Genomic DNA, 55,394 nt, shown 5'->3' with positions numbered 1-55,394 from the left:
GCTGTGGCTGGCCGGGTCGAGCCTGCCCGTGGACGCGGTCGGGCTGTTCGTCAGCATCGTCGAGGTCGTGCTGGTGCCGGTGGTGCTGGGGATCGTGGTGCGCGCGCTGCTGCCCCGCCGGGTGGAACGCGCCCTGCCGCTGCTGCCCCTGGTCTCGGTGCTCGGGATCGTGGTGGTGGTCGCCGCCGTGGTCGGGGCCAACGCGGAGACCCTGGCCGCCGTCGGTGTGTCGTTGCTGGTGGCCGTGGTGCTGCACAACGCCTGCGGGCTGCTGCTCGGCTACGGAGCGGCTCGGCTGGTGGGGCTGGACGAACCGGCCAGGCGTGCGGTGGGCGTGGAAGTGGGGATGCAGAACTCGGGCCTCGCGGCGAGCCTGGCCACCACGCACTTCACCCCGTTGGCCGCCTTGCCCGCCGCCCTGTTCTCGGTGTGGCACAACCTGTCCGGCTCGGTCGTGGCCTCGTTCTGGTCCCGGCGCCCGACCACTGCGGAGGAGGATTCCGCCGAGGCGGCTCTTCCGAGGACCGAGTGAGGACGCGCCCCGGGACCGGGGCTCAGTTCCCGATGCTGACCGCGTAGAGGTACCAGGTGGCGTGCGGCAGCCACTGCTCGGTCCAGCGCCAGTCCCAGTCCTTGCCGGTCTCGGAGTAGCCGCGGTTCCACAGGATGCCCGAGCCGTCCCGGTTCTTCCCGGTGATGCCGTTGACGATGCCGCCGGCCGTGTTGAGGAACTGCCAGGACCCCAGCCAGATGTAGTCCGGGTTGTTCCGGCCGCTGCCGCCGAGCATGCACACGTCGAACGGGTTGAGCCCGAGGATCCAGTTGAGCTGGTCGGCCGCGTAGCGCCGCAGCCGCGCGGCGAGTTCCCCGTCGAGGTGCCGCGCGGCCGCCCGGGCGGCCGCGGCCAGCGAGGCGATGCGGGCGTTCTCGCCCTGCCACCACTCGTCCTCGGCCCGGGGGGTCACGTCGTGGGGGAAGAAGAACGAACCGTGTCGATGGCCGGTGCCGTCCTGGACGAGGTTGCGTGCGTAGCCGTAGGGGTTGGTGACCTCCGAGGTGATCCGCAGTTCGAAGGACAGGGACCGCCGCACCGTCTCCAGGATCCGGTCGGCGCGTTCCGGGGTGGCGACGTCCAGGTAGGTCAGCAGGCTCACCACGGGAAGGCCCGCGTCGGAGGGGTGGAAGTACGGTCGGTCGCCGTCGTCGGCCCGCCAGTAGTCGCGGTGGCCGCGCCAGCTGGTCAGTCGGTTCGTCAGGGACTCGGCCCGTTCGTCGGCCTCGGCGCGGTAGGTCTCCTCACGGGTGGCCCTGTACAGCTCCACCGCCGCCACCAGCGCGTTGTAGTCGTCCTGGATGTTCTCGACGCCGTCGTTGACCATCTCGGTGTTGTGCCGTCGCAGGTGGTCGAAGGCCTCCTCTGCGGCGCGCAGGTAGTCCCGCCCCGTGTGCTCGCCGGTGGTCCCGAGGGTGCTCGCCAGGGCGAGCGCGGCCACGGCCACGCCCGCTCCCTCGCGGTGGGCGACCTGGCGGACGACGCGTTCGCCGTCGTGCTCGGTGGCTTTCAGGTAGCGCAGCTCGGGGTCCTTGGGCGGGCCGGGCTGCATGACGGAGTGGCAGAACGTCCCGTTCGGGCGTTTCACCCGCGTGAGGTAGTCGGCGCCGTGGAGGCCCTCGTCGCACAGCCACGTGCGCAGCTGGGTGAACTCCTCGTTGTCGCGGGCGGTGAGCTGCTCGTGGGACCTGAGCAGGATCCACGCGGTCAGCGGCACGGACAGCGTGTTGAAGTAGCTGTGCCGGGAGAGCTGGGTGAAGTGTTTGCCGAAGTCACCGGTGGCGTCGTACCAGCCGCCGTGGGCGTCGATCCGTCCCGCGCCGTCCCGGCCGACGGGCAGGGCGCGGTCGTGCCGGTCGAACCGTCCGGAGCAGCGGGTGGCCTTGAACCAGTGGGCCACGTGGGAGAGGGTGGCCCGTTCCAGGGTGAGGGCGCCGATGGTGAAGGGCGCTGACTCGCCGCGCGTGTGGTGGCCGTTGCCGACGCGCAGGGTGTACTCGCCCTCCTCGGTGAACGCGGAGAAGTCGACGGTCCAGTGGTGCTCCTCGCCCCAGTCGGGGACCGGGCCGACGTGGCGGGGGCGGACGCGGTGGACGGTCTCGCCGGTGCCGGTGTCGACGAGGGAGCACCATCCGAGGTGGGTGCGGTGGTTGGCCGCGAGCACGGCGGTTTTCGGCCCGTGCGTCTCGTAGCCGACGTGGTTCACCCGTACCCCCACCTCAGCGCCGTGGCCACGGCGCGGTTCGGCGGCGGCGGTGCCTGCCAGGGAGCTCGCGGCCGTTCCGCCGCCGACGGCGGCGGAACCCGCGAGGAAGCGGCGTCGGTCGATGCCCGCGGCCATACCCAACCTCCGTTTTGGTCTATACCTTTCGGGAGGTTAGGGGGAAACGGGTGGGGGACGGCAAGGGTGCGGGGCGTGCTTCGTGGTTTCCGCCGAGCCGACTGGTCCGTCCGGCGGCCGGTACACACCGTCCTCCGGGGGAACCGGCCGGCTCGCAGCGCAGGGGGCACGGGCTTGTCACCCCGTGTTCGTGCGACACCCACCTCGGGGTCACCCGCCGCGCCTACCGTGTTGCCGCGTCGAGGCGGGAAACGACGAACGGCGGGGACGGTATGCGCGAGCAGACAGGACCGATCGGACGACGTGCGCTGTTGCGGGTCACCGGGGCGGGGGCCGCCGCGGCGGCGGCCGGCCCGGCGGTGGCGCGGGCGGCCACCGGGGCGAACGTCGGGGTTCCGGAACCGAGACTGCGGTTCCGCGAGGACGGCACCTTCCGGGTGGTGCAGTTCAACGACACCCAGGACGACGAGCGCACCGACCGGCGCACCGTCGAACTCATGGAACGCACCCTGGACGCCGAGCGGCCGGACTTCGCGGTGATCAACGGTGACGTCATCACCGGCGGGTGCGACAGCGAGCTCCAGGTCAAACAGGCCATCAACAACGTGGTCACGCCGATGGAGTCGCGTGCCGTGCCGTGGGCGATCACCTTCGGCAACCACGACGAGGACTCCGAGCGGAGCTCCGGAATGTCCGAGCGGGACATGCTGGAGTTCTACATGAGCTACGAGCACAACCTCAACGAGCGGGGGCCGAGCGGTGGCAGCGGCACCGGCGACACGCTGGTGACCGTGGCCGGTTCGGGCGGTGACCGGGTCGCCTTCGCGCTGTGGCTGATCGACTCGGGGCGCTACGCACCCGACTCCATCGCGGGGCAGGATTTCGAGGGCTACCCCCACTGGGGCTGGGTGCGTCCGGACCAGATCCGGTGGTACTCGGAGACCTCGCGGGAACTCGAACGGCTCGCCGGTGCTCGGGTTCCCGGGTTGATGTGGATGCACATCCCGTTGTGGGAACACCGGTTCATGTGGTTCTCCAGTGTGGACTCCCGTGGCGAGCGGGACCACGACCGCGCGCTGGACAGGCACGGCATCGAGGGAGAACGCAACGAGGACGAGTGCCCGGGGCCGTTCAACAGCGGCATGTTCGCCGCGATCCTCGAACGCGGCGACGTGCGGGGCGTGTTCTGCGGGCACGACCACGTCAACTCGTACGTGGGCGACTACTACGGCGTGCTGCTGGGCTACTCCTCCGGCACCGGGTTCGGCCCCTACGGACTGCCCGGGCGGGAACGGCACCGGCTGCGCGGGGCGCGGGTGTTCACGCTGGACGAGAACGTGCCGGGGGTGCTGCACGACACCCGCATGGTGTTCGCCCGGGACTTCGGTATCGACATGAGCCCGCAGGACCAGCCGATGGACCCGCTGCCTCTGCACCGGTAGCGGCCGGTGTCCGGAGACGCCGCCGGGTCAGCCGGCGGCGAGTTCCGGCAGCTGCGGAACGACCTCCTCCGCGGAGGGCATGGCCGCGATCTCGGTCGCCAGGTGCCGCGCCGCCCGGTGCGGAGCCGGGTCGGTCAGCAGCCGGTGCGCGGCGGCGGTGACGGCGGCGGTCTCGAGCTCCTCGGGCAGCAGCCGTTCCCCGGCGCCGCTGGTGCGGATCGCCTCGGCGTTGGCGAACTGGTCGGCTCCCCGGGGCAGCAGCAGCTGGGGCAGGGCCGCGTGCGAGGCCGCCAGCGTGGTGCCGCTGCCGCCGTGGTGCACGAGCAGGTCGAGGTGGGCCAGCAGTTCCGCCTGCGGCAGCCAGCTCTGGACGACCACGTTGTCCGGCTGCTCCCCCAGGTCGGCGGGGTCGACGGGGCCGGTGGCCACCAGCAGCCGAATGCCCGGCTGGGCCAGGGCCTCCGTGGCGGTGCGCAGCAGTTCGACGGTGGCGAACTCGGTTCCGAAGGTCAGCTGCACCAGTTTCTCCCCGGGTTCGCGGTGGAGCAGCCGGGCGGGCGGCGGAGTGGTTCCGGGGTGGGGGACCGGGCGCAGTGCGGTGCCGCGCTGGTCCTGCCGCGGCACTGTTGCCCGCAGGGTGGGCGGGTAGATGTCCAGGTAGGGGCTCGTGTGTCCCGGCTCGGGGGTGGACAGGCCGAGTTCGGCGCTGAACGCGGCCAGCACCTGGTCGTGTTCCTCGAAACCCTCGGAGGGGTCCGGGCCGATCCCGTGGGCCACGGCGGGGATCCCGGCCAGCCGCGCGGCGAGTTCCGCCCCGGTGTTGGCGCTGTCGAACACCACCATGTCGGGCTCGTCCCGTCGCAGCAGCGGGGTCAGGTCGGTGAGGAAACGGTGTGGCATGGTCCTGCCGAAGGTCTCCGCGATGAGGCGGGTCAGTTGTTCCCAGGGAAACCCGGGTTCGCCCGGTGCGGCGCCGAAGAGCTCGTGGGCGGTGCCGATCATGTCCTCGCGGATGGAGGTTCCCGCGGTGAGCGGTTCGATCCCCACTTCCCGCAGTGTCGGGTGCAGCTCCGGGCCGGTGGCGAACCCGACCTCGTGACCGGCCGCGCGGGCGGCGGTGGCCAGCGGAAGCAGTGGAAGGGTGTGGCCGTGGGAGCCGAGGCTCGTGAACAGGATACGCACGGTGCGATTCTAGTCGCCGAAAGTGCCGATCGGGGTGGTTTCCGGGCGGCTTCGGAGAGCCGGTCGTGTTCGGTACCGCGACCGTGTTGTTTTTCCTGGGCTGTCGAACCTGTGTTCGATACTCTTGGCGTCAGGAGGTAGGCAGCGCTCGGAGGGGGAGCTCCATGCGTCGTGCTTCATCCGGTTCGGTGAACCCCTGGGAAGAGCCGTGCGCCCTCGCACCTCCTAGGCTTTCGGGTATGAGCCCCTGGAACGACGAGGAACGAGCGGCACTGGTGGCCCTGCTGAGGGCCCGCCCGGAAGGGATGTCGTGGTCGACGATCACTTCCGAGGTGGCCGAGGCCGGCAGTGCGCGTGTTGTGTGGGAGCGTTTCGAGTCCTGTGGGGAAGCCACCTTGTTCGAGGTGACGTCGTCGGAGACGCCGTCAGCGGAAAGTGTCGAACAGGCGTTGGAGGACGTCGTTTCCTGGCGTGGTGAGGACTTCGAGTTCCTCACGTTTCAGGACGACCGCTATCCCTCACGTCTTCTCGAAGTGAACCAGGCTCCACCGTTTGTGTTCGTGCGGGGAGAACTCGTTGCCGGGGAGCACGCGGTGTCGGTGGTGGGCTCCCGCGCCGCGTCGGAACACGGTCGTACGGTTGCCTCCGAAGTCGCCCGCAGGTTGTCGGAAGCGGGTTTCACGGTGCTGTCGGGACTGGCGAACGGCATCGACGCCGCGGCGCACCGTGCCACGCTCGACAGTGGTGGTCGGACCGTCGCGATCCTCGGGAACGGTATTCGCCGGGCCTATCCGGCGGCGAACCGGGAGTTGCAGGAACGGATCGCGCGGCAGGGGCTCGTCCTGTCCCAGTTCTGGCCGGACTCCCCGCCGACCAGACAGAGTTTTCCGATGAGGAACGCGACGATGAGCGCATACGGTGTCGCCACGATCGTCGTCGAGGCCGGGGAACACAGTGGTGCACGGATCCAGGCGCGCATGGCGGTCGAACACGGTCGGCCGGTGATTCTGATGAGGCCCGTGGTCGAGGGAACCGACTGGGGGACACGGTTGCTGACCCAGCCCGGTGTCTTCGTCGTCGACGCCCCGGAGGAAGCCGTTGGTGTCGCCGAGCGACTGGCCGAGGGAGAACGGGATGTCTCCCGACTGCTCGCGGTGGCGACCTCGTGACGGAAGGGGATCTCCGTGAGCAGCTGCGGCGGCAACTGAGCCGTCGAGTGGGTGGATTCTTCCACAATACGAAGAAGATTCGCGGTGTGACCTGCTTGGTGTGTGCGGGGCCGGTTCCGGCGGATGAGGAACTTTGCCCCCGATGTGCCAGGCATCGTGGTGAGTTCGGCGACAGGCTTGCTGATCGGGTGCTACTGCTGACCTATGTCCGTGGCCAGCAGCCCCAGCGACAGCATCAGTCTGCTCATACCGTGCGGGCGTACAAGTGGCCTCGTCCGGTAGAGAGATGCCTCAATGACCTACGTTTGATGGTCTCGGCCGTTACTCGTGTCCACGCTCGATGCGTTGTCGAGTCAGCGGGGCGGATCTGGGACTCGGTGACTTTCGTTCCTTCCCGGAACAGGCCGGGAGCGAAGCATCCTGTTGCCGAGTTGGCTCGGCATGTGGCTTACCGCAACCAGCCCGAGAATCGTCTGCTTGTGGAAATCGGTCCGGGATTCGACGATTCCGATCGCGTCGTCCGTGCCGACCGCTTCGTCGTACCGGATGAATATCGGGAACGTGTGAGAGGCAAACACGTGTTGGTGGTGGACGACACGTGGACCTCGGGAGCGAAGATGCAGTCGGCTGCCGTGGCGCTCAGTGACGCCGGTGCAGCACAGGTCACGGCATTGTGTGTCGCCAGATGGTGTCGATACGACTGGCCGGACCATCGGGAGCTGTTGGATTCCTGCACCGAGCCCTACGACGCTTTCGACTGTCCTGTGCTGGGGGAGGACTGCGTGATGGGGTGAGTGTTTCCGTGTCTCACTGCTTCCCCAGGGCGAGTGCGCCGCCGAGTCCGATGAGGGTGACTCCGCTGAGCGCGTGCTGGCGTCGCTGCCAGCGTGGGTTGTGGGCCAACCAGGTGCCGAGCGTTCCGGCGAAGACGGCCACGAGCAGGTCGGCGGTGGTGGCGAGGACGACGAAGGCCATGCCGAGGGCGAGGAAGGCCAGGGTCTGCGAGCCCCGCTCGGGGTGCACGAACTGCGGCAGGAACGCCAGGAAGAACATCGCTGTTTTGGGGTTGAGCACTTCGGTGACGAGCCCCTGGGTGACGGCCGAGCCCTGCCTCTTCGGCGGGGTGTGCTGTTCCGCGGTGGGGGTGGTGCGCAGTTCCCGGAGGGTGCGTACGCCCAGGTATACGAGGTAGGCGGCTCCGGCGAACTTGACCACGGTGAACGCGGTCGCCGAAGCGGCCAGCAGGGCGGAGAGGCCGACGGCGGCGGCGAGCACGTGCACGGCAGCGCCCAGGAAGGTGCCGAGCGCCGACCGCACACCTTCGACGCGGCCGCCGCGCAGGCTGCGCGCCAGCACGTACAGGATGCCGGGACCGGGTGCGACGGCGATCAGCAGCGCGGCCCCGAGGAAGATCCACCATTCCGAGAGCTCCGGCATGGGACGAGACTATCGGAGCCCGAGGGGTGTGTGCGCGGGGGTTTTCGGCCGCCGGAGAGGTTCCGAGGGAGTCGGATCCGTTCCCGCGCGGCCAGGACTATGTGACACGTTCGGTGGATCAGTCGCGGCGGGAGGCGGCGTAGCGTCCGGATATGGCTGCGTTGTCGTTTCCCAATCCGCCGCTGGCGGACGATGTCGTGGCGTTGCGCCCGTGGCGGAAGGCGGATATTCCCCAGCGGTTCGCGGGGTTCTCCGACCCGGTGTGCCTGCGTTTCTCGTGGCCGTTCTCCGAGCCGTTCACCGAGGCCCACGTGCGTGGGGACCTGGAGGAGCACGAGCGCAGGCGACTGGACGGGCGGGAGATCAACCTCGCGGTGGTGGACGTGGCGGCGCGGGACCACGTGTGGGGCGGGGCTTCGGTGTACGAGGTGGACGGTGAGCGCTCGTGCGCCTCGGTGGGATTCTGGCTGGCCGCCCACGCTCGGGGGAGGGGGATCGCCACCCGCACGGTGCGGTTGCTGGCCCGTTGGTGTTTCGACCGGCTGGAGCTCGCCCGGCTGCAACTGGCCTGCGCCCCGGACAACGAGGCATCCCGGCGGGTGGCTGAACGGTGCGGGTTCACCCGCGAGGGGGTGCTGCGTGCGCACCTGCCGTTCCGGGGAGGGCGGCGGGACACCGTGGTGTACGGCCTGTTGCCCGGCGAGTTGAGGTGAGGCGGTGGGGCGGCACCGATGATCGCGTGAACCGACACTACCGGTGCCGGGCGAGCGAGGACAAACGGGCGCTTTCGTTGCCGGTGTATACCGGAAAGCATTCTTTACGGGGCGGGGACGAGTGGGTTCCGATCGGGAAATCCACGTCGCCGGGGTGGGTCCCCGGGGCTCCGAGTCACTTTTCGCGCTCCCCGGTGGAGTCGATGGCGTGAGGGTGTGCCGAAGTAAGCACGAAAAGCAGGTGTGTGGTGTGCCGCATCGACGAATGGCGAGGCGCCACACTGGTGTGTGATGAGTTCGTCGGGAGGGTGGGTTCTGGCGAGCCTGGCGCGTCTGCTCTACGCGGGGTGGCAACGGCAGTACCGGGAGGCCATCGAGGGGAGAGGTTTGGACGTCGAGCCGCATGATCAGCACGACTTCGACTTCCAGGCCGAGTGCCGCGCGGTGGAGTCCTACGGTGAGTCCAGCGACGGGCGTTTCGCGTTGTCGGCCGTGGGAATGGACGAGTTCACAGCGCGGATCAAGCGCGGCAGTCTGCGTGAATTGCGGGAGGACGAGTTCGCCGCGCGGGTCTCCGAGGCCGCGACCCTGTTGGTGCGGGACTACCAGGCGAAGACGACCGAGTTGAAGTTGAGGTACTACGGATGATCGGGCGGGTGTTACGGGTCGCTGCCGTGTTGTTGGTGGGGCTGGGGGTGGCTTCGGCGTGTGGTTCGTCGGATCGGCCCAGGGAGTTGTCGGTGAGCGACGTGAAGCCCTGCGAACTCATCAACGGGGATTCTGTGCAGGGGATGCGGATAGGGCAGGAAACGCAGAAACTTGATTTTGCTCCTGGAATAGAGACAGAGGGGAGCACCTGCTTCTACAGCCTCAGGGTCGGGAACAGGATATACGTCAACACGATAACGAACCACGGGATCGATCGGTGGATTAATCCTTCTGACGACGATACGAGGTCTGAGGAGGTTCCCCGGATTCAGGGGTTTCGCGCCGTCAAGGTGTGGTTCGACAGCGAGCGCCCGGATCCGGATCACAAGTGCAGAATCTACGTGGATGTGGCCGCTGGCCAGTCACTGGAGGTCAGGGTTGAGCAGTCCTACAGTGATGAGGATCCTCCGACCTGCACCACGGCGCGCGGGTTCGCCGAGGCCGCGATGAAAACACTCGCCAACTGAGTTCGAGCAGGTGAGTTCCTTGTGCTGGTGACTCCTCTGGTTGATGACTGCCGGTACCGGGTGAGGGCGATCGAGCTGAAGTTGAGGTACTACGGATGATCGGGCGGGTGTTACGGGTCGCTGCCGTGTTGTTGGTGGGGCTGGGGGTGACTTCGGCGTGTGGTTCGTCGGATCGGCCCAGGGAGTTGTCGGTGAGCGACGTGAAGCCCTGCGAGCTCATCAACGGGGATTCTGTGCAGGGGATGCGGATAACTCAGGAAGTGCAGAAGCTCGGTTCCGCCCCTGGGGTCGACACAGAAGGAAATACCTGTTTTTATCGCCTGCGCAACGGAAACACATTATATGTTACTATCATAACGAATCACGGGATCGGGCGGTGGACCAATCCTCCTTTTGATCGCGCGAGGTCCGAGGAGGTTCCCCGGATTCAGGGGTTCCGAACGATCAAAGTGTGGTATGAAACCGAAAGCCCGAAGCCGGACAACAAGTGCAGGATCTATGTGGATGTGGCCGACGGCCAGTCGCTGCGAGTTGAGGTTGACCGCTCCTACAGTGATGAGGATCCTCCGACCTGCACCACGGCGCGCGGGTTCGCCGAGGCCGCGATGAAAACACTCGCCAACTGACCGCCGATCGTCGACTGGCAGGGTTCTCGCGCTGAAGTCGGTTGCTGGCGCCGGGTGGCGGTGTTGTCGCTGATGCCGCACCGCCACCCTTCTATCGCTCGGTAGCGTTCGACATGTTCGTGTCCCTCGCTGTCCCGGCGTCGGTGTCGAAGTGCCGGGAGCCCGTCAGCTCGTGGCGGGCGGACCGTCGAGGACGTGGTGGCCGCCTTCGACGGTGTCTGAGCGGTCCGCCCCGAGGCCATCGTCGTCAGTCCACTTCGGCCGGACACGAGAAAGGCCCAGGCCGGAACTCCGTAAGCTCCTGACCTGGGCCTTCGCCGTTGGAGCGGGCGACGGGAATCGAACCCGCGTTCTCAGCTTGGGAAGCTGATGTTCTACCATTGAACTACGCCCGCACTGCCTCAATGCGTTGATGACAACGTTAGCACAGCGGCCAGCGCCCGATATCCACCCCCCACCCGATACGCTGTTCCCGTGCTGCTCAGTGACCGCGACCTGCGCAAAGAGCTCGACAACGGGCGTTTGGAACTCGATCCGCTCGACGACTCGTCGATCCAGCCCTCCAGCATCGACGTCCGGCTGGACCGGTTCTTCCGGGTCTTCGACAACTCCAAGTACACCCACATCGACCCCTCGCAGCAGCAGGACGACCTGACCTCGCTCGTCGAGCACACCGACGAGGACGCCTTCGTGCTGCACCCGGGGGAGTTCGTGCTCGGCTCCACCTTCGAGACGGTGCGGCTGCCCGAGGACCTCGCGGGCAGGCTCGAAGGCAAGTCCTCGCTGGGCCGCCTCGGCCTGCTGACCCACTCCACGGCCGGTTTCATCGACCCCGGATTCGGCGGGCACATCACCCTCGAACTGTCCAACGTCGCGAACCTGCCCATCACCCTGTGGCCGGGCATGAAGATCGGCCAGCTGTGCCTGTTCCGGTTGTCCAGCCCCGCCGAGCACCCCTACGGCAGCAAGGCCGCCGGGTCCCGCTACCAGGGTCAGCGCGGCCCGACCCCGTCACGCGCGTATCTCAACTTCGCAAGGGTTGACACCAGTCGCTGACCCGGATCGAGACCGACTCGTTAGCAGTTCAGAAGCAGCTCGCTTCGATTCAGTGACGCACCGCTTCTGAACTCGTTACAGTGGCGAGCATCACACTGAATCGTGGAAGTCAAGTGGGACATATGTGACTTACGTTGTCGCGTACCCGTCGTTAACAAGCGGTGTGTGAAGTGGCACACCGGCGAACGGGACACAGGAGTACTTCGATGTCGGTAGATCAGACGAGAGGTCGTTCCACCGATCACCTGGCGCACGTGGTGATGATCGCCGGGGCCGCGGCCCTGGGCGGTTTCCTGTTCGGCTACGACACCTCGGTCATCAACGGCGCGGTGCAGGCCATCCAGGAGAACTTCGCCGTCGGCGCGGCGCTGACCGGTGTCACCGTCGCCGCGGCGCTGCTGGGATCGGCCGTCGGAGCGGCCATCGCGGGTGGCATAGCGGACAGACTCGGCCGCACCAGGGTGATGCAGGTGGCGGCCGTACTGTTCATCATCAGCGCCATCGGGTCGGCGCTGCCCTTCAGCATCTGGGACCTCGCCTGGTGGCGAATAGTCGGTGGTGTCGCCGTCGGAATCGCCTCCATGATCGGCCCGGCCTACATCGCCGAGGTCGCTCCCGCCGAGTACCGCGGACGGCTCGGTTCCCTGCAACAGTTGGCGATCGTGCTGGGGATCGCGGTGTCCCAGCTGGTCAACTACGCCCTCGCCGCGGCGGCCGGCGGCAGTGCCAGTGCCCAACTGGGTCCGTTGGCCACCTGGCAGTGGATGCTGGCCGTGGAGGCCGTGCCCGCGTTGATCTACCTGATCCTCGCCACGGTCATCCCCGAGTCCCCGCGCTACCTCGTCTCGGCGGGCAAGTCCGACCTCGCCCGCAAGGTGCTCAGCGGTATCGAATCCACCGATCCCGACGAGAAGATCGCCGAGATCAGGGAGGCGCTCGGCGGCGAGCACAAGCCGAGGCTCAGTGACCTGCGCGGCAGGTTCGGCCTGCTGCCCATCGTCTGGGTCGGTATGGCCATCGCCGCGTTGCAGCAGTTCGTCGGCATCAACGTGATCTTCTACTACTCCTCCTCGCTGTGGCAGTCCGTCGGCGTCGAGGAGAGCAACTCGCTGCTGCTGAGCCTGTTCACCTCCATCGTCAACATCATCGGCACCATCGTCGCCATCGCGCTGGTCGACAAGATCGGCCGCAAGCCGCTGCTGGTGATGGGCTCGGTCGGCATGACGATCGCGCTGGCGGTCACCGGGTGGGCGTTCAGCTACGCCGAAGTCGTCGACGGCGAGGCCAACCTGCCCTTCGTCTGGGGCGCGGTGGCACTGACCTCGGCCAGCGTCTTCGTGTTCTGCTTCGCCGCCTCCTGGGGAGTGGTGATGTGGGTGCTGCTCGGCGAGATGTTCCCGATCCGCATCCGCGCCGCCGCGCTGGCCGTGGGCACCGCCACGAACTGGGTCGCGAACTGGCTGGTCACCGTGACCTTCCCGAGCATGAACTCCTGGAACCTGCCGGCGACCTACTTCATCTACTCCGCGTTCGCGCTGATCTCGGTGTTCTTCGTGGTGCGCTACCTGAAGGAGACCAAGGGCCGCTCCCTGGAGGAGATGGGCACCTGACCCGTTCCGGTCACGTGAGGGGCGTCCGTACGGGCGCCCCTCGTTCGTGTCCGGCCGGCGCCACGAACCGGTCTCAGGGCCGGTAGAGCACCAGGCCGAACAACCGGCCGAACCGTTCGGCGGCGCTCTCGGCGTCGTCGAACAGCGCGAACTGACCGCGTCCGTCCTCGCGCCAGTACATGACCGCCCCCTCGGCGGTCTCCATGCCCCACAGCACCACCAGGTCCGGGTCGGGTTCGCCGTTGTCGTCCCGCCGGGCCAGGCCGAAGACCACCGGAACCATACGAGCCTCCTTGGCTGCCACCTCACTCATGGGCACCAGCGTCCGAACGGGAGTCCGCCAACGGGATCACGCGAAGCGGGAATCCCGATCACGAATTCCCGCGCGGACAATGGTGTGGGTCATACCTGTCGGGGAGGTGGTCAGTGACCCGGACGAGTCCCACGTTCCGTCGTCGTCGCCTGGCACGTCGGATCCGACGGCTACGGGAGCGAGCGGGGCTGACCCAGGAGCGTGCCGCCGCCGCGCTGGACATGTCCACCAGCGCGTTGAGCCGCAAGGAGAACGGCGACGTGGCGACCTCGGTGCACGAGGCACGGTCCATGATGGACCTCTACGACATCCGCGACGACGAGCTGCTCGACCTCGCCCGCGCCGCGCGCCAACGCGGCTGGTGGCGCGCCTACGGCATCGAGGACCGGGGCTACGTCGACCTGGAGACCGAGGCGTGTTCGGTGCTGGACTTTCAGGTGACCACCGTGCCGGGGCTGTTGCAGACGGAGGAGTACGCGCGCGCACTCTTCCTGAGCGGACGTTTCGGTGTCTCCTCGCAGCAGATCAACAACGACGTAGCGGTGCGCATGATCCGTCGGGAGCGGTTGACGGAGCTGGAGAATCCGCTTCGACTCCGGGCCGTCGTCGACGAGGCGGCACTTCGGCGCACGGTCGGCAGGGAATCGGTGATGCGCGAGCAGCTCGCCCATCTCCTCGAACAGGCGGACATACCCACCGTCGAGCTTCAGGTCCTGCCGTTCGGCGCGGGAGCGCACTGTGCGATGAACGGTGCCTTCACCCTGCTGGAGTTCCCGGACCCGGCCGATCCCGACGTCCTCTACGTGGAGTACCCCACCGGTTCGCTGCACGTGGAGAAGGCCTCCGAGGTGAAGGCGGGTAGAGTTCTGTTCGAGGATCTGCGATCAACCGCGCTCGACGTCGGCGAGTCGAAAAGGTTGATCAAGGCGATCGCCGAGCAGCTGTGAGGAGGCGCCATGTCGGCGGTGGACGTCTCCGTTGACGCGTGGCGGAAGAGTACGCGCAGCGGCAACAACGGCAGTGGGGGCAACTGCGTCGAGGTCGGCTTCACCGGGCCGACCGTGGCGGTGCGGGACTCCAAGGAGCCCGAGGGCGCCGTCCTGGCCTTCAGCCGTGCGGCGTGGGCCTCCTTCCTGGCCGGCCTGCGCTGAACGCCTCACCGCGCACCACACACGGGTCTTCGCGGATCCGCTCGCGCGGCCGAATCCTCCTCAGTCCTCCAGGAGCTCGGCGGGGTCGAAGGACAGCGGGAAGGGCAGCTCCGTCTCGAAGGTCGACCCCGCCAGCGCCTTGGCGTGTACCTCGTAGGTGCCGTCCTCACCGAGCCGCCGCAGCACCACCTCGGCGTGGCCCTTGGAGTAGGAGACCTGCACACGCATGAAGTACTCGATGCCCGCCTCGGCACACATGGCGGGCTTGTCGATCCGCTCGGCCGTGCGACTCGACGGAGACACGCACTCTCCGACGAGCAGGACGCTCTCCGACGGAATCCAGACTCTGCCGCGAGCGGGTTGCCCGAGCACCGCGAAATCGGGCTGGATCCAGCGACTGATCCCCAGTCGCACGTTCAGTGTGGGGTAGACGCGACGTCCGAGTTGTCGCGCCCGGGGCTCCATGAGCGTAAGAATGCGGTACGCGGCGTAGGCGTTGGCCGAACCCCCGTAGGGGGTCACGATCAGGTGTCCCTCCTGACACTCGTACTTCGCCGGCGGTATGCCGGGGATCGGCAGGTACCGGTCGGCGAGTTCGGGGGTACAGAGCCCGTGAAGCTCGACGAGCGGGTCGAATGCTCCGGTGTCGCGGGCAGGTGCGGCCACAGGTATCACCCCTCCGGCCTCCACGGCACTCATGCCCCGAGTCTGCCGCGAGCGTCCGCGCGTTCGGGAGCCCACGATGATCTTTCACCTCATCGGATGGCCGGGGCGGACACGAGAAGGGGCCGGGCTCGCCCGAGCCCGGCCCCTTCCCTGCCGTGTGGAAAATCCCGCGCGGAGAACCCCGTCCGGTCGTGCCGGTCCGGTGCCGCCGCGCGGACGTCTCCCACCCGGAGTGTGTCATCCCGGTGGGAGACGGTGTTCTCAGCCCTCGGTCCTGTCCTCGCCGGAGGTCGACCCCTCGGCCGCCGCCGAGGCCGGGGCCTTCCCGTTGGTGGACGGATCGCCGGCCTCCCCACCGGAAACCGAGGACGTGTTCTCACCGCGCTTGACCGACTGCAACAGCAGCTGGGCCACGTCGACGACCTCGACGTCCTCCGAGGCGACCTGCTCGTTCTGCCGGGTGGTCATCCCGTCGGTGAGCATGACCTTGCAGAACGGGCAGCCGGTGGCCACCTTCGAGGGTGCCGTGCCCAGGGCCTCGTCCACGCGGTCGAGGTTGATCCGCTTGCCGGTGTGCTCCTCCATCCACATCCGGGCACCGCCGGCGCCGCAGCACATGGCGCGGTCGGCGTGCCGGGGCATCTCGCGGAACGAGGCGCCCGAGGCGTTGACCAGGTCGCGCGGCGGTTCGTAGACCTTGTTGTGCCTGCCGATGTAGCACGGGTCGTGGTAGGTGACGTCCTCGGCGACCGGGGCCACCGGAACCAGCCGCTTCTCGCGCACCAGCCGGTTGAGCAGCTGGGTGTGGTGCACCACCTCGTAGTTGCCGCCGAGCTGGCCGTACTCGTTGGCGAGGCTGTTGAAGCAGTGCGCGCAGGTGGCGACGATCTTGCGCTTGCCCGGTTCGCGGCCCTCGAACACCGAGTTCAGCGTTTCCACGTTCTGCTCGGCCAGCGTCTGGAAGAGGAACTCGTTGCCCGCGCGCCGGGCCGGGTCGCCGGTGCAGCCCTCCTCCGGGCCGAGCACCACGTACTTGACGCCCGCGATGTGCAGCAGTTCGGCCACGGCCTTGGTGGTCTTCTTCGCGCGGTCCTCGAACGCGCCCGCGCAGCCGACCCAGAACAGGTACTCGACGTCCTCGTCCAGCTCCCCGTCGAACACGGGAACCTCGAAGTCGAGATCCTCGGTCCAGGCCAGCCGGTCCTTGTTGTTCTGGCCCCAGGGGTTGCCCTTGTTCTCCAGGTTCTTGAACATCCCCCCGAGCTCGGTGGGGAAGTTCGACTCGATCATCACCTGGTAGCGGCGCATGTCGACGATGTGGTCGACGTGCTCGATGTCCACCGGGCACTGTTCGACGCAGGCACCGCAGCTGGTGCAGGCCCACAGCACCTCGGGGTCGATGACCCCGGCCTCCTCGGGGCCGCCGACCAGGGGGCGTTCGGCCTCGGCCAGCGCCAGCGCGTCGATCCGGTCGAGCCGCTGCTGGGCGTCGTCGCCGGTGATGCCGACCTCCTCGCCGGTCATCGTGTCCTTGCGACCGCCCTCCAGCAGGTAGGGGGCCTTGGCGTGGGCGTGGTCGCGCAGGCTGGTGATCAGCATCTTTGGCGACAGCGGTTTGGCCGTGTTCCACGCGGGGCACTGGGACTGGCAGCGCCCACACTCGGTGCAGGTGGTGAAGTCCAGCCAGCCCTTCCAGGAGAACTCCTCGACCTGGCCGACGCCGAAGACGTCGCTGTCCGGGTCGGCCTCCTCGAAGTCGATCGGCTTGCCCTGGCTCATCATCGGCTTCAGCGCGCCCAGCGCGGTCCGCTCCGGGTCCCGCTTGAAGTAGATGTTGAAGAAGGCGGTGAAGCGGTGCCAGGCCACGCCCATGGTGATGTTGGCGGCGATGACGATGACCCAGATCATCGCCGAGAGGATCTTGAACGCGGCGAACACCGACACGGCCAGTTCGCTGGGGGGCAGCACGCTGCCGAGGGCGTGGCTGATCGGGGCCGACCACACCGGGGCGTGGAACAGGTCGGAGGAGACCTTGAAGGAGCGCAGCCCCATGATGCCGACGCCTTCGAGGATGACCACGGCCTCCACGAAGTAGGCCTGCCAGAAGTTGGATCCGGCGAAGCGGGAGACGCGTCCGGCGCGGCGCGGGTGGTTGAGCTGGCGTACCGCGCTCAACCAGATCCCGCCGAGGATCGTGGTCACTCCGAGGATCTCGACCAGCAGGTTCCAGGGGCCGAAGGCGCCCAGCCACGGGATCTCGAAGGGCGCGTGGAAGACTTCGCCGTAGGCGACGAGGACGCTCAGGCTGAGTCCGCCGAAGCCCACCATGACGAACCAGTGGGCGATGCCCACGTGGCTCCACTTGAGCATCCTGGTGTGCCCGAGGACTTCCTTGAGCATGTTGCTGAACCGGGCGCCGAACGGCCCCTTGCGGTTCGGGTCCGGTTGTCCGAGCCGGATGGACGAGATCATCCGGCGAACCGTCCTGACCACCATGACCACCGCGACGACGGTCACGGCAAGACAGATCAGGCCCAGGACGAGCTGTAGGGCTACCATGCTCGTGGCCTCCTGTTCGCGGGTTTGAACACCGAGCGTAAACCCTATTACTCGCCGGTAACCAGTGGGGTTTCCGCTCGTGGTGGAAACAGTCGGGGATTGTGCGAGACGCTATCGCGAAAGACCAGCCCGGCAACAGTTCGGCACCCTCCCCCGCCGTGACACGACAGGGTGGTTCCTCGGGCGGCGGTGCCGTTCGGCGGGGCGTTTTGCCCGCATGAGCCAGGGGGTCCCTCCCGTGGGAACGCCTCGGTCGTGCCCACGCGGGCGGCGATGCGATTTTCGCCACGTGCGGGGCGCGGGCGACTCTTCAGGGTGACTGCCGGGCGCGTCGCGGTCCCTCTTCCCGGGGGCTTCTCCGGTTCGTCACACGGTGTGCTCGACACGTCTTCGGGAGAGGGGTATATTCAGAAAATGGAACATGTGTTCAATTTCTTGTTGTTTCGTCGTCCCGCGGGGACACGGCGACACTCGGAGGTTTCGTGGTCTACATCGTCTTGGCGGCGGCGATACTGTCGGAAGTGCTCGGAACGATCTCGCTGCGTTTCGTCGAGGGGCTGAGCAGGCCCCTGCCCCTGATGCTGGTGGTGCTCGGCTACGGGGCGGCGTTCGTCGCCCTGGCCAACGTCCTCCGGATGGGCATCCCCGTGGGAGTGGCCTACGCGATCTGGTCCGGAGCCGGAGTCGCCCTGGTGGCGCTCATCGGAGCGACGTTCCTGAACGAGAGCATCACCACGACGCAGCTGCTGGGAATCGCGCTCATCATCGGTGGCGTGGTCGCGCTGGAAGCCGGAGGAGCACATTGACCGCATCCCCCAGCCCGCGGGAGCAGACCGACGGACGTCGTGCCAAGGGCGAACGCAGACGCCGCGCGATCATCGACGCCACCCTGCGCGTGGTCGAACGGGACGGGATCGCCGGGGTCAGCCACCGCAACATCGCGCGGGAGGCCGGGGTTCCCCCCGCCTCGGTCGTCTACTACTTCGACAGCATCGACGGGGTGCTGGTGGCCACGCTGCTGGAGAGCTGCGAGACCATGATCGACGAGCTGAGGGCCCTGGCCGACGAGGTCGTCGACTCCGAGCGCTGGGTGAGCACCACGGCCGAGCTGCTGTCCCGGATGGTGCGGGAACACCGCGGGCGCACCCTCGCCGAGTACGAGCTGTACCTGCTGGCCGCCCGGCGGCCCGCGCTGCGCCCGGCGGCGCGGCGCTGGATCGAGGTGGCTGCCGGGCACGTGCACGAGACCGGCAGCAGGGATCCCGGTGCGGTGCAGGCGCTGCTGGCCACCATCGACGGTCTGCTGATGCAGGCGCTGATCGCCGAGGAACCTCCCGGTCCCGAGGTGTTCCGCCCCGCGCTGGCCGCCCTGGTGCACGAGCGGGCCTGACTCCCCGGCCCGCCTGCGCGGGCCGCTCACGGCGAGCGGAGCTCAGAGCCGGCAGGCCTCCAGCCTGGTGACCAGGATCTCGGTGGCTCCGACCTCGGCGAGGCGGTCCATCACGCTCTGGACGTCGTCGCGGGGAACCATGGAGCGCACCGCGACCCAGCCCGGTTCGGTGAGGCTGGACACCGTGGGGGACTCCTTGCCCGGTGTGATCGCGGTGGCCGTCTCCAACGCGGACTGCGGGCAGTTGTAGTCCATGACCACGTAGCTGCGTGCGTCGAGCACGCCCTGCAGGCGTTGCAGCAGCACCCGCACCGCCTGCTCCCGCTCCGGGGAGAGCGGGCTGTCCGCTCCGCGCACGAGCACCGCCTGGGAACGCATGATCGGTTCTCCCAGCGTCTCCAGACCCGCCGCGCGCAGCGAGGAGCCGGTTTCCACCACGTCGGCGATGGCGTCGGCCAGCCCGAGTTCCACGGCGGTCTCCACCGCGCCGTCCAGCTCCACGGTCCTGATCTCGATGTCGTGTTCCCGCGCGGCCCGCTCGACCAGCAGCGGGAACGAGGTGGCCACCCGTCTGCCGTCCAGGTCGCGCACAGAGCGGATCGGTCCCCCGGAGGCCGCGGCGAAGTAGAACTCGGAACCGCCGAAACCGAGCGGGAGCAGTTCCGTGGTGTGGGCGGCCGTGCCGGCCCCGGCCAGCAGATCCTGGCCCGTGATGCCCACGTCGAGGATCCCGGCGCCCACGTTGCGGGCGATGTCACTGGCCCGCCAGAAGATGAACCGGACGTTGTTCGCCCGGTCCTCGGCGAACAGGGCCCGATGTTCACGATGCAACCGGTATCCGGCCTCGTCGAGCAGTTGGATGGTCGGACCGTGCAGCGATCCCTTGTTCGGGACGGCGACGCGCAACATCAGCATCCTCGAGTACGGCGTGTGCCCTGTGGTCCTCCATCCTACGGGGCCCGTGCGGGAGGGCTGCCCGTGGCCGCCGGAACGCGCGGCCCGTTCCACGGAGGGTGCCCGAGGTCCCGGGTGACCGGATTCCGCGCCCGCCGAGGTGGGAATCCCTGGGGGGACTCCTGAGGTCACACGGCTCACATCGCAGGTCACGGGGCTTCGTCACGCTTTTTCGGGAACATGGGCGGGAGGCCCCGCGTTGTGAAGGCAGAAACCTTGAGTTTCTGTGACTCAAGTCCGGTTTGACGAGCGACTCGTTGTTTCGGTATGACTTGAGTCAGCAAGACTCAGGAGTCATCAGTCCTGGACGCGGAATCAACACAGTGGAGGAGACTTCCAATGGGGCGAGCGGTCGGTATCGACCTGGGGACGACAAACTCCGTCGTTTCCGTGCTGGAGGGCGGTGAGTCCACGGTCATCGCCAACTCCGAGGGGGCGCGGACCACGCCCTCCATCGTCGCGTTCGCGAAGAACGGTGAGGTGCTCACCGGTCAGCCGGCCAAGAACCAGGCCGTGACCAACGTCGACCGCACCATCCGGTCGGTGAAGCGCCACATGGGCACCGACTGGAAGACCGAGATCGACGGTAAGGAGTACACCCCGCAGGAGATCAGCGCCCGCGTGCTGATGAAGCTCAAGCGGGACGCCGAGGCCTACCTGGGCGAGGAGGTCACCGAGGCGGTCATCACCGTCCCGGCCTACTTCGAGGACGCCCAGCGTCAGGCCACCAAGGAGGCGGGCCAGATCGCCGGGCTGGACGTGCTGCGCATCGTCAACGAGCCCACGGCCGCCGCGCTGGCCTACGGACTGGACAAGGGCGAGAACGACCAGCGCATCCTGGTCTTCGACCTCGGTGGCGGGACGTTCGACGTCTCCCTGCTGGAGATCGGCGAGGGTGTCGTCGAGGTGCGTGCCACCAGCGGTGACAACCACCTCGGTGGTGACGACTGGGACGAGCGCATCGTCGAGTGGCTGGTCGACAAGTTCAAGGCGCAGAACGGCATCGACCTGACCAAGGACAAGATGGCGTTGCAGCGGATCAAGGAGGCGGCCGAGAAGGCCAAGATCGAGCTCTCCAGCTCCGCGCAGAGCAACATCAACCTGCCCTACATCACCGTCGACGCCGACAAGAACCCGCTCTTCCTGGACGAGACCCTGACCAGGGCGGAGTTCCAGCGGATCACCTCGGACCTGCTGGAGCGCACGCGCAAGCCCTTCGAGGCCGTGCTGCGTGACGCCGGCATCGGCGTGAACGACATCAACCACGTGGTGCTGGTCGGCGGCTCGACCCGTATGCCCGCCGTGACCGACCTGGTCAAGGAACTCACTGGCGGCAAGGAGCCGAACAAGGGCGTCAACCCGGACGAGGTCGTCGCCGTCGGTGCCGGTCTGCAGGCGGGTGTGCTGCGTGGCGACGTCAAGGACGTGCTGCTGCTCGACGTCACGCCGCTGTCCCTGGGCATCGAGACCAAGGGCGGCATCATGACCAAGCTGATCGAGCGCAACACCACCATCCCGACCAAGCGTTCGGAGACCTTCACCACGGCCGACGACAACCAGCCCTCGGTGCAGATCCAGGTCTTCCAGGGCGAGCGCGAGATGGCCGCGGAGAACAAGAAGCTCGGCATGTTCGAGCTCACCGGACTGCCCCCGGCCCCGCGCGGCGTGCCGCAGATCGAGGTCACCTTCGACATCGACGCCAACGGCATCGTGCACGTCAGTGCCAAGGACCAGGGCACCGGCAAGGAACAGTCGATGACCATCACCGGCGGCTCGGCGCTGCCGAAGGAGGACATCGACCAGATGATCAAGGACGCCGAGGCCCACGCCGAGGAGGACCGCAAGAAGCGGGAGGAGGCCGAGACCCGCAACCAGGCCGAGTCGATGGTCCACCAGACCGAGAAGGTCCTGTCCGACAACGACGACAAGCTGCCGGACGAGACCAAGCAGAAGGTGCGCAGCGCCATCGACGAGGTCAACCAGGCGCTGAAGGGCGAGGACACCGACGCCATCAAGTCGGCGGTGGAGAAGCTGGCCACCGAGTCCCAGTCGCTGGGCCAGGCGCTGTACTCCGAGGCCGGTGGTGACGCGACCGCCGCGGCGGGTGCCGCCGGCGACGCCGGTCAGACCGCTTCGGGCTCGTCCGAGTCCTCCGGTGCTGACGATGTGGTGGATGCCGAGGTCGTCGACGACGAGGACGAGAAGAAGAAGTGACTGCGAACAGGCCAGAAGAGGACCGGGACGCCCAACGGAACCCCGGTACGCGGGAAGAGGACGAGCAGGAGCCCGTTGTCGTGCGGGACAAGCGCAGGATCGACCCGGAAACGGGGACGCCCCGTTCCGGGGAGGACGACTCCGAGGGCGCACGCTCCGGTGAGGTGACCGACAGCATGTCCGGAACGCTGGACGACGAACTGGCCAAGGTCGCCGCCGAGGCCGACGCCGTGGAGACCGCGGCCGAGGCCGCGGGAGCGGAGGCCGCCTCCTCGGACGCCGAGGCCGAGCTGCGACGTCAGGTCGACGAGCTGACCGCCGACGTCAAGCGGGTCCAGGCCGAGTACGCCAACTACCGCAAGCGGGTCGAGCGGGACCGGGAAACCGTGATCAACAACGCCAAGGCGTCGGTCGCGGAGTCCCTGCTGACGGTGTTGGACGATCTCGAACGTGCCGAGGCGCACGGGGACCTGACCGGCCCGTTCAAGGCGGTCTCGGACAAGCTCACCTCCGCGCTGCGCGAAGCCGGTCTGGAAGGCTTCGGCCAGGAGGGCGAGGAGTTCGACCCGAGCGTGCACGAGGCGGTTCAGCACGAGACCTCCCCCGAGGTCAGCGGGCCCACCGTGACCACGGTGCTGCGTCGTGGCTACCGCTTCGGTGATCGGGTGCTGCGGCCGGCGATGGTCGCGGTGACCGATTACGAGCCCGCCGCCGAAGGCGACGGCGACGCTGTCGCGGCGGATTCCCAGGGTGAGACTTCCGAGCAAGGCTGAGTCACGAGACTGCTGAGGAACTGCCGTGTTCAGTAACTGTTGGGCGAGCGGGCTCGCTCGCGTGTTCCCTCGGGAACGGTCGTTCGTTCCGGGGAACCGGTCGTCACGTGTAGAGAAGGATCATCGAGCCGAAGGGAGGGACGTCCGGTGAGCGCCAGGGAATGGCTGGACAAGGATTTCTACGCCGAACTGGGCGTTTCTCCCGACGCCTCGGCCGACGAGATCAAGAAGGCGTACCGGAAGCTGGCCAGGGAGAACCACCCCGACGCCAACCCCGGAGACACCAAGGCGGAGAGCAAGTTCAAGGCCGTCTCCGAAGCCTATGGTGTGCTGTCCGACCCGGAGAAACGCAAGCAGTACGACGAGGCCCGCAGGCTGTTCGCTTCCGGCGGTGGCGGTGGCCACGGCGGATTCGGCGGTTTCGGCGGTGGATTCGGTTCCCGGCCGGGTCCCGGCGGGGCCGGATTCGATCTCGGTGACCTGTTCGGGGGTCCCGGCGGCCAGACCGGCGGGCTCGGTGACCTGTTCGGGGGCCTGTTCGGCAACCGTGGAGGAGCCGGAGCCGGTACGCGCAGCAGGGCGAGCCGGGGCTCCGACGTGGAGACCGAGGTCCGCATCGACTTCGTGGAGGCGGTGAAGGGCGCGACCGTCCCGTTGCGCCTTTCCAGCCCCGCCACCTGCTCGACCTGTCACGGTTCCGGTGCGCGGCCCGGAACGAGCCCGCGCACCTGCTCGACCTGCGCCGGACAGGGCATGGTCACGCGCAACCAGGGGGCCTTCGCCTTCAGCGAGCCCTGCCCGGACTGCCGGGGTCGTGGACGCGTGGTGGACCAACCCTGTTCGGAGTGCCGCGGGGAGGGAGTCAGCACCCGCACGCGGACGTTGACGGTGCGGATCCCGCAGGGGGTCTCCGAGGGGCAGCGGATCAGGTTGGCCCATCAGGGAGAGCCGGGCAGCAACGGCGGACCCGCCGGGGATCTGTACGTGGTGGTGCACGTCAACCCGCACCGTGTGTTCGGACGGTCGGGCGACGATCTCACCATCACCGTGCCGGTGACCTTCCCAGAACTGGCTCTGGGCACTACGTTGACCGTGCCGACCCTGGAGAGCAAGGTCTCGGTGAAGGTCCCGGCGGGGACCAACAGCGGACGTACTCTCCGGGTGCGCGGCAAGGGAATCGGCAGGAAGGACGGCAGTAGCGGGGATCTGCTGGTGACGCTGCAGGTGGCCGTTCCGACCAAGTTGAACGGCAAGGCGACCGAGGCGTTGGAGGCCTATGCGGCGGCCACGGCTCAGCACGACCCGCGAGCCGAGCTGAACGAACTGGTCCGGAGGGCGGAATGACCGCGCGTGAGGAGGCCTCGGACCCGAGGACGTCGGTGGGGTTTCCCCCCGGCGCCACCGAGGACACACCGGTTTTCGTGATCTCCGTGGCGGCGGAACTGTCCGGGCTGCACGCCCAGACGTTGCGCAGTTACGACAGGCTCGGCCTCGTTTCGCCGGGGCGTACTCCCGCGGGAGGCCGGCGTTACTCGGCTCGGGACATCGCGGTGCTGCGCGAGGTGCAGCGCCTCTCCCAGGAGGAGGGGGTGAACCTGGCCGGGATCAAACGCATCATCGAGCTGGAGAACCAGGTCGACGCGCTGCGCGGCAAGGTTCAGGAGCTGACCGAGGAGCTGGCCGCGGCACACGCGGCGGCCGAGCAGGCCGCGGCGCGGGTGCACGCCTCCTACCGGCGGGATCTCGTTCCCGTGCGGCGGGAGACCGCGCTGGTCGTGTGGAAGCCGGAGCGCCGCAGGCGCTGAGCGGACGAACACGAGCACCACGGGGTGGCGGCGGAGAACTCCGCCGCCACCTTGTCGTGTCCCGGGCCGGGGTTCGGGGCGGGCCGTCGCGGACGGGAGCGCGGGATCAGTCCAGGGTGAACGGATCGTAGTGGATGCGCTCCAGTGGGGTTCCGGCCACCAGCATCCGGGAGACGGTGGCGCGGATCATCTCCGGGGAGCCGCTGACCAGCACGTCGTGGTCCTGCCAGGCTCCCCGCCGGGTGACGGCGTCGGCGAGCGTTCCCTGCTCGGCGCCCTGGGCGGAGGGATCGTCCTCGAGCACGGGGACGACCTTGAGCCAGGGGTTGCTCATCGCCGCCTGTTGCAGGTTCCGCAGCTCGTGGAGGTCGTCCCTGGTGCGTCCTCCGTAGAAGAGGTGGACGTTCGGGTTGTCCCCGTACTGGGTGAGTTCCTCGACGATGGCGCGCAGGGGGGCGATCCCGGTTCCTCCGGCGACCATCACCACGTCGCGTTCGGAATGGCGGTCGACGCTCAGTCGCCCCATGGGGGCTCCCATGCGCCACTGGTCACCGGGCTGGGCGTGGCCCACGATGGCGCGGCTGACCCACCCGCCCGGCACCGAGCGCACGTGGAACTCCATGGTGCCGTCCTCGGAGGGCGGGTTGGCCGGGGACAGGTAGCGCCACAGTCGGGGACGCTGGGGGACCTCCACGCTGACGTACTGTCCCGCCTGGTAGGGGACCGGGTACTCGGGCTGGACGCGCACCACCGCCAGGTCCCAGCTGAGTCGTTCGTGGTGGACGACCTCGCCGTTGTACCAGGCGGGGCCGTCGTCGGCGGCGGCCGCGTTGTTCATGGTGGTGGCCATGACCGTGTAGGCCTCGGCCCAGGCCCGTTCGACCGACTCGGTCCAGCTGTCACCCGCGTACCGCTTGATGGCGGCCAACAGCGCCGTCCCGACGGCCTCGTAGTGCTCCGAGACCACGCCGAACTTGCGGTGGTCGCGCCCCAGCTGTTGCAGAAACGGGGTGAGCTCGTCGGGACGATCCACCATCTGGACCACGTGCACCAGGGCCCGCAGCAGTCTGCTGCGTTGCACCTCCATGTTGACCGGGAAGAGTTCCCTGGTCGCGGGGGCGATGCTGAACAGCATGCTGTAGAAGAAGCGGGAGACGTCCTCGGCGTGGGGTTCGACCTCGGCCCAGCTCTCCCGGATGAGTTGGACCATGTTCGCTGCGTGGGCCGACTGGCTGCGGTGCTGCCCGTCGTCGGGCTGCTCGGGTCGTAAAGCGGCGTTGGCTGTCATTGCTTTCGGGCGAGTTTCTCCACATTGGCGGCCGGCGCTGCGGCGCGGCGTCCGTGTACATGTCCCCCGACTGCCAGAGACTCTAACCCGTTTTTCGGGGTGTGTGATCCTTGATGACACCTTCGAGTGGACCTTCGATACGCTTCGTCAATGAGGGCTCACACAGTTGAGTTGTTTTCGCGTTAGGGTCTTGCGTGTTCTTCGACACATGACACGGTGAGGCGCGTGATCGCGGACTGGTTGACCTCCTCCGCCGGGGCCGCTCGCCCCGGAGGCACGGCGAAGGCCGAACTCCTGGAGCTGGAACTCGCGGAATGCACGCTCCCCCCGCGCGAGGGCCGAACGGAGTCCGGACACGGCGAGCCCGGCGCCGCGGGCAACCGGGTGTCGGAAGCCCCCACACGGCCGGTCATGCGTGCCGTCGACCCCCCTGCGGAGAGCGGTCCGGCGGGCGGCGCTCCCGCCGACCCCTTCCCCGACGGCGGGGGGAACCTGCCGGGCTCCTCCGGGGAACACCTGTTGCAGCACGCCTACGACACGGTCAAGCGAGCCCGTCGGTTCTACGACGAGCAGGTGCTGGACCACCTCAACCCGCGGATGAAGGAGTTCGTGGCCAAGACCGACCTGGCCTTCATCGCCACGGCGGACAGCCACGGCGAGTGCGACTCCAGCCTGCGTGCGGGGCCGCCGGGTTTCATCGCGGTCCTCGGTGACCGCCATCTCGCCTATCCCGAGTATCGGGGCAACGGGGTGATGGCCAGCCTCGGCAACATCAGTGAGAACCCCCACGTGGGCATGTTGCTGGTGGACTTCGTCACCGAGCTGATCGGGCTGCACGTCAACGGCAAGGCCCGCATCCTGGAGGACGCCGACCTCCGGGCGATCCACCCCGGCCTGCCCGCCGAGTTCGAGCGGGGCCGCAAACCCGAACGCTGGGTGGTCGTGCAGGTGGAGGAGGCCTATATCCACTGCCGCAAGCACATCCCCCGCATGGAGCCGGTTCCCCGGAACCGGGCCTGGGGCAGCGACGACGCCAAGCGTAAGGGCGGGGACTACTTCGCGGCCAAGGGAACTCCCCGGCCGTGGCACGACACCCAGCCCCAGCGAGGGTGATCGGTGCGGCCCTCGTTGCCGCCACGCCGTCGTGAGGGGCTCGGGCCACCCCGGCACGGAGCAACGAGGCCCGTTCTCCCGAGCCTGCCGGGCCGGATGACCGGTCCACGACGGCTGCCGTCACACTGGAAGGTGTCGGCGTCGGAGGGAGAGCCCGGTGGTGAGTGAAGGCCGCCCGCAGGAGCACCGTGCCGGGGAGGGCGGTGACCCCTCCCGGGGGGCGGAGCGCGACAGCGCCGCCGCCGAGGTCGAGCACGAGCTGGCGATGCTCTTCCGCAGGGCCCGCAAGATGTCCTCGACGGTGGCCGCCGAGATCCATCCCGAGCTCGACCCGGCCTCCTACAGCCTGCTGTTGATGGTGGCCGACACGGGCTCGTTGCGCGCCATCGACGCGGCCGAGCGCATCGGCCTGGACAAGTCCACGGTGAGCAGGCAGGTGGCCAATCTGGTGCGGTTGGATCTGCTGAGCCGCGTGCCCGATCCCGAGGACGGCAGGGCCCGGATCATCCAGCTCTCCGAGTCGGGCAGGGCCCGGCTGGACGCGGCGCGGGAGCGTCGTGCCCGCAGGCTGCGGGACGACTTCGCCCAGTGGTCCACCGAGGACCTGCACCAGTTCGCGAGGTTGCTGGGCAAGCTCAACGCCATGTACTGACTTCCGAGGCGGGTCCGCTCCCGGAGGGGCCCTGCCGGGAGTCGGTGTGTCGGCAGGGACACCCCCATTAAGTTGCTTGCTGAAACTAATATGTTTATAGTTGGTTGTACCAACCAAAGGAGTTGGCGATGACCACGCACACCGAAGCCTGCGGGCAGCTGCTGGGGCCGCTTCGGACTCTCCTGGGGTTCAGGCAGACAGCGTTGCAGCGGGCGTACCAGAGCAAGGAACTGAGCACTTCCGGAACCGGACTGCTGGCCGAACTCGTCCACGGCGGCGAGTCCCGGGCCTGCGACCTGGCGCACAACCGTGTCGTGGACGCCTCGGTGGTGAGCAGGCAGCTGGGGCAGCTCGAACAGGAGGGGCTGGTCGAACGCAGGCCCGATCCGGCCGACCGCCGGGTCTCCCTGCTGCGGGCCACCGAACGGGGCAGGCAGGTGCTGGCCGAGCGGGAGGCCCAGAAGGCGAACTGGCTCAGCCACGCGCTGCGCGACTGGGACGAGGCCGACGTCGTCCGTCTCACCGAGCTGCTGCGGGCCCTGTCGTGCGACCTGCTGGCCGCCTCCCGCGAAACGCTGTCCGGTCCGGCCGAGACCACGGAGGAAGGAAACCGATGACGACACCGGGCCTCACGGCCGAGGACGACGCCGCTCCACCGGGTATCGGTCAGCGGGGAGGAAGGCACAGCGCCCAGACCGCCGGCGACGGGGCCGCCGGGGACGCGATGACCCACCGGCAGGTGCTCAAGGCGCTCGTCGGTCTGATGCTGGCGCTGCTGGTGGCCATCCTCAGCTCCACCATCGTGTCCAACGCGCTGCCCCGGATCACCGCCGAACTCGACGGCACCCAGGGCCAGTACACCTGGGTGGTCACGGCGATGCTGCTGACCTCCACGGCCACCACCCCGCTGTGGGGCAAGCTCTCCGACCTGTTCAGCAAGAAACTGCTCTACCAGCTGTCCATCGCCGTGTTCACCCTCGGCTCGGTGCTCGGCGGCTTCGCGCAGTCGATGTCCATGCTGATCGTCTTCCGCGCGGTCCAGGGCGTCGGCATGGGCGGTATGCAGGCCCTGATCCAGGTGGTCATCGCCGCCATGGTCGCCCCGCGCGACCGGGGGCGCTACACCGGATACATCGGGGCGACCTTCGCGGTGGCCACGACGAGCGGGCCGCTCGTGGGCGGTCTGATCGTGGACTCCCCGCTCGGATGGCGCTGGTGCTTCTGGGTGACGGCGCCGATCGCGGTGATCGCCTTCCTCGTGCTGGGGCGTGTGCTGCGGCTGCCCGTGGTCAAACGGGACGTCTCGATCGACTGGTTCGGGGCCCTGTTCCTGGTCGGCGGGGTCAGCCTGCTGCTGGCCTGGGTGTCGTTGGCCGGCAAGCAGTTCGACTGGCTGTCCTGGCAGACCACCGCGTTCGTCGCGGGGGGACTGGTGGCCCTGGTGGTGGCCGTGTTCATCGAGACCAGGGTGCGGGAGCCGATCGTGCCGCTGGGGATGTTCCGCAACCCCACCGTCACCCTGGCCGTGATCGCGATGGTCTCCGTGGGTACCGCCATGTTCGGCGGTGCGGTGTTCCTGGCCCAGTACTTCCAGCTCGGACGTGGCTACAGCCCCACCGAGGCCGGGCTGATGACGCTGCCGATGGTGCTCGGCCTGTTCGTCTCCTCCACGGTCTCGGGTCAGATCATCTCCCGGGTCACGGGTCGGATCAAGCCGTTCCTCATCGGTGGGAGCCTGGTGCTCACCCTGGGGATGGGGCTGCTGAGCACGATCGACTCGGACACCCCGCTGCCGGTCGTGGACGTCTACCTCGCCCTGATGGGGATCGGCGTGGGCGCGCTGATGCAGAACCTCGTGCTCGCGGTGCAGAACAGCGTGGGCATCCGGGACATGGGCTCGGTCACCTCGGTGGTGACGTTCTTCCGCACCCTGGGGGGTTCGGCCGGGGTCTCCGTGCTCGGCGCGGTGCTGGGCTCGCGGGTCTCGGAGTACGTCAGCGACGGGCTGGCCGAGCTGCCCGGCGGGGCCTCGGCGCCGAGCGTCGGTGGCTCGGGGGGTGTGTCCCTGGACATCGGCGCGCTGCCCGCTCCGATCGAGGGGATCGTGCGCGACTCCTACGGCACGGCCATCGGGGACCTGTTCCTCATCTCGGCGTGCATCTCGGTGGTCACCCTGATCGCCGTGTTGATGATCCGCGAGGTTCCGCTGCGGACCACCGTCGAGAAGCACGACTCCCCATCCGGGGGGCAGGCTGTGGAAAATTCCGGCGAGCTTGTGGACAACTCGCCGAGCGGTCGCACCGGATCGGCGACCGGTGCAGTGGCTTCGGCGCAGCCGATCAGGCGTGAAGGGGACGTTGTGGAGGCGACGGGACGCACTGTGCACACAGCGGAAGGGGTTGTGGACAACTCTGTGGACAGGCCTGGGGACAACCCTGGGGAGAACTCGGCCGAGGGCTGGTCACCGGCCTCATCCGACGGTGGGTCGGGCAGGCACGCCCGCGAGGTGAACGGGACGAGCTTCGCCGGTTCGCTCCACCCCGGTGACGGGGCGGTGACCGTCCACGGAGTGGTGCGCGGGCCGGGCGGTGTTCCCCTGGCCGAGGCGGTGCTGACCCTGACCGACTCCCTGGGGAACCAGATAGACCGCACCCGTTCGGACGAACAGGGGCACTATCGCGTGACGCCGATCGGCGGCGGAACGTACGTGCTGATCGCCGCCGCCGGTGACTACCAGCCCACGGCCTCCATGATCGCCGTCTCCGGACGCACGGTGCGGCACGACGTCGAGCTCTCCGGAGGGGCGAGTCTGGCCGGCATGGTCCACAGCGGGCCGGTCCCCGTGCCGGAGGCCACGGTCGTGCTCACCGACGTGCGGGGCAGTGTCGTGGCGGCGACCCGCACCGGAAGCGGCGGTGGCTACGAGCTGTCCGACCTGCTCACCGGCTCCTACGCCCTCACGGTGACCGCCGAGGGCTACCAGCCGGTCAGCACCGAGGTGACCGTCTCCGAGGGCAGGCAGGTCACGCTCGACGTGGCCCTGGAGGCGGGCGCGCGGGTCAGCGGTGTCGTCCGTTCCGCCCGGATGGGCCACGTGGTTCCGGAGGCCCAGGTGACCCTGCTGGACGCCACCGGCGGGGTGGTCGCCTCCACCGTCACCGACACGGACGGCTCCTACGAGTTCACCGACCTCGCCCACGGCGAGTACACCGTGATCGCCACCGGCTACCCGCCCGCCGCGAACACGGTGCGGGTCCAGCAGGAGCAGGTCGGCTACGACATCGCCCTCGGACTGGAGTGACCTTGTCGAGTCCGTTCGCCCACGAGCGGGGCGCGGTGTCACCGCGTCCCGCCGATCACGAGAGGAAGACCGGATGACTGCCGGGCAGGACGAAACAGACGGGCACGGCGAGCCGACGGGCGGGGCGGTCACGGTGCGGGTGCTTTCGCTCGGCGGCCTGCCCCTGCCCGACGCGGTGCTGACCGTCACCGACGGGTCCGGGGCGCAGCGGGGTCGGGTGCGGGCCGACTCCGAGGGGATCGCCAGCGCCCCGGAGCTGCCCCCGGGGCGCTACACGGCCATCGTCACCGCGCTGGGACACCAGCCGACGGCGCGGACCGCCGTGGTGCGCCCCGGGCACGAGAGCGAGCTGGGCACGGTCGAGCTGTCCCCGGTCGGCGGTTCCGAACTGCCCGAACCCGGGCTGTGGCGCATCGACCCGGCCCACTCGTCCGTGCGCGCGACGGCACGGCATCTCGGCATCACCAGCATCCACGGGCGGTTCAACGAGTTCGAGGGTCACATCCGGGTGGCCCGGCCCGTGGAGTCCTCCGAGGTGCGGGTGGGCATCGTCGCCTCCAGTGTGGACACCGGAAACGCCCAGCGGGACGAGCACCTGCGCAGCGCCGACTTCCTGGACGTGGCCAACCACCCGGAGATCGTTTTCGAGACGGCCGGGATCCGGCGCCGGCAGGACGAGCGGTGGGACCTGGACGGCAGGCTCACCCTGTGCGGGGTGACCAGGCCGGTCCGGCTGGAGACCGAGTTCACCGGCAAGGGGCCGGACCCCTGGGGCGGCACCCGGGCCTCGGCCACGGCGACGACCTTCCTGCGCAGGGAGGACTTCGCCATGACCTTCAACCAGCCGTTGAGCACCGGGATCGCGGCGATCGGCACCACCCTGCGCGTCGACATCGACGTGCAGGCCGTGCTGGCGGAACCGGCCTGAGACGGCCCGGGAGAACTGTATTGACTTCGAGTGAACTGTAAGATCCAGGATGCTCTCCGGACCTTTCCGACGTCTCGGAGACTTCATGATCCTGGTTACTTCAGCGACCGGCAACATCGGCCGTGCCCTGGTGCGCGAGCTGCACGACTCGGGACACCCCGTGCGGGCGGCGACCCGTTCCCCCCACAGGGCCGTCTTCCCCTCCGGGGTGGAGGTGGTACACGGGGATCTCGACGACCCCGCCTCGTTCCGGGAGGCCTTCGCCGGGGTCACCGGTTTCCTCCTGCTCGGGGCCCCCGGGGACGTGCCTGGGCTGCTCCGGACCGCCGCGCGGGCCGGGGTGCGGCGGGTGGTGCTGGTCTCCTCGTTGCTGGCCGAGACGCATCCCGACTCCGTCATCGGACGAGGCGCCCTGAGCGGGGAGGAAATCGTGCGGGACAGCGGGCTCGAGTGGACCGTGCTGCGCCCCTGGGAGTTCGCCTCCAACGCGTTCTGGTGGGCGCCCTCGATCCGGGAGCACGGCAGCGTGCACTCCCACGAGGTCCCGGAGGGGTCGCAGGTCGTCGACCCCGCCGACATCGCCGCGGTCGCGGCCAGGGCGCTCACCGAGCCGGGTCACGAACAGCGGATCCACCCGCTGACCGGGTCCGAACGGCTCACCGTCGCGCAGCGGGTGGCCGTGCTGTCCGAGGAGCTGGCCCGCCCCATCGAGTTCGTGGAGCTGAGCACCGAACAGGCCCGGCAGCGGATGCTGCGGTACATGCCCGCCGGGATCGTCGAGGACATGCTCTCGACCTCCGGGAAGGACCCCGGGGTGCTGGACACCGTCCGGGAGATCACGGGCGCGCCCGCCCGGACCTTCCGGCAGTGGGCTCGCCGGAACATCGCCGCGTTCGGCTGAGTCCTCGTTCGGCGGCCCGCCCGACGGCCGGGCGGCGGTTCCACGGTCGGTTCCGCCGTCCGGCCGTTTCTCGTGGAGGGGCGCGCCGGTGTGTCGCGGAGCACAGCGTGCCGCCCGTCTCCCGTGATCGAGGAAGGATTACACGCGCCCAGTCATGTCGTTATACTTGAGCCAGAAAGACTCAAGTTTGTTTCCACGGTGGCTGAGATATCGGGTTCGCACGCCACCGGATGCTCGACGACATGCGCTCTCGGCGCGGGAGCGGTGTCCTCGGTACGGAGAGGTGAGACATGGACGCTTTCAACCCGACGACCAAGGCCCAACAGGCGATCTCCTCCGCCGCCCAGGCCGCGACCATGGCGGGTAACCCCGACGTGGCCCCCGCCCACCTGCTCGGCGCGCTGCTGGCGCAGAGCGACGGTCTGGCCTCACCACTGCTCTCGGCGGTGGGGGCCGATCCAGCCCGGGTGCGTTCCGAGTGTGAGCAGCTCGCCAACGGGCTGCCCTCGGCCTCCGGTTCCACGGTCTCCACCCCGCAGCTCTCGCGGGAGTCGGTCAGGGCCCTCACGCACGCCCAACAGCTGGCCACCGAGCTCGGCGACGAGTACGTCTCCGTCGAACACCTGCTCGTGGGGCTGGCCGCCGAGGGCGGTCAGGTCGCCGAACTGCTCAACCGGCACGGCGCCACCCCGGACTCGCTGCGGGAGGCCTTCACCAAGGTGCGCGGGTCCGCGCGGGTGACCAGCCCCGACCCGGAGGGCACCTACAACGCGTTGCAGCAGTACGGGCTGGACCTCACCGAACGCGCCCGCAACGGCGAGCTCGACCCGGTCATCGGCCGGGACACCGAGATCCGCCGGGTGGTGCAGGTGCTGTCCCGGCGCACCAAGAACAACCCCGTGCTCATCGGCGAGCCCGGCGTGGGCAAGACCGCGATCGTGGAGGGGCTGGCCCAGCGCATCATCGCGGGGGACGTGCCCGAGTCCCTGCGGGACAAGCGCGTGGTCGCGCTGGACGTGGGGTCCATGGTGGCCGGGGCGAAGTACCGGGGCGAGTTCGAGGAGCGTCTCAAGGCGGTGCTCAAGGAGATCGCCGAGTCGGAAGGCCAGGTGATCACCTTCATCGACGAGCTGCACACGATCGTGGGAGCCGGAGCCAGCGGCGAGGGCTCCATGGACGCGGGCAACATGATCAAACCCATGCTCGCCCGCGGTGAGCTGCGCATGGTCGGTGCCACCACCCTGGACGAGTACCGCAAGCACATCGAGACCGACGCCGCGCTGGAACGCAGGTTCCAGCAGGTCCTGACCGACGAGCCCAGCCCGGACGACACCGTGGCGATCCTGCGCGGGCTCAAGGAGCGCTACGAGGTCCACCACGGGGTGCGCATCACCGACGGCGCGCTGGTGGCCGCGGCCACCCTGTCCGACCGCTACATCACCGACCGCTTCCTGCCGGACAAGGCCATCGACCTCGTCGACGAGGCCGCCTCGCGGCTGCGGATGGAGATCGACTCCCGGCCGGTCGAGATCGACGAGGTCGAACGGGCCGTGCGCAGGCTGGAGATCGAGGAGATGGCCCTGTCCTCCGAGGAGGACGAGGACTCGCGGGAGCGGTTGGCCACCCTGCGGCAGGAACTGGCCGACCAGCGCGAACGGCTGTCCGAACTGACCGCGCGCTGGCAGCGGGAGAAGGAGTCCATCGACCGGGTCCGCGACCTCAAGAGCCAGCTGGAGTCGGTGCGCGGCGAGTCCGAACGCGCCGAACGCGACGGGGATCTCGGCAAGGCCGCCGAGCTGCGCTACGGGCGCATCCCGCAGCTGGAGAAGGAGCTGGAGGCGGCCACCGAGGAGCAGAACCGTTCCAAGGCGATGCTCCAGGAGGAGGTCACCCCCGACGACGTGGCCGAGGTGGTCAGCTCGTGGACCGGCATCCCCGCCGGCAGGCTGATGGAGGGCGAGACCGCCAAACTGCTGCGGATGGAGGAGGCCCTCGGTGCCAGGGTGGTCGGCCAGTCCGAGGCCGTGCGGGCGGTCTCCGACGCGGTGCGGCGCTCCCGGGCCGGAGTGTCCGATCCGGACCGGCCCACCGGTTCCTTCCTGTTCCTCGGCCCGACCGGGGTGGGCAAGACCGAGCTGGCCAAGGCGCTGGCCGAGTTCCTGTTCGACGACGAGCGCGCCATGGTGCGCATCGACATGAGCGAGTACTCGGAGAAGCACTCGGTCGCCAGGCTCGTCGGGGCTCCCCCGGGCTACGTCGGCTACGACCAGGGCGGCCAGCTCACCGAGACCATCCGCAGGAAGCCCTACTCGGTGGTGCTGCTGGACGAGGTGGAGAAGGCTCACCAGGACGTGTTCGACGTGCTGTTGCAGGTGCTCGACGACGGCAGGCTCACCGACGGCCAGGGCCGCACGGTGGACTTCCGCAACACGATCCTGGTGATGACCTCGAACCTGGGTTCGCAGGCCATCGCGGACCCGAACCTCTCGGAGTCCGAACGGGACGAGGCCGTGATGACGGTGGTGCGCCAGCAGTTCAAGCCGGAGTTCCTGAACCGGCTGGACGGGACGGTGGTCTTCCACGCGCTGTCCACCGAGCAACTGACCTCGATCGTGGACATCCAGGTGGACCGGCTGGCCAAACGGCTCGCGCAGCGGCGGCTCACGCTGGACGTGCAGCCGGCGGCGCGGGAGTGGCTGGCCGTCAACGGTTTCGACCCGGTGTTCGGGGCCCGACCGCTGCGTCGCCTGGTGGAGTCGGCCATCGGCGACGAGCTGTCCCGCAAACTGCTGGCCGGCGAGATCCGGGACGGCGACAAGGTGCTGGTCGACGCCACCGCCGACAGGTCCGCGCTGACGGTGCACGCGGAGTGAGCCGGCGGGACCGGCCCGTCGGGACCCACCGGATACCGGTGCGTCCCGACGCCGCTCCCCGCTCGTTCACTGCTCCCGCAGCGCGATGGCGAGCAGGTCGCGCGCCGGGCCGCGCGGGAGGGTGCCCTCCGGCCACACCGCGCACAGGGTTCGGGTCAGGTCCAGGTCGGTGACGTCCAGCCGCACGAGCGTTCCGGCGGCGAGTTCCGCGCCCACGGCACGCGCGCTGAGCACGGCGGGACCGAGCCCTCCGGTCACGGCCGCCTTGATCGCGGTGGTCGAGGAGACCTCCAGCGCCGGGGCGGGGGCCTCGACCCCGAGTTGCTGCTCCAGGGCCCGTTCGAGCGCCTGACGGGTGCCGGAGCCGGGTTCCCGGCCGACCAGGGAGGCGGCGGCCAGCTCCTCGGCCCTCGGGCCCCGACGGCGGTGGGCCCAGGGGTGCGCGGGCGACACGACCAGCACGAGCTCGTCCCGGGCGACCTGCCGGGAGGACAGCCCGCTCGGCACGTCGGGACCTTCGACGAAGCCGATGTCGACCGATCCCGCCAGGACCTCGGTCACGACCTCGGCCGAGTTGCCCGAGTTCAGGGCGACCACGGTGTCGGGGTCGGTGGCCCGCAGGGCGATCAGCCAGCGCGGCAGCAGGTACTCGGCCACGGTCAGGCTCGCCGCGATGCGGACGTGGCCGTGCCGGTCGGCGCGCAGTGCCGCGACACCGGCGGCCAGGTTCGAGGCCGCTTCCACCGCCGCCTGGGCCCAGCTGGCCACGAGCTCTCCCGCCGTGGTCAACCGGGTTCCCCGGGGGCGGCGTTCGAGCAGCGCGGTGCCGACCTCGGCTTCGAGCCGGCGCAGCCGGGCGCTGGCGGCGGGCTGGGACATGCCGTGCGCCCGGGCCGCCTGTCCGATGCTGCCGAGTTCGGCCACGCTCAGCAGCAGGTCGTATCCGGTCAGGTCGCGCACCGGTTGCGGCAGCGGTCGGGAGGCGGAGGAGTCCACAGCACACAACCTTCGTTCGCGTGGGCGACAGGCGGGTGGCGTTCCGCGGACCCGGGCAGGTCGGGAACCCGTGCGACCCGCCACGGGCCATAGACACAGCTTATGCACCCCCAACGGGTCCGGGTCTACCCGAGGTCGGTCGGGCGGACCAGGGTGGAGGCATGACCGGCACGATCAGCGCGGACAGCACCGTCCCGACCGGACGCCTCGGTGCGTTGCGGGAGCTCGACCATCCGGGGCGGGTCTTCGCCCACCTCGGACCCAACTGGTTCGCCTCCGTCATGGGAACCGGCATCGTCGCCAACGCCGCGGTCACGCTGCCCGTGGGGTTCGCCGGGCTGCGCGCGGCGGCGACCGTGGTCTGGGCGTTGGGTGCGCTGCTGCTCCTCGTGCTCGTCGCGGCGTGGGGGGTGCACTGGACCCGCCACCCCGACACGGCGCGCGGCCATGCCCACGACCCGGTCATGGCGCAGTTCTGGGGAGCCCCTCCCATGGCGCTGATGACGGTCGGGGCGGGAACGCTGCTGTTGGGCGAGCAGTGGATCGGACTCGGACCGGCGCTGGCCGTCGACTGGGTACTGTGGACCTCGGGTACCGCTCTCGGGCTGTTCACCACCGCGTGGATCCCGTACCGGATGATGACCACGCACCGGCTGGCCCGCGACAGCGCCTTCGGCGGCTGGCTGATGCCCGTGGTGCCTCCCATGGTCTCGGCCGCCAACGGGGCCCTGCTCGTCGAACACCTGCCAGCGGGCCAGCCGCGCCTGACCATGCTGGTGGGCTGCTACGCGATGTTCGGCATCAGCCTGTTCGCGACGCTGTTCGTCGTTCCGCAGCTCTGGCACCGCCTGGTGCACCACAAGACCGGTTCCGCCGCGAGCGTGCCCACCGTGTGGATCGTGCTCGGCCCGCTGGGACAGTCCGTCACCGCGGTCAACCTGCTGGCCGGCCCGGCCGAGAGCGTCCTGCCCGCCCCCTACGGTGGAGCCGCCGACGCCCTCGGCCTGTTCTACGGCGTCTGTGCCTGGGGTTTCGCCGTGGTCTGGCTGGCACTGGCGGCCGCGCTCACCGTCCGTACCGTGCGCGCCGGAATGCCCTTCGCGCTGACCTGGTGGAGCTTCACCTTCCCGGTGGGCACGGTCGTCACCGGCACCAGCGGCCTGGCCGAGCGCACCCACGCGGTCCTGTTCGTGGTGGCCGCCGTGGTGCTCTACCTGGGACTGGTGCTCGCCTGGATCACCGTGGCCGCGCGCACCGCGCGCGGCAGCTACCGGGGCGGGTTGTTCGACCCGGCCGGCGGTGCTCCGGCGAGGCCACGCGTTCCGTGCTAGCCGCCGGGTCAGTGGGCGCGGGGCAGGACGTGCTCCCGGCGGAGGAACAGGGTGAGCACCGCCGCGAGGGTGATGCCGGAGAGGTTGACCGCCAGTTGCAGGAAGGCCTCGCCGCACTGGGTCCAGTGCCCGGCGACGGCGGCCAGCGCGGCGAAGCCCGCTGCGGGCACGGTGGTCACCGAGATGAACACACCGATGAGGGCCCCGGACTTGTCCGAGGTGAGCGCGAGCATTCCCGCGGCACCGGCCAGCAGGGAGATGATCACCGAGTAGGGGCCGACGTGGTAGACGAACGCGGCCCGGCCGAGGTGGTCGAGTTCGGTCGGGTCGAAGAGCCCGACGAGGCGGGCCAGCGCCGCTCCCAGGACGGTCACCAGGATGGCGACGGGATAGCCCACACCGAGCGCCAGGCCCGCGCTGCCCGCCAGGGAGCGGCGTTTGCCGACGGCGGCCACGGCGAGCGCGGCCAGGGGGCCGAAGTCGGGGCTGACGACCATGGCGCCGACGAGGGTGATGGCGGAGTCGGCCAGTACCCCGACGGCGGCCAACAGGCAGGACAGCACGAGGAAGGCGAGGAAGACGCCGTTGAGGCGGGACTCCTCGCCGGTGGTGGTCACGAGCTCCTCCCAGATGACGGCGTCGGCGGCGTCTCCGGGAGCCGCGCGTTCGACGGCCTCGGCGGTCTCGGACTCCAGGGTGTCGATGCCGGTGAGGCTGATCTCGCCGGTGCGGGCCACCCCGAGGTCGGTGAGCTGGTCGAGGACGTGTTCGGCGCTTTCGCGGGCCACGGCCGCCTCGACCACGTCTCCGGGAGGCTGGACGGCGACCTCGCGGGTGACGACCAGGTGGGCGATGCCGAGGTCGGCGCGCAGCAGGGCGAGCACGGCGTCGGTGTGGTGCGCCGAGCAGACCACGCGCAGGTGCAGCATGCGGCCCAGTCTGGACACCGGGCGGTGTCCGCACCCGTTGGACGGGGTGTGGGCGGCGCACCCGGCCGGTGCGCCGCCGGAGCGGTCGTCACCGCCGCCGGCCGCTTCCCACCCCGGCGAGCACCGCGAACGTCGCCGCCGCCACGGCGAACACGATCGTGGCGGTGTCCAGCCCGAACAGCGTGGTCAGGTAGCCGAGCAGGATGCTGGAGCCCCCGGCGGACAGGTAGGCCACCACGTAGATCATCGCCGAGGTACCCGCGCGTTGGTCGGGCGTGGCCAGGGCGCTGAGCATCCGGAACCCGCCCGTGAACATCAGTCCCCAGCCCGCACCCAGCACGAGGGATCCGGCGAACAGCAGCACGGCGCTGTCGAGGACCACCGCCCCGGCCACGGCGGCGAGCCCGACCACCAGTGGCACCACCGCCAGTCGTACGGCGCGTGTGCCGTGCCATCCCGCCGCCAGCACCTGCGCGACACTGCCGACGCCCGCCAGCACCGTCACGGTCAGCCCACCGGCGAGACGTGGTGCGCCCTCGGCCAGTCCGGCCGCCACCGACGGGCCGAGGGACATGAACATCCCGCCGACCGTCCAGGCGGCCAGCATCGTGGTGGCCAGCAGCGCGAAGGCCCGTCCCTGTCCTCGCGGCACGGTCGGTCGTTGCGGACGCAGGATCCGCCGCACCCCGGCCCGGCGGCCGGTCACCGGTTCGGGCATCGCCAGGATCCCCAGGAACAGGACCACCAGGGCGGCGACGAGCACGAGGTAGCTGAGTCGGGTGGGGGCGGGGGCGAACTGGACCAGCGCTCCGGCCAGCACCGAGCCCACGGCCATGCCCGCCGCGGCGGCGCTGCCGTTCACCAGCGGGCCGCGTCCGCTGCCCCGGGGTTGGAAGTCGAGCAGGGTGGCGCTGACCGCGCTGGTCACGGCACCGGTGGCCAGTCCCTGGAGCACGCGTCCCGCGCACAGCCATCCGACGCCGGGGGCGAAGGCCAGCACCAGCAGCGAGACCGCCTCCAGCGCCGTCGCACCGAGCAGCACGGGTCTGCGCCCCAGTTGGTCGGACAACGAGCCGAACAGCAGCAGCGCCGCCAGGACTCCCACCATGTACACGGCGAAGACCACGGTCAGCACCGTGCTGGAGAAGTGCCACTGCCGCTGGTAGAGGGCGTACATGGGGGAGGGGGCCGTGGAGGCCGCGAGGAACACCGCCAGCACGGTGGCTGCGAGGGCGAACGAACCCGTCGGCGACAGGGTGCGCCAGGGTCGCGGGGACGGTGGGGAGGCGGTGTCGACCGCCGCTTCTGTCGGCATGGTTCTCCTCGCCGGAACGGAGCATTCCGCTTCGGCAACACGCGTCCGGAGGGGAACATTCCGGTTCGGGGTAGCATGTGGTTATGCCCACAACCCGACCGACGACCGACTACGACGAGCGCGTGATCGCCGCCGCCCGCGAGGTGTTCACCCAGTACGGTTTCGCGGCCCCGATCTCCGAGATCGCCCGGCTCGCCGGGGTCGGGGTGGCCAGCATCTACCGCCGCTACCCGAGCAAGCGGGAACTCGCCGAACAGGTGCGGATCGCCAGTACCTCCCGGATCATCGAGGAGGCCGAGGACGCCCTGGCCCGGGAGTCCGAGCCCTGGGAGGTGCTGCGGCGGTTCATGTACGGATGCCTGCGGGAGCACACCGGCATCGGGATGGTGCTTCCCCCGCACGGAGGGTGCGAAGGGTTCTCGGAGGAACTGCTGCGGTTGCGCGGTCGGATGATCTCGCTGGTGGAACGGATCGTGACCGCAGCCCAGGAGGCGGGGGAGCTGCGCGCGGACCTGCGGGCGGCCGACGTGTTCGTGCTGTTCAAGCACCTGAACCCACCGTTGGCCACGGACGAGTCCCGGCGGGCCGAGCTGCGCGCGCGGTACCTGACCCTGGTGTTGCCCGGACTGCGGGAGGCTTCCGTCCCGCTGCCCGGACAGGCCCCGGAGTGGGAGGAGCTGCGCCGGATGTGCGAGGAGGGCCCCACCCCGGATCACTCGAAAGAGTGAGTAGCGAGGGGGCGTGAGTGCCCTCGGCCTCCACCGGGTGTCGGAAACCGTTCCTCCCCGGGGAAGGTGATCTTCGCAGTGATCGCGTGGCGGACTACCCTGCGCGTGTGGGCATACCTGCATGGGGCTGGTTCGTCGTGGCGGCCGTCGCGATCGGGGCGGGCGTCGCGCTGTTGATCACCGACCGCGCGCGGCGAACGGCGAAGAACCGGGAGAGACGACGTTGGGCGGCACTGCGTGGATGGCAGTTCGCCGAGTACGACCAGGTGCTGCCGAGCAAGTGGCAGCACGGACTGCTGCCCCAGTACGGCGGGGCCGTGGCCACCGACATCGTGGTGGGGTCGACGTTCACCGCGGACGGTCGACGCCAGGTGTCGGTGCTCGACCTGGTCATGGCGGGCAGAACGGTCGCCGTGCTGGTCGGGCTGCGGTGCCGCAGGTCCATCGCCACCACCCTGGAGCTGTGGCTTCCCGAGGTTCCCGTCCCCCGGGACTCCGAACTGGACCTGCTCGGCCCGGTCGGCTCGCGCTACGCCTTCGTCGGTGACGTGGCCACGGCCCGTCCCCTGGTCACTCCCGACGTGGTGGACGTGGTCGAGGAGTTCGACGAGGACGTCACCGTGGTGTGGGCCGAGAACGACTGGGTGCTCGCGGCTCTGGAACCGCACGCCGCCGACCCCACCCAGCTGGAGAGCGCACTGCGTGCTCTGGGGAAGCTGGCCGACCTGGTCGACCCGTTCGAGGTGGATCCCAACGAGGAGACGGAACGGGACGAGGACGGCGGACCCGCCGACTCCGAGGACACCGTGCGGGACGGCACCTCCTGACGGGGCCGGTCCGTCCGGCGGGACGGGGCCGGCCACCCGCGGGTCCGTTCCGGCAGTGACGGGAACCGTTCTCGTGTGCGGGGCCGCCCGCACCACGCCGGTAGGGTGCGGGCCATGTCTACCGCTCTCGTGACAGGTGCGACGGCGGGCATCGGCCGGGCTTTCGCCCGCCGGCTCGCCGCGGAAGGATACGACCTGGTGCTGGTCGCCCGCGACGCCGAGAGGTTGCGTTCCCTGGCGGAGCTGCTGCGCGAACGCTACGGCACGAGCAGTGAGGTGCTCCCGGCGGATCTCACCGAGGACTCCTCCCTGCGCGAGGTGGAGCAGCGTCTGGAGGACGCCACCCGCCCCGTGGAGCTGTTGGTGAACAACGCCGGTTTCGGCACCTCGGGGGCCTTCTGGGAGACCGATCCCGAGACGCTGCGGACCCAGCTCGACCTGAACGTGACGGCGGTGCTGCGCCTGACCCGTGCCGCCGTGCCGGTAATGCGCAAGCTCGGACGCGGGGACGTGCTCAACGTGTCCAGCGTGGCCGGGTTCTTCCCGATGTCCGGCTCCACCTACGCGGCCACGAAGTCCTGGGTGACCACCTTCTCCGAAGGGCTCGCCGCGTCGCTGGCCGGCAGCGGGGTGCGTGTGATGGCGCTGTGCCCCGGCTTCACCCGTACCGAGTTCCACCAGCGCGCCCGGCTGGAGATGGACCGGCTGCCGAAGGCGTTCTGGCTGGACGCGGACACGGTGGTGCACGAGGCGTTGGGTGACCTGCGCGGGGGTCGTGTGGTCTCGATCCCGGGTGTGCAGTACAAGGCGCTGGTGGCGCTGGGGAAGCTGGTGCCGCAGGGATTGCAGCGTCTGCTGGTGACCAGGACGGCCCCGGACCGCACCTGATTCGGGGGTTTTCCGTTCGGGTTTTCCGCACCGAGGGGTGGCCGGGGTTCCGCGGGGAACCGGCCACCCCAATAATGTGAATTCTGATCGCATTTAGGGTGTGGGGGGATGGTTCCGGTTCCCGGAAAAGCTGTTATTTTCCGCGGACACCCCCGATCGGTTCGAGGGTGTTTTCCACGAAACCACGAACACGCGGAAAGATTCTCCGGACGCGGCGGTGGCGGAACACGCTTCCGGTCCGTTCGGCGGAGACCGCGGAACCGGAGTCGCCTCATGACGAAAGGACCGCGGCGGGAGAGCACGCTCGTCGGTGCTGCCACCGAGGACGCCTACGACGTGTTCGCCCCGCTGCTGGAGAAGTACTGGGGACCGGACCTGCACAGCGGCTACTGGGACGATCCCGAGGACGACACCCCGCCGGAGCGGGCGGCGGCCAGACTCACCGAGATCGTCACGGACCGGCTGCGGGTCGGCCCCGGAAGTCGGGTGCTCGACGTGGGATGCGGCAACGGCCGTCCCGCCGTGTCCCTCGCCGCGCGCACCGGCGCGCGGGTCACCGGCATCGACGTCAACCGGCGGGCCCTGCGGGCCGCGACCGCGCACGCCCGGGACAGCGGCGTCGAGCAGCTCGTCTCGTTCGAGTGCGCCGACGCGCTTCGCCCGCCCTTCCCGGCGGGCAGTTTCGACGCGGTGGTCCTGTTCGAGGTCACGCCGCACTTCGAGCTGGACGAGCTGTTCCCGGCCCTGGCCCGGTTGCTGCGTCCCTCCGGGAGGCTGGTGCTGGAGAGCCCCTACGCGCGGGTGAGCCCCACCGAGCGGATGCGGCAGCGCACGGCCGAGTACTACGAGCTGATCGACGCGGTCTCCCTGGAGACCCTGGGCGGACACGTCGGACTCGCGGAGTCCGTCGGGCTGCGTCCGGTGGAGTTCCGCGACGTCACCGAGCACACCGCCCCCACGTGGCCCCGCCTGCTGGAACGGCTGCGGCGGAACTGGGGCGAGGTCGAGCGCTGCCTGGGCGCGGAGACCGCCGAGCACGCCGTACGGGTGGTGGGCCGGTGGCGGGAGATGCCCGAGATCGGAAACATGATCATGACTCTGGTGCGCGCGGACGACGTTCTTCCTCCGGGCTGAGTCGGGGTGAAGGGGCGGGTTCGTGACGTCCGTGGCGGGGGAGCGGAACTCACGAACCCGCTCCTTCGACCGGATCCGCCTGTCACGCTTCGCTGGCGACGGTTTCCGTGGTGCGCTCCGGGGTTTTGATCCATTCGAGGGTGGGAGCGCTGAACAGGCTCACCGTGGTCAGCTCGGTGAAGCCGAGCGAGCGCGCCAGCAGTTTGGACTGCCGGTTCGAGGTGGCGATGTCGGCGACGATGCGGGTGGCTCCGGCGTTGTAGAGCGCGCGGATGCTCGCGTCCCCGAGCTTGGTGGCCAGTGCCCTGCCCTGGAAGGCGGGCAGGATGCCGATCCACTCGATGTGGCCCCACGTCTGGTTGTTCAGGAAGGGCATGGAGGCCAGCACGAATCCCACCGGTGCCCCTTCGAAGAGGGCCACGTGGCAGGCCTCGGGTTGCTGGTCCAGGTGCCTGGCTATCGCGCTCAGCGACCAGGTGGAGTACGGGAACTCCGAAATGTCGAAAACCCTGTTTCCGATTTCGAGCACTTCGGGGACGTGTCCGCTCGTCATGGGGTGTATCTCAGCGATTGATGTCATGGCGGAAATAGTAACCGCTCGGATTTCTCAATTAGTTGTCCCCTTTCGGATCACACTACAGAGTGAATTTTTCTATTTTTGTGCAATTGTGCGCGTGTCGCTGTCAGGCAACTCGCCCACCCTGTGCAGGCAGCGGCGCGGGAGATCGCCCGAGCGGGCGGTATGCTTTCCGGCGTGGAGGCACAACCCGCACACACCACGCTGGACCAGCGACGTCGCGAACGGCTCGCCGCTCTCGTCGAGGAACTCACGGTCGTGCGCCAACAGGTCACGCTCTCCTCCGGCAGGCGGGCCGACTACTACGTGGACCTGCGTCGGGCCACCCTGCACCACGAGGCGGCCCCGCTGATCGGTGAGCTGCTGGGACAGCTCACCGCCGACTGGGACTACACCGCCGTGGGAGGGCTGACCCTCGGAGCGGACCCGGTGGCCACCGCGATGCTGCACGCGGCCTCCACCCCGCTCGACGCCTTCGTCGTCCGCAAGGACGCCAAGAGGCACGGGATGCAACGCCGTATCGAGGGACCCGACGTGACCGGGCGGCGCGTGCTCGCCGTCGAGGACACCTCCACCACCGGGGAGAGCGTGCTCACCGCCGTGGAGGCGCTCCGCGAGGCCGAGGCGGAGGTCGTCGGTGTGGCCACGGTGGTGGACCGCGACACCGGCGCGCGGGAGGCGATCGAGCGGTCCGGGCTGCCGTACCGCTCACTGCTGGGGTTGGCGGACCTGGGGCTGGCATGAGCGAGTTCCTCGTATCCCGCGGGAGGTTTCCTGTCGACCCGGCCGGGGGCGTGCAGCAGCGATGACCACCGACAGTGTCCGCTTCCGCAACGAGCAGGCGGACTCCGCGCCCGGGGCCGCCGACGGTGCCGCCCCCGAGGGCTCGGAGCCCGGGCCCACCGAATGGGGAACCACCGTGGGGGTGGGCCCGTGGCAGGGGGAGTGGCCCACCGACGAGCGCTACGACCCCGAACTGCTCGAACACGGCGACCGGCGCAACGTCGTGGACCAGTACCGCTACTGGCGGCGTTCGGCGATCGTGGCCGACCTCGACGCCCGCCGCCACGAGTTCCACGTGGCCATCGAGAACTTCCAGCACGACCACAACATCGGCACGGTCGTGCGCACGGCCAACGCCTTTGCCGCCCGGGCGGTGCACATCGTGGGGCGCCGGCGCTGGAACCGGCGCGGAGCCATGGTCACCGACCGCTACCAGCACGTGCTGCACCAGCCCGACCTCGACGAGCTGCGCTCCTACGCCGACCACCACGGGCTGAGCGTCGTGGCGGTGGACAACACCCCGGGAGCCGAGCCGATCGAGCGGGTGAGCCTGCCGCGCTCCTGCGTGCTGCTGTTCGGGCAGGAGGGCCCCGGGCTGGGGGCGGAGTCGCGGCGCGTGGCCGATCTCGTGGTCTCCATCGCCCAGTTCGGCTCCACCCGTTCGATCAACGCGGGGGTGGCCGCCGGGATCGTGATGCACACCTGGATCCGTCAGCACGCCGACCTGGCGAACTCGTGGTGACCTTCCGCCCGTCCGAGCGGGTGGGCGGAGCCGTCCGGCCCTGGACGCGCCTCGTTCACCGGCCGGTGGCACCATGAGGGCACTTTCCCCGCCCGGCGTCCGCGCGGTCCGGACGGACCGCGGGGGCATCCCGTGTGCGGATCTCGCCGGTGACCGCCGACGGAAGCCGGTTGGCCCGTCCGACGTCCCACAACGAAAAGCAGGTCATGGTCACATCAGCGCGCTCGTATCTGGCTCATCTGGTCCGTGGGGGACTGATCGGCACCGCCGAGGTCGTCCCCGGTGTCAGCGGCGGGACCATCGCCCTGGTCACCGGTATCTACGAGGCCCTCATCGGCTCGGCCGGTCACCTGCTCAGTGGGCTCAGGCTCGCCGTGGTCGACGTTCCGCGCGGCGCGGGCTTCTCCCGTGCCGGGGCCGAACTGCGGCGGGTGCGCTGGGACGTGGTGCTTCCGGCTCTGGTCGGTCTGGTGTGCGCCGCGCTGCTCGCGGCCAAGCTGCTGGAGCCGGTGCTGGAGCAGCACCCGGTCTCGGCGCGGGCGGTGTTCTTCGGGCTGGTGCTGGCCTCGCTGTGGGTGCCGATCTCGATGGTCGGCAGGTCCTGGCGGTTCTCGGAGGTGGTCACCGCCGTGCTGGTGGCCGCGCTCGCCTTCGTGCTGACCAGTCTGCCGCCGACCTCGGTCTCGCCGAACCCGCTCTTCGTGGCGCTGGCGGCGGCCGTGGCGGTCTGCGCGCTGGTGCTTCCCGGGGTGTCCGGTTCGTTCTTCCTGCTGACGCTGGGCTTGTACGAGCCGACGCTCTCGGCGCTCAACGACCGGGACCTGGGCTACATCGCGACGTTCGCCCTCGGGGCGGTCGTGGGGCTGGGCCTGTTCGTGAAGCTGTTGCAGTGGCTGCTCGACCACCACCGGCGCGGGACGCTGGTGGTGATGACCGGGGTGATGGCCGGGTGCCTGCGTGCCCTGTGGCCGTGGCAGGGCGAGGAGAGCAGGACCCTGATGGCCCCCTCCGGGGACGTGGGGACCGTCGTGCTGTTCTTCCTGCTCGGGCTGGGGGCGGTGGCCGCCGTGCTGGTCGGGGAGCACTTGGCGCTGCGCGGGCGGGGCTCGGACGACGCTCCCACCGAGGAGATCACCCGGGTGAGCTGAGGCGGCGGGCCGCTCCCTCCGTGGCTGCCGACGGTCGTGCCGCCAGCGGCGGTCAGAGCAGGGTGATCGCCCCGGCGAGGCCACCCGCGAGGATGCCGAGCAGCAGGGCCGTCAGCAGCACCCGCAGCACCGGCAGTCGGGGTGGTTCCTCCGGTGCGGGAGGTGCCTCCGCCTCCGGGGCGGGTTGGGCGCCACCCGCGGCCTGGGCGTGCAGCGCCGCGGACAGCATCCGCTCCGGTGGTTTCTCGTCCCGTTCCGAGGCGCTCATGCCCTCACTCTAGAACTCCGCCGGGATGCGGTCGGTGTTCCGGGGCGGGGTGCTCAGCCCGGCACCTCGGGGGTGACCCGGCAGCCGTTCTTGTACACCTCCAGGGGACGGAGCCGTTCGTCGAGCACCACGAGGTCGGCGGCCAACCCCGCCCGGATCGAGCCCAGACGGTCGGAGAGGCCGAGCAGTTCGGCGGGTCTGGTGGAGCAGGCGGCCACCGCCTCGGTGATGTCGAGCCCGCAGCTGTGCACCAGGTTGCGCAGCGCGGTGTCCATGGTCAGCGTGCTGCCCGCCAGGGACCCGTCGGCCAGCCGGGGCTCCCCACCGGAGACGGTCAGCGGAAGATCGCCCAGTTCGTAGTGGCCGTCACCGGCGTCGGTGGCGCTGATCGCGTCGGTGACCGCCACGGTGCGTCCCGTGCCCGCGTAGCGGGCCACCAGCCGTGCCACGGTCGGGTGCAGGTGCACCAGGTCGCAGATCAGTTCGACGGTGACCCGTTCGTCGGCGAGCAGGGTCCCCACCGGTCCCGGTTCCCGGTGGTGCAGCGGGCGCATCCCGTTGAACAGGTGGGTGGCCACGGTGGCCCCGGCGTCCACGGCCGGTGCCACCTGCTCGGCGAGGGCGTCGGTGTGGCCGACGGCCGCGATGACGCCGGACTCGGACAGCAGCCGGATCGCCTCCACCGAACCGTCCAGCTCGGGGGCGAGGGTGACCATCCGGACGGCTCCCTCGCCCGTGGCCAGCAGGCTTTCCACGGACTCGCGGTCGGGGGAGCGCAGCATCGCGGTGTCGTGGGCGCCGCACCGCACGGCGGACAGGAACGGTCCCTCCAGGTGTATCCCGGCCAGGTGCCCGGCCCGGACGGCGGGCAGCAGGCTCCTGATCTGTTCGTGCAGGTTGGGCAGCGAGGTGGTGACCAGGCTGGCCAGCATCGTCGTCGTCCCGTGGGAGCGGTGGGTCGCGACGGTCCTGTCGATCTGTTCGGGACGGCGGCTGGTCAGCGATCCGCCTCCGCCGCCGTGGCAGTGCATGTCCACGAACCCCGGCACGATCCATCGGCCCGTGAGGTCTCCCGACGGTTCGGCTGGGGGGGTTCCCTCGCCGACTTCGGCGATCGTGCCGTCGGCGATGCGGATCCAGCCGTTGTCCAGGATTCCTTCGTCGGTGACGATCCGGCCGCCGAGGACGGACGGTCCGGTTGGTTCGGTGATCACGGTGTCGGAGTTCCTTCCAGGGGCGCTCGGCGATGCCGTGGGCCGGTCGTCCTCCGGTGGCGTCGGGCGCCCCGTGTTGCCGGGCGGGTGTTTCGGGTTCGTGCTCGATACTGCGACACCGACCTTACTTTGGTCTACACCACCTGTCGCACACGTGGTGTTCACCGCTCTTTCGGAGGAACAGGCTGCTGTATCGATTCACATCACGGGAGGGCACTCCCACACGACGGGAGCCTCCGCTGCTACCGCTACCGCTTCTTGCGGGGCACGCGGCGCACCTTCACCCCGCCCCAGAAAGCCATCCCGGACACGGTCACCCGTTTCGAACTCCGGGCCGTGGGCGGGGGCACGTGCCTGTCGAAGCCCCCCATGAGACCGATGCCCCGCACCCGGACCTCCACGTCCTCGGGCACGAACACCTTCACCCCGCCCATCACGGCGAAGCAGCGGATCACCGTCTCGGTGGAGGAGAAGGACGCCTCGCGCAGGTCGATCCGGCCACCGCCCCAGAACGCGAACGCCGAGAACCGCGAGGCGATCCGCCACCGCCCCCGACGCAGACTGGCACCGAGCACGGCCACCGCCCGGCGCGACTCCCCGACCGGCTCCGGCGCCTCGCCGGACTCCGACGACGGTGTCACGAGCTGGTGTGCCTCGCCCTCGCCGGCCTCGGGAAGGTCGGCGACCAGAGGGGTCAGCTCCCCGTAGGTCCGCGTGCGGTACAGCTCGGCCATCCGTTCGTCGAACTCGTGCAGGGTGATCCGTCCCTGGTCGAAGGCCCTGCCGAGTACGGCCGCGATGCGCTCGCGGTCGGCGTCCGAGGCGCGCAGTTCCGACTGTTCGTCCGACACGGGGTCAACCTACTGGAGCGGGGCGGTTCTTTCCGAGGGGGAGCGACTCGTCGTCCGGGAGATCCGTTCCCCGGCCTCCGGACCGTGACACACCCCCGGCTCACGCGCCGGCATCCGAATCACCCCCAGTGGATCCACGGTTCAGGAGGTGCCCAGGTGCTTCTGCAGGGCCTCCAGCGCCCTGCTGGCCGTGGACTTCACCGTCCCCTTGGACACGCCGGTGGCCTCGGCGATCTCCCCCTCGGACAGGTTCCCGTAGTAGCGCAGCACCAGGACCTCGCGCTGCCTGCGCGGCAGGTGTCCCAGCGCCTTGACGATTGCCTGGTGCTCGGTCGACAGCATCGCCAGCGACTCTGCGGAACGCGCGTCGGGCTGGTGCGGGGGCTGGTACTCCCGGGCCGTCTTACGGCGCCGCAGCACGGAACGACTGCCGTTGACCACGGCCGTGCGCAGATACCCCACGGCGGCCCTGGCGTCCCGCAGCTGTGCCCAGTTGCGGTACAGCCCGGTGAAGGCCTCCTGGACCACGTCCTCCGCCGTGGCCGGATCGTCCACCAGCAGGATCGCCAGCCGCACCATGCGCATCCGCTGTTGCCGGTAGAGGTCCTCCAGCGTCAGCGGCGCGTTCGTGACCTGCTCCTCCTCCGGCTCGCCCGCCGCGTCCAGGGTGCGTAGGTGGCCGAGAGTGCGCTCGACCGAGCGTTCGACTCCGCTGGTTCCGTCCCCGATCACGGTTCCGCAAGGTACCTTCCTCGTCGGGGGTGCGTCTGCTTTCCCTGTAGGGTCCGCAAGTAACTTGTTACAACATCCTGTTACCGGGGACCGCACATGACCACATTCGTCGTAGAGATCCGTTACACCTCGGACCGTGAGCTGCTCGAACGGACCCGGCCCGCCCACAGGGAGTACGCCCGCTCGCTGGCCGAACGCGGGGTGCTGCTCGCCGGAGGACCCCTCGTCGACGGTACCGGGGGGCTGCTGGTGTACGCCACGGCCGACCGGGACGAACTGGACTCCCTGCTCGCCGCGGATCCCTACACCGAGGCCGGAGTGATCGCCGAGACCACCGTGCGGGAGTGGAAACCGCTCACCGGCAGCTGGCTCGGCTGAGGCGTACGGGAGCTCGGCAGGTCGGTTGTCCCCGGAAGCCGGTAGGCCTCTCGGGGCGGCTGGGGCGAGTACGAGGCCGCTTCGACGTCGGACGCGTCGAACGACACCGATGATTCGGACCGAACGGGCCGAGACCGGAGCACGAGATCTCGCACAGCCTCTCGGCTGCTCATTCGGCCGCTGTTGCTGTTGTTGCGCCGGGGCTCGTGGAAGCAGCCCTTGGTGGATCGTGCTCCTGTTGCAGGAAGCCGACCAGCGCGAGGGCTGCGGCTGCTAGCCGTAGTTACCGGGAGAGTCGTTCAGAGGGCCCGCGGGGTTCACTGAGGATGGGGAGGCTACCTCCGCTGTATCCAGGAGCTCTGGATACAGCTCTCCGCTAACATCCCGTGGACACCGTTGCGCCGTTGTGTCCACCTCTCACACGTTGATGTCGGTGAGTTCACCGTGACCGAATGCGTTCGAACTCGGTGGTGTATTCCAACGGCGCGTGTACACGTGGCTGCTATGAGGACGATGCCGTGCTGGCTGATCGCCGGTCGATGTCATATCGGTAGTCGCATTCCAACCGTACTGAACTGGTCGAGCTCATCAGACGACTTCGGGATCAGTGGTGGAGCACGCCCCCGGATGTCGTTGCATCTGACGATCCCGTTATCGACGGTCGGGGTGACCCGCCGCCGACTCCATCCTGGAACCCTGCGGCGACCGTCCCCGTGGGGCGTCCATAGGTGAGGTCATTGGGTCAGTGTTCGTTTTCTGTCACTACGTGAACAAGGATTGGCTGTGTCGCGAAAACACGAATTGTCGCGAATAATAAAAATGTTATCCAAATTGCTGGATTTTTCCTGGGTTGATTGTCTTGTGTCTTTTGCCACTGGTGTGGCGGTTGACCGAAAGAAGTGTGCATGGGTAATTTTTTATTTGACCGAATCGAGTTTCGGTTAAATTTTTTCCGGAGGAAAGGGTGTGTGCTGTGGTGTTCTCGATCGGGGCATCGCGCTACATTGGCGCGGCAACTTTAGGGATTGTGGCTTTCGTGGGTTCTGGTGCGGTCGCTTTCGCTGATGATCGCTCGAGTGGTGTGAATTCAGGTGTTTCCGCTCGGGCGGTTGTTCGAGCAGGCGACAGCCAGGAGAAACGCCAGCTTGTTTCCAGTGATACGCTCAATCAAGTCAAACCATACGTGTCCGTCGACTCAAAAGGTGTGACGATGACTGTCCCCGAGGAGGTCGAGAAGAATCTTCCTCGGAAGGAAATGGAGCAGCTCCGGGAGTACCAGAGTCAGATCAACCAGTTGATCGCTGACGGTGCAGCGGAAGTTCGGCCGGATGGAACCATTGTCCCGTCCGATTCTGCTGAAGGGAGGAATAGCGAACTTCTTCGGGCGCCGACAGGGCATGGTTACGTGAAAGCGCACTGGTACGGACTGGAGGTCGCCTTCGATTCCTGGGTGCGGAACAAGATCAACTCGACCGGCGGGGTCGGTGCCTTGGTCGGAGCCATCGCTACGGGCCCGTGGGCTGTCGTTATTGAGGCAGCGTCCGGTGTCATCGTTGCCGAGGCCAACGCGTGCGCGCACGAGGACGGCTATACGTACATGTACTTTATCGGAGTGACCGCGCCTGTCACGGGCGGAATTCCCACTCCTGTTTGCAATCCCTTCGGGTGATCGAGTGACTATGCCATTGAAGACGGATGGACTCAAAGAATCGTCGACCTTTCGCTGGACCGGTTTCGTGGTTTCGCTGGTGCTGGCATTGGCAGCGGCGATCGCCGGGTTGGTCGCCCTTTTCACGGGAGTGGGCAGCACACCTGTGGTAGTGCTGTTGTTCTGCTATCTGGCGTGCAAGCTGGTGCTCTACGTCTTGGGCTGGCGGACACCGTTGTACGACAACCCGTCCCGGTAGGGATTGTGCGGAAGGTGTCGAGGTCATCCCGCCCGCGACGGCGGAAGACCTCGATACAGCCGCTGGTCGCGAGGTGCTCCGGGCCGGACGGTCGAGTCGCCGAGGACGAGCCCTCCACTCGGTCTGGGCGACGACCTCCTCGGACACACCCCGGGCCGGGCCGCCTCCGGCCAGGAACGTGACCGGGCGGAACGGTCGTCGGACAGGTGGGACGCGGCGGGTCGTGGTCGGCACCGAACACCACCGGCGCCAGTGGTTCACCGGAGTCGGACTCCCACAACCGCCGGACCGGTGTGGTTCCCCCGAACGTGCCGAGTTCGGTGCGGCGCGCTCACGCCGCGAACGCGCGGGTACGTGGCTGGCAGGATGTGACCATGACGTCGCAACGAAACCTGTTGGAACCTCCGGAGACCTTCCTGCCGGAGGACAGCGCTGCCCAGGCCGATCTCGACGAGGGCAACTCCGCCACCGACGTGGCCGCCCGCCACCCCACCTACAGCGCCGCGTGGGCGCGGTTGGCCGAACTCGCCCTGGAGTCCGGGGAGACCGTGGCCGCCTACGCCTACGCCCGCACCGGCTACCACCGGGGACTGGACGCGCTGCGGAAGGCGGGATGGAAGGGCTTCGGCCCCGTCCCGTGGAGCCACCGTCCGAACCAGGGCGTGCTGCGTTCCGTGGCGGCCCTGGCCAAGGCGGCGCGGGCCATCGGCGAGGACGACGAGTACGAACGCTGCCGCCAGCTGCTGGCCGACAGCGATCCGGCCGCGTTGGAGGCCACCGGTCTCGACTGATCCGGCCGGGACTCCTCGTGCCGACGGCCGGGACGGCGAGTCCTGGTGGCTCGGCGCCGTGGGTCGGTGACGGATAATGCCGCCGTGCAGCGATTGCGCGAGGAACTCGGCAGGCGGATACGGCGTCTGCTGCGCACCGGCATCCCCATCGTGCAGTGTGCCGTGGCCGCAGGACTGGCCTGGCTGATCGCCCGGCAGGTGGTCGGACACCCGCAACCGTTCTTCGCCCCGATCGCCGGGGTGATCGCCCTGGGGGTCTCCCTGGGGCAGCGGTTGCGTCGGGCGCTCGAACTGGTCGCCGGGGTCAGCGTGGGCGTCGGAGTGGGCGACGTGCTGATCTCGGTGATCGGCACCGGACCCTGGCAGATCGCCCTGGTCGTGGCGCTGGCCATGGGCACGGCGGTGCTGCTGGACGCCGGCGGGGTCATCGTCATGCAGGCCGCCTCGTCCTCGGTGCTGGTGGCCACGCTGCTGCCCCCGGCCACGGCCGGGGGACTCAACCGCATGGTCGACGCCGCGATCGGCGGGCTGGTGGGGCTGATCGTGGCCGCCCTGCTGCCGCAGAACCCGTTGGCCGTGGCACACCGTCACGGACGCGTGGTGCTGGGGGAGCTGGCCGACGCGTTGCGCGGGGTGTCCGCGGCGATGGCCGGGGAGGACGTGGAGGCGGCTTCGGACGTGCTGGCCCGGGCGCGTCGGAGCCAGCGCTCGGTGGAGGAGCTGCGTTCGGCGTTGGCCACGGGCAGCGAGATCGCCCGCTTCGCCCCGATCCGCTGGCACCGGCGAGCCGACCTGGAGCGTTACCAGACCGCCTCGTCCCCGGTGGACCGGGCGTTGCGCAACACCAGGGTGCTGGCCCGGCGCGCCCTGGCCGCGCTGCGGGACCACGAGCGGGTTCCCCGGCCGCTGCCGGGGATGCTGGAGGAACTGGCCGGGGCGGTGGTGCTGCTGCGGGACGAGCTGGCCGACGGGGCGGAGCCGGTGCGGGCTCGGGAGGCGGCCCGTGCGGTGGCACGGCGCACCACCGTGCGCCTGCTGTCCGAGACGGACTTCTCGATGCAGGTGGTGGTGTTGCAGATCCGGTCGATAGCGGTGGACCTGCTCCAGGCCACCGGCCTGGACCGTTCCGAGGCACTGGAGGCACTGCCCTCCCTGCACCCCGAACAGGAGTGAACGGGCGAGTCGGTGGGTTCTCTCAGCAGTCCCGGAGCACGTCGAGCAGCGCCGCGCGTTCCTCGGAGGTGACCGTCAGTTCCCAGTCGTGCTTGACCCGCACCCAGGCGGCCGCGTATCCGCAGTGGACACTCTCGTCCGGGGGCATCCACTCGTGGGGCGGGTCGTCCCCCTTGGACCGGTTGACGTTGTCGGTCACGGCCACCAGCTGGGGGCCGTCCAGGTCGTTGGCGAAGTCCTCGCGTTCGTCCGTGCTCCACGCGGAGGCCCCGGAGCGCCACGCCTCCGCGAGCGGCACCACGTGGTCGATGTCCAGGTCGGAGGGGTCGGTCCACGTGCCGTCGTCGTACCAGCTGTCCCACTCGCCCGCGGTGGGATAGCAGTCCTCTCCGGTGGAGACGTCCGAACCGTCCCGGATGAGCACGCGTTCGCGCACGTTGCAGTTCTTCCCCTCGGCCGCGCTCCAGTGCGGGAAGCGGTCCCGGTCGTAACCGTCCATCGAACCGGTGGGAGCGACCTCGGTGGACTCCAGCAGCTCGGTGGCGCGTGCCGGACTCGGGATCCCCGGCGGGGCGGACTCGGACACGCTCGCATCCGGTTGGCCGGCGCAGGCCACGGTCGCCAGAACCGGCAGCACGGCCAGGGCCAGACGCGGTCTCGTGGAGCGCATGGTCGGTCTCCGTTCCCGGACGGGGTCGCCTCTTGATCATCCCGGTTCCGATCTCGGTCGTGCAAGACGCCGCAGCGGTGAGCAATCCCTCCGGACGGTCCGCCGAGTGCGTCGTCTCACGGGCGGACCAGCAGCAGGTCCCTGGTGTGCCGGTACCAGGCGCACCGGGTCAGCGGCCGGGGGTGGGCGACGCCGTCCCGGTGGACCGTGGCGGACTCGAAGCCGGCCTGCATCGCGCGCCCGCCGGCGGTCTCGCGCCGCCGACGCAGCAGCCCCCGGTGGGTGACCCTGGTGGTGAGCCCGGTCTCCACGGGGGCGGGCAGGGTGG

The 55,394-nt window shown here is 69.3% G+C and carries 55 protein-coding genes, 1 tRNA gene and 1 pseudogene (1 of these 57 running past the window's edge); 38 read left to right on the top strand and 19 right to left on the bottom strand.

Going from position 1 to position 55,394, the window contains the following annotated elements; genetic code table 11:
- On the top strand, positions 1-532 hold the 3' portion of the coding sequence (locus tag CEP50_RS13795) for a bile acid:sodium symporter family protein (protein ID WP_106114361.1). 440 nt of this gene lie to the left of the window's left edge; only the last 532 of its 972 coding nucleotides appear in the window; its start codon lies off the left edge, out of view; it ends in the stop codon at positions 530-532.
- A 22-nt stretch (positions 533-554) separates the two neighbouring features.
- On the opposite strand, the gene CEP50_RS13790 is transcribed toward CEP50_RS13795, so the two are convergent.
- Positions 555-2,393, bottom strand: coding sequence for a glycoside hydrolase family 9 protein (locus CEP50_RS13790; RefSeq protein ID WP_106114360.1), 1,839 nt, complete (start codon positions 2,391-2,393; stop codon positions 555-557).
- 272 nt (positions 2,394-2,665) lie between these two features.
- On the opposite strand from CEP50_RS13790, the gene CEP50_RS13785 reads away from it, so the two are divergent.
- The gene (locus CEP50_RS13785; RefSeq protein ID WP_106114359.1) at positions 2,666-3,835 is read left to right on the top strand and encodes a metallophosphoesterase family protein; all 1,170 of its coding nucleotides are present in this window, start codon (positions 2,666-2,668) and stop codon (positions 3,833-3,835) included.
- 27 nt (positions 3,836-3,862) lie between these two features.
- Here the strand turns inward: CEP50_RS13785 and CEP50_RS13780 are convergent, their stop codons facing one another.
- A complete protein-coding gene (locus tag CEP50_RS13780) occupies positions 3,863-5,017 on the bottom strand; it encodes a glycosyltransferase (protein ID WP_106114358.1) in 1,155 nt (384 codons plus the stop codon).
- Positions 5,018-5,256: 239 nt separating this feature from the next.
- Here CEP50_RS13780 and CEP50_RS13775 point away from each other — a divergent pair, with 239 nt between their 5' ends.
- Together CEP50_RS13775 and CEP50_RS13770 are read left to right on the top strand one after the other, a co-directional pair.
- On the top strand, positions 5,257-6,186 hold the full coding sequence (locus CEP50_RS13775; RefSeq protein WP_106114357.1) for a DNA-processing protein DprA: 930 nt from the start codon (positions 5,257-5,259) through the stop codon (positions 6,184-6,186).
- 443 nt (positions 6,187-6,629) lie between these two features.
- A complete protein-coding gene (locus CEP50_RS13770) occupies positions 6,630-6,980 on the top strand; it encodes a ComF family protein (protein ID WP_146134810.1) in 351 nt (116 codons plus the stop codon).
- 13 nt (positions 6,981-6,993) lie between these two features.
- Here the strand turns inward: CEP50_RS13770 and CEP50_RS13765 are convergent, their stop codons facing one another.
- Positions 6,994-7,623, bottom strand: coding sequence for a LysE family translocator (locus CEP50_RS13765; RefSeq protein WP_106114355.1), 630 nt, complete (start codon positions 7,621-7,623; stop codon positions 6,994-6,996).
- A gap of 152 nt (positions 7,624-7,775) precedes the next feature.
- Between CEP50_RS13765 and CEP50_RS13760 the strand changes: the two genes are divergently transcribed.
- From CEP50_RS13760 to CEP50_RS13745, 4 genes are all read left to right on the top strand, one after another.
- Positions 7,776-8,336: a GNAT family N-acetyltransferase gene (locus CEP50_RS13760; protein WP_106114354.1), complete on the top strand. Its 561-nt coding sequence runs from the start codon at positions 7,776-7,778 to the stop codon at positions 8,334-8,336.
- 291 nt (positions 8,337-8,627) lie between these two features.
- Entirely contained in the window at positions 8,628-8,984 is a 357-nt protein-coding gene (locus tag CEP50_RS13755; RefSeq protein WP_258175231.1) for a hypothetical protein, read from the top strand.
- Positions 8,981-9,511 carry a DUF3558 family protein gene (locus CEP50_RS13750; protein WP_106114353.1) on the top strand — a complete coding sequence of 177 codons (531 nt, stop codon included), beginning with the start codon at positions 8,981-8,983 and terminating at the stop codon, positions 9,509-9,511. Before CEP50_RS13755 ends, CEP50_RS13750 begins: the two co-directional genes overlap by 4 nt.
- 95 nt (positions 9,512-9,606) lie before the next feature.
- Entirely contained in the window at positions 9,607-10,137 is a 531-nt protein-coding gene (locus CEP50_RS13745) for a DUF3558 family protein (protein WP_106114352.1), read from the top strand.
- A gap of 321 nt (positions 10,138-10,458) precedes the next feature.
- Here the strand turns inward: CEP50_RS13745 and CEP50_RS13740 are convergent.
- Positions 10,459-10,532 (bottom strand) — tRNA-Gly (locus tag CEP50_RS13740).
- A gap of 79 nt (positions 10,533-10,611) precedes the next feature.
- Between CEP50_RS13740 and dcd the strand changes: the two genes are divergently transcribed.
- Both dcd and CEP50_RS13730 read left to right on the top strand, forming a co-directional pair.
- Positions 10,612-11,193: a dCTP deaminase gene (dcd, locus tag CEP50_RS13735; RefSeq protein WP_106114351.1), complete on the top strand. Its 582-nt coding sequence runs from the start codon at positions 10,612-10,614 to the stop codon at positions 11,191-11,193.
- Between the two features lie 206 nt (positions 11,194-11,399).
- Positions 11,400-12,803, top strand: a complete 1,404-nt coding sequence (locus CEP50_RS13730) for a sugar porter family MFS transporter (protein WP_106114350.1) — start codon at positions 11,400-11,402, stop codon at positions 12,801-12,803.
- 73 nt (positions 12,804-12,876) lie between these two features.
- On the opposite strand, the gene CEP50_RS13725 is transcribed toward CEP50_RS13730, so the two are convergent.
- Positions 12,877-13,116, bottom strand: a complete 240-nt coding sequence (locus tag CEP50_RS13725) for a hypothetical protein (protein ID WP_258175229.1) — start codon at positions 13,114-13,116, stop codon at positions 12,877-12,879.
- A gap of 113 nt (positions 13,117-13,229) precedes the next feature.
- On the opposite strand from CEP50_RS13725, the gene CEP50_RS13720 reads away from it, so the two are divergent.
- Positions 13,230-14,063 carry a Scr1 family TA system antitoxin-like transcriptional regulator gene (locus CEP50_RS13720; protein ID WP_106114348.1) on the top strand — a complete coding sequence of 278 codons (834 nt, stop codon included), beginning with the start codon at positions 13,230-13,232 and terminating at the stop codon, positions 14,061-14,063.
- Between the two features lie 9 nt (positions 14,064-14,072).
- Positions 14,073-14,267, top strand: a complete 195-nt coding sequence (locus CEP50_RS13715) for a DUF397 domain-containing protein (protein WP_106114347.1) — start codon at positions 14,073-14,075, stop codon at positions 14,265-14,267.
- Between the two features lie 60 nt (positions 14,268-14,327).
- Here the strand turns inward: CEP50_RS13715 and CEP50_RS13710 are convergent, their stop codons facing one another.
- Both CEP50_RS13710 and CEP50_RS13705 read right to left on the bottom strand, forming a co-directional pair.
- Positions 14,328-14,966, bottom strand: coding sequence for a Uma2 family endonuclease (locus CEP50_RS13710; protein WP_181188385.1), 639 nt, complete (start codon positions 14,964-14,966; stop codon positions 14,328-14,330).
- Between the two features lie 228 nt (positions 14,967-15,194).
- Positions 15,195-17,492 carry a heterodisulfide reductase-related iron-sulfur binding cluster gene (locus CEP50_RS13705; protein WP_106114345.1) on the bottom strand — a complete coding sequence of 766 codons (2,298 nt, stop codon included), beginning with the start codon at positions 17,490-17,492 and terminating at the stop codon, positions 15,195-15,197.
- A 482-nt stretch (positions 17,493-17,974) separates the two neighbouring features.
- Between CEP50_RS13705 and CEP50_RS13700 the strand changes: the two genes are divergently transcribed.
- Both CEP50_RS13700 and CEP50_RS13695 read left to right on the top strand, forming a co-directional pair.
- On the top strand, positions 17,975-18,298 hold the full coding sequence (locus CEP50_RS13700; RefSeq protein WP_106114344.1) for a DMT family transporter: 324 nt from the start codon (positions 17,975-17,977) through the stop codon (positions 18,296-18,298).
- Complete coding sequence (locus CEP50_RS13695) at positions 18,295-18,882, top strand: TetR/AcrR family transcriptional regulator (protein ID WP_106114343.1); 588 nt, start codon at positions 18,295-18,297, stop codon at positions 18,880-18,882. Before CEP50_RS13700 ends, CEP50_RS13695 begins: the two co-directional genes overlap by 4 nt.
- A 42-nt stretch (positions 18,883-18,924) precedes the next feature.
- On the opposite strand, the gene hisG is transcribed toward CEP50_RS13695, so the two are convergent.
- On the bottom strand, positions 18,925-19,797 hold the full coding sequence (gene hisG, locus CEP50_RS13690) for an ATP phosphoribosyltransferase (RefSeq protein ID WP_106114342.1): 873 nt from the start codon (positions 19,795-19,797) through the stop codon (positions 18,925-18,927).
- A 378-nt stretch (positions 19,798-20,175) separates the two neighbouring features.
- On the opposite strand from hisG, the gene dnaK reads away from it, so the two are divergent.
- The 4 genes from dnaK (at position 20,176) to CEP50_RS13670 (ending at position 24,628) form a co-directional block, all read left to right on the top strand.
- Positions 20,176-22,050: a molecular chaperone DnaK gene (gene dnaK / locus CEP50_RS13685; protein WP_106114341.1), complete on the top strand. Its 1,875-nt coding sequence runs from the start codon at positions 20,176-20,178 to the stop codon at positions 22,048-22,050.
- Positions 22,047-22,823 carry a nucleotide exchange factor GrpE gene (gene grpE, locus CEP50_RS13680; RefSeq protein ID WP_106114340.1) on the top strand — a complete coding sequence of 259 codons (777 nt, stop codon included), beginning with the start codon at positions 22,047-22,049 and terminating at the stop codon, positions 22,821-22,823. Before dnaK ends, grpE begins: the two co-directional genes overlap by 4 nt.
- Before the next feature lie 147 nt (positions 22,824-22,970).
- Positions 22,971-24,167, top strand: a complete 1,197-nt coding sequence (gene dnaJ, locus CEP50_RS13675; protein ID WP_106114339.1) for a molecular chaperone DnaJ — start codon at positions 22,971-22,973, stop codon at positions 24,165-24,167.
- The gene (locus tag CEP50_RS13670; protein WP_106114338.1) at positions 24,164-24,628 is read left to right on the top strand and encodes a heat shock protein transcriptional repressor HspR; all 465 of its coding nucleotides are present in this window, start codon (positions 24,164-24,166) and stop codon (positions 24,626-24,628) included. Before dnaJ ends, CEP50_RS13670 begins: the two co-directional genes overlap by 4 nt.
- A gap of 106 nt (positions 24,629-24,734) precedes the next feature.
- Here the strand turns inward: CEP50_RS13670 and CEP50_RS13665 are convergent, their stop codons facing one another.
- Positions 24,735-25,838, bottom strand: a complete 1,104-nt coding sequence (locus CEP50_RS13665) for an FAD-binding oxidoreductase (protein ID WP_106114373.1) — start codon at positions 25,836-25,838, stop codon at positions 24,735-24,737.
- Positions 25,839-26,327: 489 nt separating this feature from the next.
- Between CEP50_RS13665 and CEP50_RS13660 the strand changes: the two genes are divergently transcribed.
- From CEP50_RS13660 to clpB, 7 genes are all read left to right on the top strand, one after another.
- Positions 26,328-27,029: a pyridoxamine 5'-phosphate oxidase family protein gene (locus CEP50_RS13660; RefSeq protein WP_374957099.1), complete on the top strand. Its 702-nt coding sequence runs from the start codon at positions 26,328-26,330 to the stop codon at positions 27,027-27,029.
- A 160-nt stretch (positions 27,030-27,189) separates the two neighbouring features.
- The gene (locus CEP50_RS13655; protein WP_258175228.1) at positions 27,190-27,681 is read left to right on the top strand and encodes a MarR family winged helix-turn-helix transcriptional regulator; all 492 of its coding nucleotides are present in this window, start codon (positions 27,190-27,192) and stop codon (positions 27,679-27,681) included.
- Between the two features lie 128 nt (positions 27,682-27,809).
- Entirely contained in the window at positions 27,810-28,298 is a 489-nt protein-coding gene (locus CEP50_RS13650) for a MarR family winged helix-turn-helix transcriptional regulator (RefSeq protein ID WP_106114335.1), read from the top strand.
- Complete coding sequence (locus CEP50_RS13645) at positions 28,295-30,982, top strand: MFS transporter (protein WP_106114334.1); 2,688 nt, start codon at positions 28,295-28,297, stop codon at positions 30,980-30,982. Before CEP50_RS13650 ends, CEP50_RS13645 begins: the two co-directional genes overlap by 4 nt.
- Positions 30,983-31,055: 73 nt before the next feature.
- Positions 31,056-31,910 carry a YceI family protein gene (locus tag CEP50_RS13640; protein ID WP_181188384.1) on the top strand — a complete coding sequence of 285 codons (855 nt, stop codon included), beginning with the start codon at positions 31,056-31,058 and terminating at the stop codon, positions 31,908-31,910.
- A gap of 85 nt (positions 31,911-31,995) precedes the next feature.
- The gene (locus CEP50_RS13635; RefSeq protein ID WP_181188383.1) at positions 31,996-32,811 is read left to right on the top strand and encodes an NAD(P)H-binding protein; all 816 of its coding nucleotides are present in this window, start codon (positions 31,996-31,998) and stop codon (positions 32,809-32,811) included.
- A 290-nt stretch (positions 32,812-33,101) separates the two neighbouring features.
- Entirely contained in the window at positions 33,102-35,684 is a 2,583-nt protein-coding gene (gene clpB / locus CEP50_RS13630; RefSeq protein WP_106114332.1) for an ATP-dependent chaperone ClpB, read from the top strand.
- 66 nt (positions 35,685-35,750) lie between these two features.
- Here the strand turns inward: clpB and CEP50_RS13625 are convergent, their stop codons facing one another.
- A complete protein-coding gene (locus CEP50_RS13625; RefSeq protein ID WP_219905472.1) occupies positions 35,751-36,680 on the bottom strand; it encodes a LysR family transcriptional regulator in 930 nt (309 codons plus the stop codon).
- Positions 36,681-36,841: 161 nt separating this feature from the next.
- On the opposite strand from CEP50_RS13625, the gene CEP50_RS13620 reads away from it, so the two are divergent.
- Positions 36,842-38,011, top strand: coding sequence for a TDT family transporter (locus CEP50_RS13620; protein ID WP_106114331.1), 1,170 nt, complete (start codon positions 36,842-36,844; stop codon positions 38,009-38,011).
- Between the two features lie 8 nt (positions 38,012-38,019).
- Here CEP50_RS13620 and CEP50_RS13615 read toward each other — a convergent pair whose 3' ends face one another.
- Together CEP50_RS13615 and CEP50_RS13610 are read right to left on the bottom strand one after the other, a co-directional pair.
- Positions 38,020-38,940, bottom strand: a complete 921-nt coding sequence (locus tag CEP50_RS13615) for a DUF389 domain-containing protein (protein WP_106114370.1) — start codon at positions 38,938-38,940, stop codon at positions 38,020-38,022.
- 88 nt (positions 38,941-39,028) lie between these two features.
- Positions 39,029-40,255, bottom strand: coding sequence for an MFS transporter (locus CEP50_RS13610; protein WP_106114330.1), 1,227 nt, complete (start codon positions 40,253-40,255; stop codon positions 39,029-39,031).
- 83 nt (positions 40,256-40,338) lie between these two features.
- Here CEP50_RS13610 and CEP50_RS13605 point away from each other — a divergent pair, with 83 nt between their 5' ends.
- The 4 genes from CEP50_RS13605 (at position 40,339) to CEP50_RS13590 (ending at position 43,832) form a co-directional block, all read left to right on the top strand.
- Positions 40,339-40,983 carry a TetR/AcrR family transcriptional regulator gene (locus CEP50_RS13605; RefSeq protein WP_106114329.1) on the top strand — a complete coding sequence of 215 codons (645 nt, stop codon included), beginning with the start codon at positions 40,339-40,341 and terminating at the stop codon, positions 40,981-40,983.
- Positions 40,984-41,090: 107 nt separating this feature from the next.
- A complete protein-coding gene (locus CEP50_RS13600; RefSeq protein ID WP_258175227.1) occupies positions 41,091-41,810 on the top strand; it encodes a hypothetical protein in 720 nt (239 codons plus the stop codon).
- Positions 41,811-41,924: 114 nt separating this feature from the next.
- Complete coding sequence (locus CEP50_RS13595) at positions 41,925-42,698, top strand: SDR family NAD(P)-dependent oxidoreductase (RefSeq protein ID WP_106114327.1); 774 nt, start codon at positions 41,925-41,927, stop codon at positions 42,696-42,698.
- Between the two features lie 273 nt (positions 42,699-42,971).
- Positions 42,972-43,832: an SAM-dependent methyltransferase gene (locus tag CEP50_RS13590; protein WP_106114326.1), complete on the top strand. Its 861-nt coding sequence runs from the start codon at positions 42,972-42,974 to the stop codon at positions 43,830-43,832.
- An 82-nt stretch (positions 43,833-43,914) separates the two neighbouring features.
- On the opposite strand, the gene CEP50_RS13585 is transcribed toward CEP50_RS13590, so the two are convergent.
- Complete coding sequence (locus CEP50_RS13585) at positions 43,915-44,412, bottom strand: GNAT family N-acetyltransferase (protein ID WP_258175226.1); 498 nt, start codon at positions 44,410-44,412, stop codon at positions 43,915-43,917.
- Positions 44,413-44,574: 162 nt separating this feature from the next.
- On the opposite strand from CEP50_RS13585, the gene pyrE reads away from it, so the two are divergent.
- From pyrE to CEP50_RS13570, 3 genes are all read left to right on the top strand, one after another.
- The gene (pyrE, locus tag CEP50_RS13580; RefSeq protein ID WP_106114324.1) at positions 44,575-45,153 is read left to right on the top strand and encodes an orotate phosphoribosyltransferase; all 579 of its coding nucleotides are present in this window, start codon (positions 44,575-44,577) and stop codon (positions 45,151-45,153) included.
- Between the two features lie 61 nt (positions 45,154-45,214).
- Positions 45,215-45,934 carry a TrmH family RNA methyltransferase gene (locus tag CEP50_RS13575; RefSeq protein WP_219905470.1) on the top strand — a complete coding sequence of 240 codons (720 nt, stop codon included), beginning with the start codon at positions 45,215-45,217 and terminating at the stop codon, positions 45,932-45,934.
- A 206-nt stretch (positions 45,935-46,140) separates the two neighbouring features.
- Entirely contained in the window at positions 46,141-47,082 is a 942-nt protein-coding gene (locus CEP50_RS13570) for a DUF368 domain-containing protein (RefSeq protein ID WP_106114368.1), read from the top strand.
- 52 nt (positions 47,083-47,134) lie between these two features.
- On the opposite strand, the gene CEP50_RS13565 is transcribed toward CEP50_RS13570, so the two are convergent.
- The 4 genes from CEP50_RS13565 to CEP50_RS13550 form a co-directional block, all read right to left on the bottom strand.
- Positions 47,135-47,350 carry a hypothetical protein gene (locus CEP50_RS13565; RefSeq protein WP_106114323.1) on the bottom strand — a complete coding sequence of 72 codons (216 nt, stop codon included), beginning with the start codon at positions 47,348-47,350 and terminating at the stop codon, positions 47,135-47,137.
- A gap of 53 nt (positions 47,351-47,403) precedes the next feature.
- Complete coding sequence (nagA, locus tag CEP50_RS13560) at positions 47,404-48,561, bottom strand: N-acetylglucosamine-6-phosphate deacetylase (protein WP_374957098.1); 1,158 nt, start codon at positions 48,559-48,561, stop codon at positions 47,404-47,406.
- Positions 48,562-48,812: 251 nt separating this feature from the next.
- The gene (locus CEP50_RS13555) at positions 48,813-49,415 is read right to left on the bottom strand and encodes a DUF1707 domain-containing protein (protein WP_106114321.1); all 603 of its coding nucleotides are present in this window, start codon (positions 49,413-49,415) and stop codon (positions 48,813-48,815) included.
- Positions 49,416-49,556: 141 nt separating this feature from the next.
- Entirely contained in the window at positions 49,557-50,147 is a 591-nt protein-coding gene (locus CEP50_RS13550; protein WP_106114320.1) for a SigE family RNA polymerase sigma factor, read from the bottom strand.
- A gap of 96 nt (positions 50,148-50,243) precedes the next feature.
- On the opposite strand from CEP50_RS13550, the gene CEP50_RS13545 reads away from it, so the two are divergent.
- The 5 genes from CEP50_RS13545 (at position 50,244) to CEP50_RS13530 (ending at position 54,396) form a co-directional block, all read left to right on the top strand.
- The gene (locus CEP50_RS13545) at positions 50,244-50,525 is read left to right on the top strand and encodes a YciI family protein (protein WP_106114319.1); all 282 of its coding nucleotides are present in this window, start codon (positions 50,244-50,246) and stop codon (positions 50,523-50,525) included.
- Between the two features lie 973 nt (positions 50,526-51,498).
- Positions 51,499-52,194, top strand: coding sequence for a hypothetical protein (locus CEP50_RS19920; RefSeq protein WP_146134809.1), 696 nt, complete (start codon positions 51,499-51,501; stop codon positions 52,192-52,194).
- 79 nt (positions 52,195-52,273) lie between these two features.
- On the top strand, positions 52,274-52,432 hold the full coding sequence (locus tag CEP50_RS20160; protein ID WP_181188382.1) for a hypothetical protein: 159 nt from the start codon (positions 52,274-52,276) through the stop codon (positions 52,430-52,432).
- 374 nt (positions 52,433-52,806) lie between these two features.
- A complete protein-coding gene (locus CEP50_RS13535) occupies positions 52,807-53,223 on the top strand; it encodes a DUF3151 domain-containing protein (RefSeq protein WP_106114367.1) in 417 nt (138 codons plus the stop codon).
- A gap of 84 nt (positions 53,224-53,307) precedes the next feature.
- Complete coding sequence (locus tag CEP50_RS13530) at positions 53,308-54,396, top strand: FUSC family protein (protein WP_026449408.1); 1,089 nt, start codon at positions 53,308-53,310, stop codon at positions 54,394-54,396.
- A gap of 22 nt (positions 54,397-54,418) precedes the next feature.
- On the opposite strand, the gene CEP50_RS13525 is transcribed toward CEP50_RS13530, so the two are convergent.
- On the bottom strand, positions 54,419-55,066 hold the full coding sequence (locus CEP50_RS13525; RefSeq protein ID WP_106114317.1) for an HNH endonuclease family protein: 648 nt from the start codon (positions 55,064-55,066) through the stop codon (positions 54,419-54,421).
- A 116-nt stretch (positions 55,067-55,182) separates the two neighbouring features.
- Positions 55,183-55,394: pseudogene (locus tag CEP50_RS13520) on the bottom strand (hypothetical protein); the annotation flags it as partial.

It is taken from the genome of Actinopolyspora mortivallis, assembly GCF_003001495.1.
GTDB classification, from domain to species: Bacteria; Actinomycetota; Actinomycetes; order Mycobacteriales; family Pseudonocardiaceae; genus Actinopolyspora; species Actinopolyspora mortivallis_A.
The sequence above is the reverse complement of the archived record's forward strand: the minus strand, read 5'-3'. Positions and strand labels throughout refer to the sequence as shown.

Coding starts and splice junctions, on each gene's coding strand:
- CEP50_RS13790 (WP_106114360.1), bottom strand. CDS start 2,393: ATGGCCGCGGGCATCGACCGACGCCGCTTCCTCGCGGGTTCCGCCGCC.
- CEP50_RS13785 (WP_106114359.1), top strand. CDS start 2,666: ATGCGCGAGCAGACAGGACCGATCGGACGACGTGCGCTGTTGCGGGTC.
- CEP50_RS13775 (WP_106114357.1), top strand. CDS start 5,257: ATGAGCCCCTGGAACGACGAGGAACGAGCGGCACTGGTGGCCCTGCTG.
- CEP50_RS13765 (WP_106114355.1), bottom strand. CDS start 7,623: ATGCCGGAGCTCTCGGAATGGTGGATCTTCCTCGGGGCCGCGCTGCTG.
- CEP50_RS13760 (WP_106114354.1), top strand. CDS start 7,776: ATGGCTGCGTTGTCGTTTCCCAATCCGCCGCTGGCGGACGATGTCGTG.
- CEP50_RS13755 (WP_258175231.1), top strand. CDS start 8,628: ATGAGTTCGTCGGGAGGGTGGGTTCTGGCGAGCCTGGCGCGTCTGCTC.
- CEP50_RS13750 (WP_106114353.1), top strand. CDS start 8,981: ATGATCGGGCGGGTGTTACGGGTCGCTGCCGTGTTGTTGGTGGGGCTG.
- CEP50_RS13745 (WP_106114352.1), top strand. CDS start 9,607: ATGATCGGGCGGGTGTTACGGGTCGCTGCCGTGTTGTTGGTGGGGCTG.
- CEP50_RS13730 (WP_106114350.1), top strand. CDS start 11,400: ATGTCGGTAGATCAGACGAGAGGTCGTTCCACCGATCACCTGGCGCAC.
- CEP50_RS13725 (WP_258175229.1), bottom strand. CDS start 13,116: ATGAGTGAGGTGGCAGCCAAGGAGGCTCGTATGGTTCCGGTGGTCTTC.
- CEP50_RS13715 (WP_106114347.1), top strand. CDS start 14,073: ATGTCGGCGGTGGACGTCTCCGTTGACGCGTGGCGGAAGAGTACGCGC.
- CEP50_RS13710 (WP_181188385.1), bottom strand. CDS start 14,966: ATGAGTGCCGTGGAGGCCGGAGGGGTGATACCTGTGGCCGCACCTGCC.
- CEP50_RS13705 (WP_106114345.1), bottom strand. CDS start 17,492: ATGGTAGCCCTACAGCTCGTCCTGGGCCTGATCTGTCTTGCCGTGACC.
- hisG (WP_106114342.1), bottom strand. CDS start 19,797: ATGCTGATGTTGCGCGTCGCCGTCCCGAACAAGGGATCGCTGCACGGT.
- dnaK (WP_106114341.1), top strand. CDS start 20,176: ATGGGGCGAGCGGTCGGTATCGACCTGGGGACGACAAACTCCGTCGTT.
- CEP50_RS13670 (WP_106114338.1), top strand. CDS start 24,164: ATGACCGCGCGTGAGGAGGCCTCGGACCCGAGGACGTCGGTGGGGTTT.
- CEP50_RS13665 (WP_106114373.1), bottom strand. CDS start 25,838: ATGGTCCAACTCATCCGGGAGAGCTGGGCCGAGGTCGAACCCCACGCC.
- CEP50_RS13660 (WP_374957099.1), top strand. CDS start 26,328: ATGCGTGCCGTCGACCCCCCTGCGGAGAGCGGTCCGGCGGGCGGCGCT.
- CEP50_RS13650 (WP_106114335.1), top strand. CDS start 27,810: ATGACCACGCACACCGAAGCCTGCGGGCAGCTGCTGGGGCCGCTTCGG.
- CEP50_RS13645 (WP_106114334.1), top strand. CDS start 28,295: ATGACGACACCGGGCCTCACGGCCGAGGACGACGCCGCTCCACCGGGT.
- CEP50_RS13640 (WP_181188384.1), top strand. CDS start 31,056: ATGACTGCCGGGCAGGACGAAACAGACGGGCACGGCGAGCCGACGGGC.
- CEP50_RS13635 (WP_181188383.1), top strand. CDS start 31,996: ATGATCCTGGTTACTTCAGCGACCGGCAACATCGGCCGTGCCCTGGTG.
- clpB (WP_106114332.1), top strand. CDS start 33,102: ATGGACGCTTTCAACCCGACGACCAAGGCCCAACAGGCGATCTCCTCC.
- CEP50_RS13620 (WP_106114331.1), top strand. CDS start 36,842: ATGACCGGCACGATCAGCGCGGACAGCACCGTCCCGACCGGACGCCTC.
- CEP50_RS13615 (WP_106114370.1), bottom strand. CDS start 38,940: ATGCTGCACCTGCGCGTGGTCTGCTCGGCGCACCACACCGACGCCGTG.
- CEP50_RS13610 (WP_106114330.1), bottom strand. CDS start 40,255: ATGCCGACAGAAGCGGCGGTCGACACCGCCTCCCCACCGTCCCCGCGA.
- CEP50_RS13605 (WP_106114329.1), top strand. CDS start 40,339: ATGCCCACAACCCGACCGACGACCGACTACGACGAGCGCGTGATCGCC.
- CEP50_RS13595 (WP_106114327.1), top strand. CDS start 41,925: ATGTCTACCGCTCTCGTGACAGGTGCGACGGCGGGCATCGGCCGGGCT.
- CEP50_RS13590 (WP_106114326.1), top strand. CDS start 42,972: ATGACGAAAGGACCGCGGCGGGAGAGCACGCTCGTCGGTGCTGCCACC.
- CEP50_RS13585 (WP_258175226.1), bottom strand. CDS start 44,412: ATGACATCAATCGCTGAGATACACCCCATGACGAGCGGACACGTCCCC.
- pyrE (WP_106114324.1), top strand. CDS start 44,575: ATGCTTTCCGGCGTGGAGGCACAACCCGCACACACCACGCTGGACCAG.
- CEP50_RS13575 (WP_219905470.1), top strand. CDS start 45,215: ATGACCACCGACAGTGTCCGCTTCCGCAACGAGCAGGCGGACTCCGCG.
- CEP50_RS13570 (WP_106114368.1), top strand. CDS start 46,141: ATGGTCACATCAGCGCGCTCGTATCTGGCTCATCTGGTCCGTGGGGGA.
- CEP50_RS13565 (WP_106114323.1), bottom strand. CDS start 47,350: ATGAGCGCCTCGGAACGGGACGAGAAACCACCGGAGCGGATGCTGTCC.
- CEP50_RS13545 (WP_106114319.1), top strand. CDS start 50,244: ATGACCACATTCGTCGTAGAGATCCGTTACACCTCGGACCGTGAGCTG.
- CEP50_RS13535 (WP_106114367.1), top strand. CDS start 52,807: ATGACGTCGCAACGAAACCTGTTGGAACCTCCGGAGACCTTCCTGCCG.
- CEP50_RS13525 (WP_106114317.1), bottom strand. CDS start 55,066: ATGCGCTCCACGAGACCGCGTCTGGCCCTGGCCGTGCTGCCGGTTCTG.